A 57,671-nucleotide genomic window follows, 5' to 3' on the forward strand; every position below is an offset into this window, starting at 1 on the left:
CTGTCATTTTCTTAACAACGCCGTTTTTGAATTCTTGTGTTTTAGCGAAGTCTACTTTTACATTTTCAGCCGAAATACCGAAAGACTCGCCATGTTTAGCTGCTTCGTATTGATGAGCTGCAGAGATCAAAGCTTTGGATGGAATACATCCACGGTTCAGACAGACACCGCCCAGCTCAGATTTGTCAACGATCAATACGCTTTGTCCTAATTGTGCGGCACGGATGGCAGCTACATAGCCGCCAGGACCCGCACCGATAACCAATGTGTCAATATCCAGAGAAGCGTCTCCTACTACCATTGATTACACCTCCATAACAAGCAACTCAGGGTTAGCGAGCAGCTGTTTGATATAGTTCATGAAGTTTTGAGCAGTTGCACCGTCAATAATACGGTGGTCAAAGCTCAGAGAAAGAGCCATTACTGGAGCGGCAACAATTTCACCGTTTTTCACGACTGCTTTTTCACTGATGCGTCCAGTACCCAAAATCGCAACTTCAGGGAAGTTAATGATTGGAGTAAAGAACATACCGCCTGCGGAACCGATGTTAGTGATGGAGATTGTGCTTCCTCTCATCTCATTTGCTGCCAATTTTCCATCACGACCGCGCACAGCCAGATCACGAATGGAATCAGCAATCATCCAGATACTCTTACGATCAGCATCTTTGATAACAGGAACGATCAAACCGTTGTCTGTATCTGTAGCGATACCGATGTTGTAGTATTTTTTGTAGACAATTTCGTTTGCTTCTTCGTCGATTGAGGCATTCAGAGCCGGGAATTGACGGGAAGCAGCAACCAAAGCTTTTACGATGAATGGCAGGTATGTTACTTTTGTGCCTTTCTTCTCAGCAATTGGTTTGATACGAGTACGGAAAGCAACCAGTTCAGTTACATCTACTTCATCCATAATCGTAACGTGCGGAGCCGTATAAGCCGATTTAACCATAGCATTGGAAATAGCCTTGCGGATACCTTTAAATGGTACGCGCTCTTCCTCAGCACGTGGATCTGCTGCTGGTGCGGATGCTGCTGCAGCTTTCGCTTCTTTCTTAGCAGGCTCTTGTGCTTTTGCAGCTTCTTTCGCTACTGGTGCAGCCGCTTGGCCTCCACCATTTTTGAAAGCTTCTACATCTTCTTTGGTGATTTTACCATTTTTGCCGGAGCCACTCACTTGAGCGATGTTTACACCTTGCTCACGAGCAAATTTGCGGACGCTAGGTGTAGCTAGTACATCTTTGTTAGAAGCAACAGGAGTTGCAGCTGGTTTAGTGTTAGCTCCGCCTTGTGCAGCATCCTGTTCTTGTTTAGCAGCAGCTGGTGCTTCTTCTTGTTCAGGAAGTTCACCCTCTGCAGCGATTACAGCTACGACTTGACCTACGTTAAAGATGTCGCCGTCTTTGGCAAATACCTCTTGTACTGTGCCATTGACCGGACAAGGAACTTCAACTACAGCCTTATCGTTTTGTACTTCCATGATGATATCTTCATCGGTTACTTTGTCGCCGGCCTTGATGTGCATCTTGATGATTTCACCTTCGTGAAGACCTTCACCCAGCTCTGGGAATTTATATTCAAATCTAGCTGTATCTGCAGCTCCGCTTTGTGCAGCAGCACTTGGCTCAGGGCTAGCAGCTGGTGCTTCTGGTGCATCTTCCTGTTCAGGAAGTTCACCTTCTGCATCAATTACAGCTACGACTTGACCTACGTTAAAGATGTCGCCGTCTTTGGCAAATACTTCTTGTACTGTACCATTAACCGGACAAGGAACTTCAACTACTGCCTTATCGTTTTGTACTTCCATGATGATATCTTCATCTGTTACTTTGTCGCCGGGCTTAATGTGCATCTTGATGATTTCGCCTTCGTGAAGACCTTCACCTAGCTCCGGGAATTTATATTCAAATTTAGCCACGTTTAAAACCTCCCAAATTTACGGTGTGCTTTAATTAAAATTCCAATACTTTATTAACCGCATCAATGATACGTGTTGGCGTTGGCAACCAAGTATCTTCAATTTGAGCAAAAGGATAAACGGTATCCGGACCTGCTACACGCAGAACGGGTGCTTCCAGATGCAGGATTGCTTTTTCGTTAATTTGTGCAATAACTTCAGCAGCTACACCGGAGCTCTTTTGCGCTTCTTGAACAACGATGGCACGATTGGTTTTTTGAATAGAAGCAACAACGGTATCAATGTCAATCGGGCTAATGGTACGCAAATCAATGATTTCTACTTTGATACCTTTTGTTTTTTCCAGCTCATCCGCAGCTTTAATCGAAGTGTGTACCATCATACCGTAAGTAATGATCGTCACATCGGAACCTTCGCGAACTACATTAGCTTTGCCCAGTTCAACTGTGTAATCATTCTCAGGAACTTCAGCGCGGAATGCATGATACAAGTTCAAATGCTCCATGAAAAACACAGGATCGTTGTCGCGAATAGACGCAATCATAAGACCTTTTGCATCATAAGGGTTGGATGGAACAACAACCTTGATACCAGGTGTTTGAGCCAGCAGACCTTCCAAGGAATCTGTATGCAGCTCGGCTGCCTTAACACCGCCACCAAAAGGTGTACGGAATACGATTGGAGAATTGTAACGTCCACCGGAACGGTAACGCATACGGGATGCTTGAATTGCCATTTGATCAAGCGCTTCAAAGATAAAGCCTACGAACTGGATTTCAGCTACAGGGCGGAAGCCTTGAATACCCAAACCGACAGCAAGACCCCCGATTGCGGATTCCGCCAGCGGAGTATCGAATACACGTTCTTCGCCAAATTCTTTTTGCAGACCTTCTGTAGCGCGGAATACGCCACCTACATGACCTACGTCTTCACCGAAAAGCAGGACGTTAGGGTCGCGTTTCAACTCTACGCGCAGTGCGTCACGAATCGCTTCTTTCATGTTCATTTGTGCCATTTGCTTCATTTCCTCCTTAAACATTGACAGATCAATTTCAGTTCAGGTCAATCGAAAAGCAGACCGGATCGGGTTACGGCCCGGTCTCTTTCAAGTTCAATTATTTAAAATCAGCTTTTTGTTCTTCCAAGTGCTTAGGCGTTGTTTCGAACATGCTATCGATCAGGCCAGGAATTGTCATTTTCTCTGTTTTCTCGGCTTTTTTGATCTCTTCGTTCACTTTTGCCTTAGCTTCTTCTTTTACGCGAGCTGTATCTTCTTCAGTCCAAAGGCCTTTTTTCTCAAGGTATTTCGCAAAGCGGGCAATTGGATCTTTCGCATTCCATTCGCCTTCTTCTTCTTTAGAACGATATTTTGTTGCATCATCAGAAAGGGAATGCGGACGGAAACGGTACGTTACGGCTTCAATCAAAGTAGCACCTTCACCATTACGTCCACGCTCTGCAGCTTCTTGAACGGCTTTAATAACTGCAAGCACGTCCATGCCGTCAATTTTCACGCCTTTAATACCAGCAGCTACTGCTTTATGAGCGATCGAAAGAGCAGCCGTTTGTTTTGAGAATGGAGTCGTGATCGCGTAACCATTGTTTTGCACAAAGAAAATAACTGGCAACTTGTATACACCAGCATAGTTCAGGCCTTCGTAGAAATCACCTTCGGAAGAACCGCCGTCACCTGTATATGTAATGGCGACTTGTTTTTGTTTTTTCAGCTTGTAACCCATAGCAATACCCATAGCATGCAAAATTTGCGCGCCAATGATGATTTGCGGCATCAGTACATTAACACCGTCCGGCACTTGGCCGCCGTGTTGATGACCACGGGAATACAAGAAAGCTTGGTATAATGGCAGGCCATGCCAAACGATTTGCGGAATATCGCGGTAGCCTGGAGCAATAAAGTCTTCTTTTTGGAGCGCATATTCGCTACCAACCATGGTTGCTTCTTGTCCGGATACCGGAGCATAGAAACCGAGACGCCCTTGACGGCCTAAGTTAACGGCACGGTCATCCCAAGTACGTGTAAATACCATTCGATACATAATTTCTTTCAATTGATCATCTGTGAGTTTAGGCAACATATCTTTATTGATAATTTCACCATCCGGAGAAAGTACGGACAGCGCCTCAACTTCCTCTGTGTAAACTTCATAAGGAACCTTGCTCATTTTCTTCACCTCAACAAAAAAATTTGAATATCAAGTTCCGCTGTTATAGGATTATTATACACCTGTTATATCGCTCGCGTCAAAGATTTAGTTATTTTTTTTGAGTTTGTCACATTTTTGTGTGTGTAACAGGGTATGTTTTTTACTGTAACAGCTTAGTACATGATTGAAATTTTAAACATCTATTGCAATCAGGGTAATCTTAACTTATTGTGATCCCGAATGCAAAATAATACCCAAGAAAGGTGACGAAAAATGACGGATTCTCGGTATTTAAAACGAACCATCCTTAAAGACGAAGTAGACAGCCGCTTTCTTGGCGAGACCAGAACTCTCCGGATTTATTTGCCGCCCGGCTATAATGAAATATTGAGCTACCCGGTCGTGTACTGTCAGGACGGAGAAGAATTTTTCAATTTTGGCCGCATTGCAACTCATGCCAACCGCCTCATTCTAGATGAGGGCGTCGAACCCTTCATTATTGTAGGTGTGGAAGTGAATACAAAAATTCGAACGCAGGAGTATGCTCCCTTTGGCAATCGTTTTGAGGCGTATACCGCCTGTTTTGCAGAAGAGATTATTCCCTATGTAGAGCAAAAGTATCCTATAAGAAAAGATGCAGCGTCCCGTATTTTGGCGGGGGATTCACTGGGAGGCAGTGTGTCTCTGCATTTGGCTTTGATGTATCCTCAGTTGTTCAACCGCATTATCAGCCTCTCAGGTGCTTACTATGAAGCTTCGCAGGAAATCATCGCCCGTGAGAAAGATCTGTCTCATTTGCGGGTGTGGATGACGGTTGGCCTTCAGGAAGATGCATTTGAGAGTGATACTGGCATTTACAACTTTGTAGAGCTTAACCGTCAATGCGCAGATTTGCTGCGCGAACGGAACGCTGAAGTTTCTTACCGTGAAAAGGATGGCAAACATTTGTGGGGCTTTTGGCAAAACGAGTTGCCTGACGCGCTAATGTATTTTTTGGATCGCGCCTGAGTAAATTCTCCAAGGTAACTAAAAGGGAATGGAGCATTTGACCTACTAGGTTATAAAGCTCCTTCTTCTTTTGCATGGTTTGGTTGCGCTTTCAAAAATGTATAACGAAAAACGGCAATGATTGCCGTCATCTGTCGTTCACATTATAGCTTTTCTTCTACGATCTTGTCCAGCAAGGCGTCGCAACCTGCGTCCATTAATCGATAGGTCTCTTCAAAATTCCCTGTAAAATATGGGTCGGGTACTTCTCTTAATTTTTCTTGAGGGAGCAAATCCATAAATTTTAGAATATCTGCCTCCGCTCCACCTGCAATCTTTCGCATGTTTCGTTCATTAGAGTCATCCATGCACACAATATAATCAAACGCGTCAAAATCACGGCCCGTTATTTGCCGCGCCTGTATGCCTTGTTCGCTGATTCCATGCAGTTTAAGTTGCTTTAGTGTTCCCTCATGCGGAGGATTTCCGATGTGCCAGTCGCCTGTCCCGGCCGAGTCTACCCCGATTTCTGCACCCAATCCCCGCTCCTGCGCTTTATGTCTCAGTATTGCCTCCCCCATCGGAGAGCGGCAAATATTGCCCAAACACACAAACAAAACGTTAATCATTTCGTTCTCCTTCCTATTACACGTTACACTTCCTTTTTTCTGTTTCATTGTAGCCATGTCCTCCAAAATTGTGCAAGCCATATTTAACGCGGTATACTTAAAAACGATGGTATATATAGGATCGTATCAGAAAGAAAGGATGTTGATTATGACAAAAAAACGAGCGATTGTATTTTCAGGTGGTCGTCTTAATGAAGAAGATTTACATCAAATACAGCCCGATGATTTTATTATAGGTGCAGATAAAGGTGCTCTTTTCCTGATCGAGCACGGTATCACACCACATATCTCTGTAGGAGATTTTGATTCAATCACACCAGAGGAAAAAGAAAAGGTAGAATCAGCAAGCCAACGTATGATTGCGTGCGATCCAGTACTTAAAGACTTAACAGATACTGAGCTTGCTTTAGAAATCGCTATGGACGAACAGGCAGATCAAGTACTGATGCTTGGTGTGACTGGCACCCGGATGGACCACACATTGGCTAATGTTCAAATATTGGTACGTGCAATGCAGCATCATATTAGCTGCGCTATTATGGACGCACATAATTATATTGAGCTCACCGGATCAACGCTTGAAATCCAACCTATGGGCTATACATATACATCGCTGCTTCCTATGACCGCCGAAGTAACTGGCATACAACTAGAAGGATTTATGTATCCGTTACATAATGCCACCCTCAAAATGGGACAATCACGTGCTGTCAGTAATAAGCTAACGGCTTCAAAAGGTACGATTTCCATCAAAAGCGGTCTGCTACTCGTTATTCAAAGCAAGGATTAATTATGACATTATTGTAACCATTATATAAATTGTTTTTCACTCAAAACCCTTGATGAACAAGGGTTTTTCCGTTTATAGAGATCAATGAATCGATATATTTTTTACAAATTGTAATTTTTAATCATTTTTTAATAATCGCTGTGTAAGTCTTGTCCCTCAAGCATTTGAGCGTTCTTTTCCAACTATTAGGCGGCTTCAAAACTGTTATACTCAACGCTGTCAGTTAGTTAGCAACTCAGCAAAATATTGCACAAATCAATTTTTGGAGGTATTTACAACATGAATATGCAGAAAATCATAAAAAAGGTAATTATAGCAGGGGTCGCAGCCACGATCGGCTTTGGCACTTTTGCAATTGAGGGAACAAATACGGCACAAGCCGCCACTACGACTTCGGTAGGCCAAAAAGTAATTAACTACGGTGAAAAATATATGGGAACTCCTTATAAGTTTGGAGCTTCCACAAGCACTACACGTAATTTTGACTGTTCTTCTTTCATGAAGCACATATTCAAGAAATACGGAGTAAATTTGCCGCGTACTTCTGTTCAACAGTCTAAAGTTGGACATGCCGTATCCAAGTCCAATTTGAAAAAAGGCGACTTAGTTTTCTTTTCAAGCGGTAGTCGTGCTACAGGACGCAACATTACCCACGTAGCAGTCTATATGGGCGGGGGTAAAATTTTGCACACTTACGGCGGACCTGGCGTGACCATCTCCGATTTGAACTCTGGCAACTGGAAAAGAACATACATTAAAGCACGCCGCGTGCTGTAGTGCTGTAGCATGAAACTCATTTTGAAATATGCGAGCCGGGACGAAAAGTTCCGGCTTTTTTTATACCTAATACTATTCTGATACGGTAGGTGTTCTGAGTGAATAACCAATACCTCGTTCCGTACGGATCATTTTAAACTTATACCCCTTATCTACTTTAACCCTCAAATGTCTGATATAGACATCTACTACGTTCGTATCAACGATATAGTCATGTTTCCAAACATCCTTCAGAATTTGCTGCCTGCTACAAACTTGGTTAAGATGTATCGCCAGATGAAGCAAAAGATCGAATTCCTTCGGAGTTAATTCCAGCTTTTGTCCCCCTCTGCTCACCATTCTGCTTGCATTGTCTATATGTAAATCACCCGCCTCGATTGCCCTTTTCACATCACGTTCAATACCAAAAATCCGTAATAAATTAGCCACTCTAGCCTGAAGAACTCTAGGATAAAAGGGCAGAACGATCACATCATGTGCTCCTTGTTCAAAACAGGAAACAATATGGTCCTCCTCATCTGATGAAGTCATTGCTAATAGCGGGACATGAGGATGGTATTGCTGCAATATGCGAAGCAAGCCTTGCGAAACCGTCTGTTCATCTTCTATATTGAGCAGCAGCAAATCCACAGGATTATGGGCTACATAAGAGCTTGCATCCGTCGTATTGCTAACATGAACCACCTGATAACCTTCCTGCTCCAATGGACGAACAATTACGGGAGACGCTTCATTTACATCCACAAGCAAAATTAACGGGCTCACCTTTTCACCCACCTGGTTTGGACATAGCATTACATATTGGATACGAACAAGTTTGTGTTATAAGCCATTAAAGCATATTAATATTATTGTAACAAAAAAGCAGAAAATCATTCTCCAAAGAATGGCTTTCTGCTTTTATGGTTTAACCCAAATAGCGATGATACAGACTTCTTGCTTTTGCCACGTCCTTTGTCCCATGGATCAGCGCTCTGCCATCTGCAAAAACAACCAAGCGATGCTCGCTTGTACTAAAGGAAACCAAAAACGGATTTCGCTCTACTTTTCCTTCTCCCAAAGAAGCAAATCTATCTGCCGTTTCTGCAAGATTCAGATGGATCGGGTTTGCTGGTCTAATTTGAACGGTATCCCTACCGCACAAAACATCTGTTTTCTGCCGATGAGAGGCCGACAAATAGGGATACGTCGGTTGGCTGCCGCAAGAAGGACAGTTCTCCTTTTTAACGCTATCTACCGCTATCGCTACATACTCATTTTTCCACAAATCAAACGAAAGTAACTTTCCTCTCAAATCTTCCGGATATCCGCCAAGAAGTTTGAAGGCTTCCGTAGTTTGGTTAGCCGTGACCATCTGTACAGCCTGCGGAATAATCCCGGCGGTATCACAGGTTTCCCCACCAAACGGTATAGTTCCCAGCAGACAGTGAAGACAAGGCGTTTGACCCGGTAAAATGGTGTAGGTTACACCATAGCTGCCTACACATCCCCCATAAATCCAAGGTATCCGATGCTTGAGTGCCATGTCGTTCATAAGAAGTCGGGTATCGAAATTATCGGTTGCATCCATCAAGAGATCTACCCCTTGGATCAACTCTTCCAGCTCTTCCACCCCAACATCCAGTACATGTGCATGTATAACCGTTTCCGAATTAATATCCTTTAATCTTCGCTGAGCAGCTACTACTTTGGGATATCTTTGCGCAGCATCACTTTCCTGAAAAAGCTGCTGGCGCTGCAAATTGCTCCATTCCACATAATCCCGGTCTACGAGGCTCACTGTACCTACACCCCCGCGAACGAGCGTTTCCGCAATACCTGTACCTAACGCTCCGGCACCTATGATTAGTACGTGGGAAGAAGCAAGCCGACGTTGTCCTGTCGGTCCAAAGGGCGCGAATCTTTCCTGTCTGGAATAACGGTCACTTGAATGTGTTCCTCCTGCACCGGATTTGTCAGTTACCTTCATGCCTGAACCATACCTTCTATCGGACTGCTTGCTGAAGCGTAACGTTTTACAGGAATCATCCCCGCCTCAAAACCATATCTTCCAGCACGAACAGCCAGTTTCATGGCCTCGGCCATTTTTACCGGGTCCTTCGCTCCTGATACGGCTGTATTCAACAAAACAGCATCTGCCCCTAACTGCATCGCCATGGCCGCGTCACCGGGTGAGCGAATACCCGCATCGACAATAACCGGAACCTCCGCCTGTTCAATAATTAGACCTAATGAAAACGGATTAAGCAAACCATGTCCTGTACCAATCGGTGAAGCTCCAGGCATAACGGCATGTACTCCAAGCTCTTGTAGCCTCTTTGCTAGAATCACATCGTCCGATATGTAGGGCAGCACGATAAAGCCTTCTTCTAACAGCTTTTCACTAGCTTTCAACGTTTCAAATGGGTCCGGCAGCAGTGTCTTGCTATCCCCAATGACTTCCACCTTAATCATATCGCACAGGCCGGAGGCTTTTGCCAATTTGGCAATACGAATCGCCTCCTCTGCTGTTGTAGCCCCTGCTGTGTTGGGAAGAAGTGTATACCGGCTCAAATCCAGCATATCGAGAAAATGCTGCTTATCCCGTTCCTCCAAGTTCAATCTCCGTACAGCAAACGTCAATATTTCCGTCTCAGCAGCCTCTACGGCTTGGGATTGGATATCCAGATCAGAGAATTTTCCTGTTCCCAACAACAACCTCGAGGTAAAAGATGCTTTTCCAATGGTTAACATAATCAACCGCCTCCCACAAAATGTACAATCTCTAGGCAATCTCCATCTTTCAGTACCGCTTCATCATGATCTTCACGGGTCAATATATGCCGATTCAGCTCCACCACTACGGTTTTCACCTTTACATCAAGCTCATGTAGCAATTGATTCACATGAGTGATTCGATTAGAAAAGGTCAGGCTCTGGCCGTTAATCGTCAGCTTCATAAGCTTTTCTCCTTGAGGAGCTCAGAAGAAAAACTACTTATCCCAAGTTCTGCTGCACAAGCCCCATTAAGCATAGCTGCCATCGCACGCCCGGTAGCATCACTCAGCAGGACACCGTTACGATAATGCCCGACTGCAGCATATACGCCCTCGACCCCAGGAACAATGCCTATAAAAGGATGACCTGATACAGCCTGCGGACGTAAGCCCGCCCAAGCGCGTATAAAAGAAGCTTCACGGACGCGCGGCAGCCAGGCAGAGGCACGTGCCAGCAACCCCTCCAAGCCTCCTACGGTTACTTCTTCGTCATATTGATGCGAAAGGCTCGTTGCCCCAATCCAAAGCTCGTTATTCTGTTTAGGCACGAGGTAAATATCATCAGCATAAATGGTATATTCTAACGGGTGATCCTTCAAGGAGACCGCTACCGCTTCGCCCTTGACCGGATAAAGTGGATATTCAAACCCAACCTGCGCTAGCAATTTCATGCTATCCAAGCCTCCGGCAATAATGACCTGATCGCAGGAAAAAAAACCACTATCTGTACGGACACCGCAAATTCGACCATCCTGTATGACCAGTTGCTCTGCCTGTGTACCAGACCATACCGTTGCTCCCAGCACCGCAGCAGCACCTGCATAAGCACGGCAAAGCTGGACAGGAACCACTTGTGTCTCCTTTGAACGATATATTGCCCCGATCGCTTGTTCATCCAAACCTGGAATTCGTCGGGCCAATTCTTTCGCATCCCACCAGATAGGACAATCACCCTCTCGCGTTTTAGCAGCTTTCCAGCGTTTTTGGCCTTCAGTCTCCGTACGGAAAGGGGTCACAAACCCTTCAGTACGGAATTCCACCGAAATACCTGACAAACGCTCTAGATCACAGACAAGCTCAGGGAATGCATCTCGACTTATGCGAGCAAATCGTGATAGCTCAGAGTCGGTGAACTCTTCACTTTCCGCTGCCAGCATTCCAACCGCTGCTCCTGAGGCTCCCTCACCCGGGATCAATCGTTCCAGCATAATCGTACTTCTTCCCTCCTTGGCCACATGATAAGCAATGGAACTGCCTATGACACCTCCACCTATGACCAAGCATTCAGCGTGTCCAATCACTCTTTCCTCTGTGTGTATCTTTAGCATTTGTTCCGTATCTCCTCTCCATAAACCCTTCTGCTTTCAGCTTGCCTCTACTCTCGTTTTCTCGCTACAGGCTGTGAACTACAAGGTCTGCCATTCGCCTATACTCCATTGCAGCTGCAACGGGCGACTCAGCCTCCCATATACCAGACATCACCGCAATTCCGCTTGCTCCGGCCCTATAAAGCTCCGGGATATGATGCGGTTGTATGCCGCCTAGCGCAATCACCGGAATGTTTGACAGTCTGCAAATATGTTCAAGCTGAGCTAAACCCCGCGGTACAATACCGGGCTTACAATGGGTCTCATATACGTGACCATAAAGTACATAGTCCGCTCCTGCCCGCTCAGCAATTTGCATCTCCTCCAAGGAATGTACAGACACTCCACAGCGTGTACCCTTTGGAAGTAGGCTTTTCACATCCACAACAGGTAATCCATTAGCTGGTAATTGAACGGCTCTGACCAAAGTAAGTAAAGCTACATCCACACGATCATTTACTACAATTTGTTGCAAAGGAACTTCCTGCTCCACCAGGCTGCGAGTCAAAGAAAGCAATGCAGAGGCACCATTCTGTTTTAAACGTGCGTGTACATAATGAACATACGGACAAATCACAGCAGCCACTTGGGCGGCATGTGCAAAAGTGCCCTTTTCCATCGAAATTGCGTGTAATTCGATTTTGTCTTCACCTCACATTGGACTAAAGGATCTAAGCTTAGCCAGCCACGTCTACCAGCAGGAATGAAAGGGGATTATATGTGAATCGTCTACGGAAGCTCGAACTACTTAAAATGAACGAAACGCAAAAAAACCACTTCCCCAAGGAAGTGGTTTAACGAACGTCCAATAATCGAACGGACCATGATATCCGTATACGTGTATCGTCCCACGCACAAACAAAAATAAAGATGGTGTTGCCTTGTTTGTACGGCGCTCACTTCCCTACGCTGGCATAACCCAGATCAGGTGCAAAGGGTCCGAAATCCATTTATTCCGTCTCAGCCGCATGGGCGGCTCCCCTAGTGTGACTATTTTATTGTATAAGCTAAAGATAGCTTAGCATATTTTTCTAATTCTGCAAACCCCACTTCGTGTGAAATATGCTAGAACTGGATTTAGTTGATTTAGTTGATTTAGTTGATTTAGTTGATTTAGTTAACTTTACTTGACCACTCTTCCACATTCCACGTTTTGGTTACCCAATCCTCGTAAAAGTCCGGTTCGTGAGATACAAGCAATACGGTCCCTTTGTATTCCTTCAAGGCACGTTTCAGCTCATCCTTTGCTTTAACATCCAAGTGGTTGGTAGGCTCATCGAACAATACCCAGTTGCTTTCACGCATTAACAGTTTGCAAAGACGGACTTTAGCCTGTTCTCCACCACTAAGCGCTGATAGTGGACGCGTGATATGCTCATTTTTCAAACCGCAACGAGCCAAATGCGCTCGTACTTCATGCTGATTCAAATGCGGAAATTCATTCCACACATCGTCAATCGGTGTAATTTTCTCCGCCTTTACTTCCTGCTCAAAATAAGCGGGCTGCAAAAAATCACCTTGATAGGTTTTTCCACTGATTGGCGGAATTTTTCCCAATATGGTTTTGAGCAATGTCGATTTACCGACACCATTGTAGCCGACAATTGCAATCTTTTCGCCACGTTCAATCGTCATGGACATTTTAGGCAAAAGGGCATGTGTATAACCAATCTCAAAATCAATACCCTCAAATACCGTCTTTCCGCTTGCACGCGCCTCTTTGAATTGAAAGGTTGGTTTTGCGGCTTCTTCAGGCTTATCAATACGTTCGATCCGATCAAGCTGCTTTTCACGGCTCTTTGCTCGGCCTGAGGTAGAAGCACGCGCTTTATTACGCTGAATAAAATCTTCCTGTTTCTTAATAAAGTCCTGTTGCTTCTCATAAGCATCAATATGCTGAGCTTTGTTCAGATCCGCCATTTCAAGAAACTTTTCATAGTTAGCTGAATAACGGGTCATCTTGGCAAATTCAAGATGGTAAATAACATTAACGACCTGGTTCATAAATTCAGTATCATGTGAAATAAGAATAAAAGCATAGGGATAATCCTTCAAATAGCGCGTAAGCCATTCAATATGCTCTACATCCAAATAGTTGGTAGGCTCATCCAACAGCAGGACATTCGGCTTTTCCAGCAGTAACTTGGCAAGAAGCACCTTTGTCCGTTGCCCGCCGCTAAGTGCAGATACATCCCGATCCAGTCCTATGGCCGACAGACCTAGTCCATTCGCCATTTCTTCAACCTTCACATCAATGAGGTAAAAATCCCCCATATCCAGTTGCTCCTGAATTTCACCCATCTGTTCCAGCAACACTTCCAACTCTTCAGGAGAAGCATCCCCCATTTTGTCAGTAATCTGCATCATTTCCTTTTCCAATTCCAACAAAGGAAGAAAAGCGTCTTTTAATACATCACGTACCGTTTTTCCCGGTGTCAGCTTGGTGTGTTGATCCAGATAGCCGTAACGTACACGTGGAGTCCATTCCACTTTCCCCTCATCCTTAAGCAATTTTCCAGTGAGAATGTTCATGAGTGTCGATTTACCAACACCGTTAGCTCCTACCAAACCTACACGTTCCCCCGCAAGCAATCGAAAGGAAACATTTTTAAATAATGCGCGGTCCCCAAAGTTGTGGGATACATTTTCTACAGTCAATAAACTCATAAGCTGTTTTTGGCTCCTTATTGTCATCGGCCCTGCCGACTGTTCTTATTTCATATGCATTTCGTTTCTTTCAAAGCTTTATTGTAGCACATTCTGCAACCATATCGGAATATTGAAAACAGTGAATTTTAAGGTTTTTTGATATGGATCTGCCTAAAAAAAGAAATACCACCCACGAGAGTGATTATTTTAAGCCATTATAACATTTGTACTCAAAGTATCCCGCAGCTGCTGCAGATTTTTCATCCGTAAAACGTTCACTCGCTTTAAAGGGAGCTGGACATGAATCTCTATAAAAATATTTCATTCCAGTATCTGGTTCTATGCCACCGATAATGTCTTGCTTTCTAACGACTCTCCCACCACCAAATCCATAGTTATTGTAATACCTGTCTCCGACCGGAATGCCTTGGATAAACGCGATCAGACCCACGTCATCTACCGTGTTGTACCATTCCTCTTGCGGAATGATCGGTAGCGTGAACGAATAAGTTATGCCATTACGTGCTGCTTTTTCGTTATGGACATTAATAATTCGCGCCAGGTCCTCTTGAACGCTACGAACAATGGTGGAACGACGTATTTGCTCAAAAGTTTCTGAATTATTCAGTAAAGATATAGAGGTCTGATCCTGAAGTTCCTTTTGAAAGCCCTCCACCCACCTGTGATTCCGCGTATCGTATGCGTGTACATAATTATCCAAGGTGAACCCCACACTGTTGCCTACTGAATCAACATAGGCATATGGCTTTTTTTCGCTCCATTTGTGGCTAATAGCAACTTGTCCATGCTCATCTGTATAGGCTTCTGAAGTGAACGCATAATAACCGTCATAATCCAGAATTACAATGGCTGGTATGTAATCCAATAATGCACGTTCTGCTACTATATCCCCATCAATGCCTACATTAAGAAAAAGGGTGTGCAGGAAGGTGTTCAGCGCTGCTTCTTTATCTACACGAAAAAACTTATCCGATCCGTATCCGGCCTCGCGTTCCTGACGTTCATTCTGTGAGAGCACAACCCCTGCAGCCTGAACTGCGGTACGGAGAGCCGACGTATATTTCATTTCTAGCTGCTGCACTTCACGCTGATTCTGCACTCGTAAGTCACTAACTACACCAAAGGGCAAAAACAAAAGTATAAATATGACTGCAAAATCAGTAATCTTCATTCAGAACCATGCCCCCGTAAGAAGCTGTAACTGCCGGCTTGCCGCTATCTGCCCCACCAAGAAGCCATGATTTGTACAAGTCTGCAGGAGTCCGATTCGTATTATGTAACCGAACCGTAAAATAATCCCCGGCCATCAGGGTATACCGACGTGTCTGATCTGATTTTGACTGCTGGTTGTCAGGAAACAGTACAGGCAAGATTTGCGGATTATAGTACCCATCATATGCAGTTTCATAATTGCCCAGAAAACTGTCTGGCTTCGCGGCATCTGCATAGTCCGGTACATACTTTTTGTGCATATGCTCCAAGTCAACTTCGTACGTATTGCCTGTCAATTCCAGATCACGCATAAAATCGTTATACATCGTGGGCGTAATGTAACCTTTGGTTCTTACCATATCAACAAAACGTACAGTTGAATGATATGTATTTAACCCGGATATATCATCCTGCCGTTCAGCAGCTTGAGCTGCGGGTACGATGTACAAAAGCAATACAGCGAGCAGCGCCCCCATCAGCTTCGATATTGTTTGAACCACTTCAGTCTTCCCCCAATTTCTCAAAACGTACAGAGGTTATGTCCCCATTTCCATTACGCTGTGGGTGCATGGAATATAAAGAGGAAGCATCCAGGGCAGATACATCAGGCTCAAACGGTTCAGAATACGCATCGTACTCTGTCCCGTCGACTTGAATCGAAATCCCCTCCTGTAAGTTCATGCGAATTGCCTGTATTACCTGAGTTCCTTTAATCCGTTCCGGCAACCCCACCCCAGGAGTACGGGCTATTCGCCCTTCAGAATGCTCCTCTTGCTGTGATCTTAATTCCAGTGCACCATCCAGCTGGCTGGACAAGTCTGCTGCCGTTACACATGCGGTTATGAACAGAATAACTGACACACCAAGCCGCAGCATACTTGAAGCGTGATCAGACATACTCTTATCCCCTTTATAATTATTATCTTCTGCTGTAGTGCTTAAGACTGGGTAAACAACAACCCACGTACCACGTTCGATTTGTCTTTGACGATTTCAGCCTTAAATTTGCCGCTTGGATTTACGTATTCATTCTCTTTCTCATTAAGCGTATTCGTGATTTTCCCAGTCTTATCACTGCCGCCATTCACGGCGCCATACTGTTCACTGTCTGAGCTAATGTTCAGAGCATTACCGTACCACTGGCCTGCCATATTTTTACCGGTTTTAATCTGAATGCCGAATTGGTCCTTCCCCTGAAACTTCCGCAGCGCATTGGTCACCTGGGAACCGCTAATCGTTGTTCCGTCATATACCGTAAAAGAGGCTTGAGACAATTCGGTCTGGATATCAGCAAAATTGTTTTGTGCCGTTTTAGTCGCCTCCTGGGCTGAAATAAACAGTATAACTACAATCGTAATTAGAGCGATGGTCAAAAATATCCCAGCGGCTACCTTTAAAGCTGTTGATGCGTTATTCATTATTTTTCTCTCCTAGCTTGTTATTTTGTATTAGTCATAGGTTAACTTTCTTACTGAATTTTTTGTATTTGTTCATAATAGTTATCCATTTGAACAAAGCTCATGCCGATCAACGGAATCACCAAATATAAAAAGATAAGACCATACATCGGGGCAAAACCAATCATCCTTCCCCAGATAGCCTTACTGTCTATTATTTTTTCATACTCCTGTTTTCTTTGTTCGAAATAGTAGGACATATGGGATTCCAAATCATCAAAGGCCTCTCGAATCGTAATTTTACCTAAAGACAAATGAAGCTTATCCACGAGACGTTGAAATTCCGGCAAAGGCGCTTCTTCTTTTAGCAAGTCGAGAGCTGCCTCTGGCCCATGTTCATAATGAAGCAAACATTTTTGCAGAGGTCTTTTGAATATAACTGAAAATCTGTTCAGCCACTCCAATATTTCCTCAACAGACATTCGTTCTATAACCCGTAAAATGGAAATAACTGTTTGAAATTGATACACCTCATGCCTCATATCCAACCGACGCATTTTTCGTTGCAAATATAATAAAAGCATAGGCATTTGATAGGCTGCATACCCAACAATCAAACTAATCAGCACTTCCCACCACTTGATGTATTCATCATCCCAATCTTTTAGCTTTTGGAGGATACGCCAAGTATTTGTGGATAACTGTTCAGGAGTAGCAGTTCCATTAGCATTATGCTCTAAAGCAGCGTACGTCTGTTCGTATGTGCTGTTTGACCTCATGTTCAGCGAATGCATGATTTTGCGATCAATCTCACTCTGCTTCAAACCTTCTTTTTGCTCCACCGGACTTAAACGTCCAAACATTTGACCCGATTGCACTGGTGCGTGAAGGATATGCGTTTTCTCAGCTTCATGTAAAAAAAATATCGTACTGATACTGAGCACCAATCCTATAATACAAAGAGCCATTCTGCGTATGTAGAGCCACTCCAGCCTAATCTCCGCACCACTTTCCTTTAATAGGCGGGTTATTTGAAAATAAGAAGACATATGCTGTTGCGGAATTAAAGAATCCACCACATTACGAATGATAGGAAAACGGTATAGCTTCTGCTCCCAAACCCTCCGTCCTCTACCCGCACGATATCCTGTCTCGTCGGTCTGTTGTAGCTTCTGTAACAGGAAATAAGATACGATTATCACAATATAAACGGATAATTTTGTGATATAACCCAATTTTCCCTGATAAAACTCATCCATGGAGGGAAAGCTGGATCTCGCCCATGTCTCGATTGGGATGGTAAAGAAAACAGGTGCTAGTGCGATCACGTTTAGACTTTTTAACAGATAGTCCAGTTTATTTCTTCGCAGCAACTCCAACTGGATTTCGCGTGCGAGACTGCCGAGCCCCTTCAAGTAAATGGAGCCACCCTCCTCAACCCGATCACCAAACTCCATTACCATATACGAGATACCGGCAAAAGCTTTTAAAAATCGATTAGGAGCCGATTCATAGTATCTTTCCAATGCTTCGTGCGGATCAACATCTGTTAGCGCCTCATGGATGAGTCGTGCGTGTCTTCCGGCCTCTGCCTCCGCCAAATCGGCCGCTTCGGATATAGCTTCCTCCACCATACCGTGCTGATGGTAATAGTGACGCACATTGGCGAATAATTCGATCATCTGTGCAAGTAGCCTTTTTTCCATCCGGCTAATGGCCATATCCAAAATAAGACTGTTGATTACCACTCCGCATAAAACGGCTAATATAGCAAACTCTATTCCTGGCTTCATCATGACCAGCACAACACCACTGCAAGCAAAAGCTCCCCAGATGAACAGTGTCATCTTCATCGTCTGTAGGCGAAGCTTGTACTCATCGTAGGCATGCTGACCAGCTAGTCGCTTACGTATACTCGTGATGTATCCGGATAAGAAAGGGACCTTCATACACAGCGTGTACAACTTATGCAGTAAGGCTTGCAGCTCACGTTGCAGTACCGCTTTTCCCTTGCGCCCTTCCTTCACAGAATAAATTCGTTCTCTGCGAACTGCATGACTACTGCGCTTACGCAACCCCCATAAAGCTATATATAGAAGCGTAAAGCCCCCACCTGATATAAGTAAAATCCATAATAAAATTTCTTTAAGACTCATAGTCTTCCTCCCAATAGCGGGTCAAAAAACTGCGGAAATCTCTGGCATCATTTACATTCATCTGCTCATACATTTCTTGTACACTTTTGGCTGTTAAGGGCTCCATCGGTATATAGCTTCCGTTCCGATATTCCATAACGTGGCGATAACTGTAGCTCGTTGAAGCATTGGAGCCTGCATCCGTATGATCCGGGTCACGCGGCACACATTCTGTGATCCGTTCGATGTAGCGTCGCCCTTCCGCATCACGTTTGAGATGCACATCAAAGTTAATGACATGAACTACCTGTTCCTCAGCAATGCCTTCATGCTGAAATACTCCTGTTTTGAGCAATGAATTACGAAGTGAAAACACGAGATCACGAAATGTTTTGGCATGATGAGTAAAAATGGTGAACAGACTGGCAACCTGCGACATTTGAATCATCCAAGCAGCTACTTCATCACTTGCTACTTCGCCTAGTATATTGACGGTTCCATCTGTTTTTTTCTGTAAGTCAAGCCCTTGTTGTCCTGAAATATGATCCGTTTCTCGAAAGCTAAGAATATTACGGCGACTGTAGATACTGCGTAGATGCAGTTCAAAAGCCATTTCCTGAACGCGAAGCGTATACGAAGCATAAATGTGCTTGACCATCGCCATTAACAACGTCGTCTTACCTGAGCCCTGCGCGCCTGTGATAGCAGTAATCCGGCTGCCTTTCATTAAATAAGAAAGTAGCTGGATTGGAAAATCAGCATTTTGTCCCTTAATTAACTGTTCCAGCGATGCGCTTTGAATATCAAATTTACGGACAAAGAAAGCCCACGATTCTGAGAAAGGAGGTCGTACCACCACTACCCGTGACCCATCCTTCATTTCATTGACCTTATAACCATTTGCTTCGGAAAGCTGTCCCGGGTAATTGTATTTGTAAATATTTTGGCACACCCTTTTAAGTTCACGCTCAGATCCGAAGGAAAGGAACGAAAGATGGATCGTTTTACCTTTATAAAAAATCCATACGCTCTCATAACTATTGGCAGTAGGCATAGTTGTTTGTTCAAATACATACCCATCGGAAGGCCAGTCTGATGATGCAGGAATCCCACCTTCCGGCATACCACTGACGCCCCCACTTACACCGTCGATCCGCTGGTCACGAATATCATCAATGACGGAAAAGCCTTTATAATGCTGATAAATCCGCTGGACAATAATATCCACCTTCTCCAAAAAGGAAAGGGGCCGGTACTCACAATCATAGATATAACGAATGTCCTCTGCGGTAACGAGATAACTTCCATCTTCTTCACCTTGCTGTGAATATCTCATTTCGGCCAAGTCATAAGTATCCAGTAAACGTGATAGTGCATCAGCGCCAAACTTCTGCTGGTATTGGTAAAATATAATTTCGAATTGATCCTGTATGCTAAACAACTCAGGTCTGGAGAATGGCATAACAGTATCGACGATTTTCTCGTTTAAGCCGTAACCGTGAATCAGAAGCTCAGCCATCAGATTTTTAACAAAACGTTTATCTCCACTGCTGCCATTGGCACAGTCCTTTAATGCCCTGCGTAGTTCCGCCCTTTGATGGATACGCCGTCTATATTCCTCTTCATGCAATCCGGCATCCGCCATCTGGCTATGACTTAGTTCATGAAGTGCATTTTTGATATACTCTATTAATGTTTCTAATGTGGCATCTTCATTCTTTTTTTCTACCCGAAGGGTTGAATGTCGCGAGTGAAAATTCCCTCGATATTTTACAATAATCAGTACGATGCACATCAATACTATACAGGTAAGAATCAATCCGTTGATCATTTGAGCGGACAGCATTTAAGCGCCCCTCTCCAAAGCCTTGAGCCGAAGATCGGACTCTGCCGCCTCCAGAATAGCTTTGCTGATATGACGTATACTCTGCGCCCATCCTACAGTCATAAAAAGCTTGCGAGGCTGCCCTTTTCCACTTCGTACCTCACGCTGCACATGGCCGATCACATCCCTGCGGTTCCATGCGTCCATAAATCCGGTGTTATAAGGGACTGTATACAGAGCACCTTTGTAGCCATATCTCCTGCGAATATTCGCTTCATTCACTTGAGAATGCACATCATATTTTCCAAGTACTATTAATAAGGGTAACGATGAGTAGGTAGATAACGGAGACACGGATTCAAAATAAGCGTCTAACTCTCGCATATTCTGAGTGAGTGAAAGAACAGCCAGTTTGGCTCGTGCACATGCTTCATGCTGTACAGCCCCCCATCCTGCTCCACTTCCTGCATCAATTAGCGTTAAATCATAATATTGGTTCGCTGTATCTATTACTGCCCGTACAAGCCCTGGAGACAGTAACGGCGGTGCAGCTCCAAAGCTGGAGGTTCCCTCAAGTACATCCAAAGTATGTTCGAGTACAGGTGTCGTATAATTACGAATATTTTCTTTAGACAGTGTCCCTCGCAGAACTAAACGTGCGGCAGCATCCCAGCCCCCTTCCTGAAGCTGTAGGGTTGGATCATCCATACCATACTCTTGTATAGGTAATCCTGATTCAATACCAGTATGTCTACGACCCAAATGAGTCAATAATAGTCTTCCTCTATATAGATTGCCTATGGTAATTGCTATTGCTGCCGCCAAAGAGCTACTTCCACTAGCCCCCTTAATGGGGCTCCAAAACAAAATGGTACTCATGCTCTGCTCCTTTCCGCACGCTTTAGCGCACGACGAATCACCTTTAATTCCCAACTCATCCATTCCCCAATACAACGGCATAGTTCTTTCTTATACATTCTGGATAGCGGTTTTAGTATTAGCTGTTTTTTATGCTCATTTTCCAGTTTCAGAGCAAGCAACCCCTCATCCCATGGCAGTATATATGGCTCTTGCTGCCAAGATGCCGGGAAATGATTCATGTATTCCCACAGATACGGCTCCTCCAGACCACAATCCACGGCCTGTAAAAATAGCTTGTGAAATACAAGATCTTTGGGAAATTCAGGTTGACTGAATAAATGCTGAAGCCAATTCTGTCCGTTATGCATTAGCATGCGGCTATAATCACTGACCCAAACTCGCAGTTCTGCCCTTTTCCAAACAGAAATTGGACAAAAATCAAGTAACTCTACATCTAAAATAACAATGTCATAAACCTGCTCTGCCTTCTGATCAGCCCTCATACCTATATGCAGGTCTTCCCATGCTGTAAATCCAATTGCTACATCAAAACCACTAAACTGCGTAATGGGAAGTGGTTTGTCAAGCATCCCTATGCTATACCGATACCGTCCCCGCAGCGTAGCATCTACAAGCAGTACTCGTTGGCCAGAAGCTGCTAATATGCTGCTGATGTATAACAAGGTATCGCTTTTGTCACAAAGCCCGGCAAATATCCATGTTTTCATACTTCCGTTCCTTTTCTCTCATTTATTTGGCATACGGGTCAGAGCTTCCACCCTGCGTCAGAATCTTTGTTTGTTCTTGATGATCCTGCTCATTCTCATATTCATTTCTTGTAACATCAATCCCGCTTGTTGGGTTTTCTATAGTAGCACCCGCATGTTGAGCTGCAATTTCCTCACTCAGACTTCTTTCCACGGGTGTTGAAATTACACTGTTTGATGAATTAATTGCATTTTCAAGGGAACCCCGCAGCTGCTTAGACAGCTTTTGTTCAGCAATGTGTATCAAATTCGGATCACTATTCATTAACGCTAATACCTGCGCATTAGGCGGATAGGTCGGGATTGCCTTGGGCTGAAATTGGGGATCCACATATGTCAGAGCATAAATGGATGCTTTATGCAGGTAGGCATCAACAATCGCGCTCGAAAGCGATAATATTTCCTGCTCATTCAAAGTGACCCAGACAATTGGACCTTCCAGTCGGGAAATCTTCTTTTTGGATAATAGAATGTAATCCTGACCTGTTGGAAATTGTATGCGGATATCTACTTCGTCCCCCGACTTTAGACTGTTGGGTAGTACCACCACCTTTAGCTCACGGTTGCGTAAATCTTTAGGTGTGGGTTCATCAGCAGTAATCATAGACGATGTAAGCACAGATCCTTTTTTAAGCTCAATCTTGGCTGTGGTTCCGGAAACTTCACTTTTATCTGCCAGCAAATTTGATGGAGCCTGAGAACCGGGAACTTTAATTCCCTTCAAATCATTAGATGCAATCTGTTCACCTGGAGAAATGTCACGGACAACCGCCCAGCCTTTTTTCGCGGTTCGTTGCTCTTGTTCATACACTTTCCATTTCAGTTCTGCCTCTACCTCAGCCTGTTTCCTAACCTCATTCATTTGATGGATATTAACCATAAGGTAGCCGGCAAAGATAATGCCAACAATCCCAGCGCCAATGCAACCGGCATACAGTTTTTGTTTACTGCTTTTTCTTAGCTTGGACACACAACTTCTCCCCTGCCTCTTTTTGATATATACTTTCTATTTAGCGCCGTCGCTTAAGGAATGCGAAGCGTCTTCTCCGGGTGTCTGGAATAACTCCGCGAAACAGCTCGTCCAGCACCTGATCCATCTCATCATCCCGTTCGAAGGGGTCTGAGTGGAACGGTAGAGCAAATACTTTATCGTGATCCAGCTCCTTACGAAGCCTGCGAACCGCCTCCGAAGTTGCCAATGGCAAGCAGTAATTCCATTTGTGCTGTGGGTGGCGCTGAAGAGATCGGGTTAGCCCTGCTATATCCTGAACCCTCCATTCGGCCCCTGAGCCAACGACGAGCGGATAATCGGCTCTCAAGAATTCTTCCAGACGTTCATTATCCTGCCCACTCCCCAGGTCCAGTACGATAAATCTGTAAGAACCACCCAACAAAGAAATGACATCCGCACGCGATGTTTGTCGCCAGTAATGTACTCCATCGACTTCAAAACGCCGACTTGAACTCATTTGTCCAACGGATGTGCCTTCTACAACTTCTTGAAGTCGGGCAAATGCTTTGGCTGTGCTGTGCAGCTCAACCAAAGCTACGGAGCGGGATCTTCGAGCCAGATAGTGGCTCACCATAATTGCTGTATGCGTAGCACCGGAGCCGGCAGAGACACCCAGTACAGCCACTACCCTTGTACCTGCATAATCCATTGAGGCATCATTAACGGATATTCCTTGTTGAGCAGGTTGAAAATCAGCACTGCGACGCAGTTCTCCAATGACCTCCCCGGCGGATTGAAATCGTTCCTCAGGATTCTCACGCAGCAGTTTTCGAATTACTGGAATCAAATGACGAGACAATTCCCCGCGTATATATCCTTCTACTCCCGCAGTCCACTCGCTATATTTGCCTCCTGTACAGAGATACAATAGCAGCGCTCCCAAACTGTATAAGTCTGAACGAGCATCCGTCTGACCTGCTCCATATTGCTCCGGGGCAGCGAAGCCCACTGTGCCCAGCTTTACCGTATCTTGATCCAGCTCAGCCTTGTAGCTCCTCGCTATTCCAAAATCAATCAGTATAAATTCCATTTCCGGTGTCAGCATAATATTCGTTGGTTTCAGATCCCGGTAAATGACTGGTGGTTGACGGGTATGCAAATAATCCAACACATCCAGTACCTGCAAAGCGAATGGGACGATTTGCTCCTGTGGAATATAGCCTTGGTAGCCCTTCATATATGCTTCCAGCGTAATTCCTTCGATGTAATCCATAACCAGGTATACCGCTCCAGATGGGGGATGCTCAAAAAAATCAACAATTCTTGGTAAACGTGGATGGCTTAGTGAAATCAGCATCTCTGCCTCCGTGCGTACAAGCTTCATCACTTGTGGCTCGGCAACCGACTCCTTCACTGCCCATTGCTTGCCTGGCAGTTTTAAATCCTCTGCCATGAACACGCGGCTCATTCCTCCCGAACCCAATGTGCGCACAATACGGTAACGTTCACCAACAATTGATCCGAATTCCAACTGTGATGGTTGCTTCATTATTCTCCTACCTCCTTTCTTAAGCAAACAACGCAAAAAAGGGAAAGCTGCCGCAAAATCAAATTTCCATGTCGCCATGAAAATCGTTTTCGCGGGATGCTTTCCCTTGATTTAAACATCATTATTATTTTTAAGGAACAATTTGGATTTATTATATAGCACACCTGTATCTATTGTAAAGTGTTATTTTCCATACTTAATCATGTACAGGGTAATCTCATCTCGATTATGGAATAGCTGCTTAGCTCGCTGAATCTGCATGCCGGACTCCTCAAATGAAGCAATTACATCATGAATGAGCGCCAAGGGCTTTTTATGCATTAGCTTGACCGTAACGATAGCAGTACCACCGCTTCGCAAACTATATAGTAAATCAGTAACGAGCCTTGCCATTTGCTTAGGACTCCAGCTCATATCACAAACCAGCAGATCGAACGAATTCTCTTTAAATTTGACTTCACTTGCATTTTTACGCAAAAAAGTCAGATTGGCGTACTTCATCAGTGATGGCTCCATCTTTGCCGGATCAACCGCAGTAACTTTCAGTCCCCGCTCCAGTAAGAAGGAAGTCCATCCACCCGGTGCTGCCCCAATATCCAGTCCCTGATGGAAAGCGCCAAAATCTATGCCGAACGTTACTTCTGCTTCCAATAGCTTGAATTTGGCACGGGAAATTTGTCCGTCTTCTTTCTGAAAACGAACCGCACCTCCGCTCCAATCCGATAGGTTGTCCTCAGGACGTGATACACCTGCATACCACGTATCTGTATCTGCAAAAACGGACACAATAACATCGGCGCCTTGTACTGTTTGCTCCATAGGTAGATCACTTAATTGTTCACTCAAAGCCTGCTTAAGTGCACCTGCGCTTTCAGTCCAGCTGCTATTAGATCCTTTGCGCACCTGTAAAGAAACACGTTGATCCATCAATTCCTTGCGGTTACGGATGAATGCAACCAGACGCTCCTGCACCTGAACCAGATCCGTTCCTTCTTCCTGAAAATGAACAGGAAACAAGTGACGTAAAAACATCGGCGGCTGACCTGTAATTGTCCTCACTGCCTCAATTTCTTCCGCAGGTAATGTAGCCAGAAAAATTTCACCAGGTAAAAGCATCGTACTTTTCACAGAGCCAAATATTCTTCTAAGCTCCTCTTGAGCATAGGGTGCAAAACCGTGATTGGCCGTACAAATAAATCTTGATGATGACAAAGTAGATTCACTTTGTTCATCTGTACTCATATATAGTTCCTCCAAAATAACATTACCCTCCAGCGCACACCCGAATCCAGGGACGTTCTCCATCCCAATCCAGCTCAACCGAAACTTCATATGTGTGCATAATCAATTCTTTCGTTAAAACTTCTTTTTTCGGTCCAGCTGCTGCAACCTTACCATCACGAATCAATGCAACATGTGTAAATAGGGGGACAATCTCCTCAATGTGATGAGTCACATAGACCACTGATAAGTCCCGCTTGCGGAGCCGATCAATCTCGACCAGCATTTTTTCCCGCTCAAATAGATCCAACCCAGCACAAGGCTCGTCCATAATTAGCAGACGGGGTTCCGCCATCAGTGAGCGGGCCAACATCACCTTTTTACGTTCTCCTTGAGATAACGTCCCCAGCGGATGATGAATCAAGTCACCTAAATTCATACCCTCCAGCAAAGATATGGCCTTTTCTTTTGCCTCTGTTGGAATTTCCTGATAAAAGCGCAAAAAAGCATACGCACCTGTAGCGACTACTTCCCAAACTGGATCTTTTAGCGCCAGCTTTTCCAATAAGGTCTGACTGATATATCCGATCTGCTTGCGGACCTCCCGCACATCACATTGACCATACATTTGCCCAAGCACTTCAACCGTACCACGACTTGGAAACATATACCCTGTCATCATTTCCAGTAAAGTTGTTTTACCGGAACCATTGCGACCCAGAATAGCCCAATGTTGACCTTCTCGTATATCCAGGCTTACATCGTCCAATATCCGTCTTTCTTCCCGCTGCAACGTAATGCTCTTCATGGATATCATTCCATCACGCTCCTTATTTTGCTCAGCAAGTGTTCTACAGATTCCATTTTGTAGATGATTTCAGGATTATTGTTTTCACCATTATATATAAGAAGCGCGGGAACGCTGGATATCCGGTACTCCTGTACCAGTTCAGGAATATAGTTAATGTTGCTCTGCACCACTGCTCCTTCGGGGAGCAAATGCTCTGCTACCTCCAGCATCTTACGGGCAGCCGCGCATGTTCCGCACATGGGAGTGTACACAAACAAAGCCAGCTTGCATCCCTCCCATATGGCACGGCGCGCGTCTTTTTGTCCGATCTCTTTCATTGTTCAGACCCTTTTCTGATCTCTCGCATACGCTCCTCGGGTATGGGCCCATTATGCACGGTGACTCCCTCTGGCTTATTCGCATAGAGCAGCTCATACATGGCTCGCCGCCCCTCTGGACTGGAGGAATGCAAGTAAATTTCACGCGGATATAACCGTTTCCCTGCGATAGCAGCAGCCACATCTTTTCCCGTGGGTTGACCTGAACCCAAATCATAATCTAGCGATAGTATCGTAATAGGATATTCATGAAGCAGCAGCAGACACTCTTCCGCATCTCTTGCCAGCTTAAAGCCCGGAGGACAAGGCCGATAATCGTCCATAAACAAATACATCAACTTCTCCTCCTTTTCCCATATATGCAAGCTCACATGCCTCAAAGATAGTTATTATCAATCAGATTGATTTACTCCCAGCTTAGAATCATTTGAATATCCTCCTGATGTGTTCCATCAGGTCCCGTCTCACTCTCCAAAACGATAGGAATGCCTCTTACAGCCTCCTGATCTGTCATCCAGCGCATGCCCTCAGTACCAATGTAACCTTGCCCCACACGAGCGTGTCTGTCTTTTTTAGAGCCATACGGGTATTTAGAATCGTTCAAGTGAACTCCGCATAGAGCTGACCAATAGCCGAGACGGTTTCCTTTATCAATCAAAGCCTCGTCCATTCCACCGTTCCACAATCCTGCTGCATACGCATGACAAGTGTCCAAGCAAAAGCCGATACTGTCAGGATACCGGCACAACTGACGGATTTGCACCATTTCCTCAAGCGTGGTTCCCATAGGTCCATGATCCCCCGCCTGATTTTCAATCAATATTTTAGCATTTCCCTGCCAGCCTTCCAGCACATCATTAAAACAGTTAATGATGTTACGATAGCCCTCTAGAGGGTCTAACGAATGCATGTGACCAAAATGAACGACAATCCCTTTTGACCCACAGGCTTCAGCAATATCCAGATCATTGCGTAATGAAGCAATCGTCAGCTCATAAAGTTCCTGACCACGCTCAGACCCATGAGCCGGATTAACGGGATATGGCGAATGAGCAATGGATTGAAGCTGGTGCTCTACACAGTAAGCGTTGCAAGCAGCAGCATCAGTAGCACTCCATTCCTTCAGTCTCAGACTACGAGGATTTTTCGGGAAATATTGAAATGAACGCCCCTCCTGCTCTCGCGCACGCATAGCGGCTTTGAAAAAGCCACCACGCGTACTCACATGGGAGCCGATGAGCAATTTAGGCATCATGCTGCTGTACCGGGCAATAAAATGCTTTTTTCCCCGCCAGTTCAACCCTTACAATTTTTCCGCCACTTGGAGATTCTTCTCCTTCGCGGTCATATACTCGACACTGATGATCAAATCCACCTGTTAGCGTGTCTCCCTCCATTAGAGGCATTTCCATGTACCCGCCTTCCGCAGTAGCTTCACGTAGTACGGATTGAGTGGCATGGTATAGCTTTTCCACTTTTTCTGGCGACTGCACAATGTTTTGTACTTTGGAACCCGGTGTAAATCCGGCGATATAAGCAATTTCGTCCGAATAACAATTGCCAATACCTGAAAAAATCTGCTGATTCACCAGTGTTGTTTTTAAAATCCCCCGGCGTCCCTTCAGCCGTGCTGTAAACTTTTCCAACGTCATGCGGCGGTCTAACGGGTCAGGTCCCAGGTCTGACAAAGCCTCCTCTGTTTCTTTAGCCGTCAGCAAGTGCAGATAACCTAAGCGCAGTCCGATAAAATAAAGCTTTACTCCACTAAAATCTAATTCGATCTGAACTGTACGATCTGGACGCTGCTCCTCCGTTCCCAGAAATAACAGCCCTCCCAACATCAGATGAAGTACGAGCCGTCCGCCCGTGTTTAAATGAAAAATCAAATGCTTGCCTCGACGCTCTAAATATACAACGGTCGTTCCGAGCAATTGCTTCTCAAACGTTTCCACTTCAGTATTAATGGACTTTTCACGGCTAACCGTCACTCCAGTAATCGGAATGTCCAAAATTTGTTTGGATAATAAGATTCTGTAGTTTTCCATTTCAGGAAGTTCCGGCATATCAACATCTTTCCTTTCGTAGCTACATAGCTTTTAATGCTCGCAAGTTTTCTAAGGCATATACTTTTTTCTATTATCTCAGCTCTTCTTTCATCCAGTCCTGCAATTCAGCGAGATTTTCAAACATCAGGTCAGGTTTTACTCCAACGGTACGCACATGCTCGTCCATATTAGCGCGGGTCGTCACGCCCGACAGGATCAGAGCTGTTTTACAACCTGCTGCTGCACCTGCCGCAATATCTGTAAGCATATTATCGCCCACAACCAGAGCTTCATCCGCCCTAATGTTTAAGCGGTTCAGTGCATAATTCATCAATACGCTTGAAGGCTTACCGATGACAATAGGCTTTACCTGTGAAGCCGCTTCAATTGCTGCTCCAATCGTACCTGCTCCTGGCGTTAGCCCATCATGTGAAGGCAATTGGAGATCCGGGTTTGTCAAAATAAAAGTGGCTCCTTCCCGAATCCAACGCATGGCAGCGGCCAGCGCATCATATGTAAATTGACGATCTATCCCCTGCACCACATAATCAGGATGGTTCTCAACAAGCTGCAAACCGGCTCCTGTGAGTGCATCACGTAATCCTGTCTCACCAATACAATATACACGAGCTCCAGGACTTTGCTGTGCTACATATTGTGCAGCTGCTAACGCCGAAGTATATACTTCATGGCTGGCCGCTTTAATTCCCATACCAACCAAATGCTCAGCCACCGATTCGGGTGTGCGTGAAGCATTGTTTGTAACATAAGCATAAGGTATCTGGTCTGTACGCAATCGGGATATGAACAGATCCGCACCCTTGATCATCCGATTTCCATGATAAAGGGTTCCATCCAGATCAATTAGTAACGATTTTATCGCAATCCCCTCCCCCACTTCAAATCCATTCACATCATAGCATTGAAAATTATAATTCATCCTATGAACGATGTTCTCCTTCTTATTTAACCACCTTAATGATTCAGGTTATAAAATAATCGGCTGTCTCCATTCATCCCATCTATCTTAAGTCAAAAATGCTTATGAAGTCCATGAATTGCTGGTAAACCGTGCAAAATAGCGCCATTCCTCGCTAAAAGCCGTCGCTTTCACATGACATAAGTTCACATCTTCGTCGAAATCCATCGAAGGCGCTATTTCCTCAAAGGAAATCTTCTGTATTTCCTGATCATGCTCAAGACATAAAATCCTTTAAATTCGATATATAGAAACGCGAATATGACATACCTCCATATGTGGTAGAACAAATTCATCCCCACCACCGTGTACGGGTTCTCATCTCTTGTCGCATCCTGCGCTTTCCCGGAAAATAATTTCGGTGAAAAACAAAGGCACCGGAGCAAGCCCCGGTACCCATGCACATATCTTTCTCCAATCGTTTATTAACCGATATCGGGTACCGGTAACAACACATGCTGCTCCGCAAGCAATGAATTGGGAAATATGCTTCGCGCTTCCTCCAGCAATGGCTGAAGCTGCTCCTGATCTTTATACCTAGAACTAAAATGTGTCATGATTAGCTGACCCGCACCTGCGGCTTTTGCAGCCTCCGCTGCCTGAAGCGCCGTACTATGATGATACTCGTACGCTGTATCTGCCAGTTCATGCAGAAAAGTGGCTTCATGAACGACGACAGTTGCATCTTGAGCCAGCACTACCGTATTCGGGCAAGGTCTCGTATCCCCCAAAATCGTGATGATACGCCCCTTTTTCGGCGAACCCAAAACATCCTGAGGGTGCAAAATAACTCCACCCTCTACCTCCACGCTTTCCCCACGCTTTAACTTACCGTACACCGGGCCGGGCTTGATTCCATATCGCTCCAACAGTTCTTGGTTAAGCTTACCGGGCTTATCCATCTCTACAACTCGGTAGCCATAGCTGTCGATCCGATGATCCAGCAAAGCTGACTCTACCCGGAATTGTCCGTCATCAAACAGAACCCCGCCCGTATGCTCCACAATATGTAGTTGGTAATTGATACGCGATTGGCTGATCCCTAAAGATAGCTCGATATATTGCTGGATTCCAGGCGGTCCATATACCGTCAGTGGTGTCGTTCCCCCCTGGTACGCTCTGCTCGACAGCAGCCCCGGCAGACCAAAAAGATGATCCCCATGCAAATGGGTGATAAATATTTTTTCAAGTCTGCTTAGTTTGAGCGGCGAACGCAATACCTCTTGTTGAGTGCCTTCACCGCAGTCGAACAGCCACATGCTTCTTCGTTCTTCCAGCAAACGAAGAGCGATGGACGTTACATTTCGCTGAATCGTAGGCACCCCTGCATTTGTACCGAGAAAATAAAATTCCATAACATTAACCTTCTTCCTGCTGACCAGCAAAAAACCTCCGAAGCTCGGAGGGTATTTGCTATCCCATCTGATAAAGGTGTTAAACCTTTTCGACGTTAAAATACTGCGCCTGAGGGTGGCTGAACACCATGGCTGATACAGAAGCCTCCGGTTCCATCATAAACCCTTCCGTCAGCTCAACGCCAATATCCTCAGGTTTTAACAACTGGAACAACGGCCCCTGTTCCTCCAGATCTGGACATGCAGGGTAGCCAAAGGATACCCGAATGCCTTGATATCTGGCACCGTGCCGCTGTTTCATTGTCATATCGGCAGGGTCCGGAAAACCCCAGCTATCCCTGATAATATGGTGAAGTCGTTCCGCTAACCCTTCTGCTACTTCGAGTGCTACCGCTTGAAGTGCATGCGAGCGCAGATAATCCCCTTTATCTTTCCACTGGGTAGATATCTGCTGAATCCCATGACCAGCTGTAACGACCATGAAACCTACATAGTCCATAACTCCGGATTCCACTGATTTCAAGAAATCAGCCAGACATAGATAAGGCTCTACCTGCTGGCGCGGGAATGTAAATGTATGCAGTACCTTGCTCACATCCGACGGATCATAGATCAGAATTTGATTTCCTTGCGACTGCGCTGGAAAGAAACGATACATGGCATGTGCCTGGATGATTCCGTCTGTCACAGCTTCAAACATGATGCTGTCCACGGTTTCCTTCAACTGAATCGCTTTCGGATCTTCCGAAGCCAGCAGCTGTTCAACATTGCCTTTTAAACCAAGATGATGCCCCATTAGCATCTGCATATTCACGTAAGGCAAAATATAATTCAGTGGATAGTTGCGCAGTACATGTCGATCCGTATCTGGTGGAGTATAGACGGGCAAATCCTGAGCAATGTTAGAGCGCACAGCTCGAGTGAGTTTAGGGAGCGGCTTGGCTTCCACGACGATTGCCGCTTCAGCCTCCCGCTCAGCTTCCATCTCCTCGGCCATTTTTTTACGGGACTCAGGATTCATAAGCTTATTGGCAATATCCAGGCCATCCATAGCATCCTTTGCATAGGCAACCAGACCATCATACTCAGGACGGATACGATTTTTAGTGAACTTACGTGTTAAAGCAGCCCCACCAACCATTATTGGAATATCAATATTCGCATTTTTTAAATCCTGTGCGGTCAGCACCATTTGTTGTGCCGATTTAACAAGCAGTCCAGATAAGCCAATCATGTCGGCCTTTTCTTCACGGTAAGCCTCAATAATGCGTTCTGGTGGTACTTTTATACCCAGATTCACAATATGGTAACCATTGTTGGATAGAATAATCTCCACCAGATTCTTACCAATGTCATGCACATCACCTTTGACCGTAGCCAACAAAATCTTACCTTTTACTGAGGATTCATTCTTCTCCATGAACGGCTCTAAATAAGCCACGGACGCCTTCATCACTTCAGCGCTTTGCAGCACCTCTGCTACAATCAATTCGTTATTGTTAAACAGTCGTCCTACTTCCTCCATCCCCTTCATCAGCGGACCGTTAATAATCTCCAGCGAAGAATATTTCACAAGCGCTTGCTCCAGATCCGGAATGAGTCCCTCCTTACTTCCCTCCACTACGTAGGAAGCCAGTCTTTCTTCGAGCGAAAGGTTTGATATCTTTTCTTTTTTCTCCACTTTCTTGTTACGAAAAGCTGCTACAAAAGCGGATAAAGTATCGTCATTTGTTTTATAGATCAAGTCTTCCGCAAGTTTCCGCTCATGCTCTGGAATGGATGCATAACGCTCAAGCTTCTCAGTGTTTACAATCGCATAGTCCAGACCTGCTTTGGTGCATTCATATAAGTAGACGGAATTGAGCACTTCACGACCCGCTTCCGGCAAACCAAAAGAAACGTTACTGATGCCCAAGATAGTATGCACTCCGGGAAGCGCCTCTTTAATAATGCGAATACCCTCAATCGTTTCCTTAGCTGAACCGATATATTGCTCATCACCTGTTCCTACTGGAAATACGAGCGTATCAAAAATCAGATCCTCCGCTGCCAAACCGTAACGGTTCACCAACAGATCATAAGAACGTTTAGCTACCTCAAGCTTATCCTCACGTGAAATAGCCTGTCCGCGTTCATCAATCGTACCAACAACAACAGCGGCGCCGTACTTATGAATAAGAGGAGCCATGTTCTCAAATTTCTCTTCACCATCCTCCAAATTAATGGAGTTAATAATCGCCTTACCTTGCGAATATTGAAGTGCTTTATCAATGACTTTAATATCCGTTGTATCTATCACCAAAGGTACTTTTACCTTGTTTACAACCAGTTTCAAAAACGCTTCCATATCCGTCATTTCATCGCGGTCCGGGTCCTGCACACAAATATCAATGACATGCGCTCCGCTTTTTACCTGAGCACGGGCAATTTCAGACGCCTCTTCATATTTGCCTTCCACAATCAAACGCTTGAATTTGCGGGAGCCAAGAACATTTGTTCGCTCACCAACCATATACGGACGATTGTCCTGTTCAATATATACAGGCTCAATGCCTGATACGGCAGGAGGATGATGACCTACCAGCGAACGCGGCTCAAACTGCGACATACTTTCACTCATAACTCGAATATGCTCAGGCGTGGTACCACAACATCCCCCAGCAATATTCAACCAGCCTTTTTCAGCGAAAGCAGCCATTTTACGTGCTAATGAATCAGGCGATTCATGGTATTGGCCATTTTCATCGGGCAAGCCCGCATTTGGATAACAGCTAATAGCTGCAGAGGACATTTCAGACAGAGAGCGAATATGATCACGCATAAACTCTGGACCCGTAGCACAATTCAACCCAATCGAAATTGGATGCAAGTGTTCAAGTGATATGCAAAAGGATTCGATATTTTGTCCGGCCAACGTCGTTCCCATAGGCTCAATCGTGCCTGAAATCATTAGCGGAAGCTCGATACCTGTCTGCTCAAAAGCCTGCCGAATTCCGATGCTTCCAGCCTTGACGTTAAGCGTATCCTGTGAGGTCTCCAAAAGGAGTACATCCACGCCGCCTTCAATAAGTGCCAAGGCCTGCTCTTGATAGCTGTCAATCAGCTCAGCAAATGTAACACCGCCTGTGACAGACAAGGTTTTCGTGGTTGGGCCCATAGCTCCTACTACAAAACGAGGCTTGTCCGCAGTGCTGTATTTATCCACCGCGTTACGCGCCAGCTTGGCCGCCACCAGATTAATTTCACGGGCACGTTCTGGTATATCGTAATCCGCCAAAACGACGGATGTTGCTCCAAATGTATTCGTTTCAATTAGGTCTGCTCCGGCCTTCAAGTATGCTTCATGAATCCCTTGAATGACATCCGGTCTCGTTAAGACCAGCATTTCATTACAGCCCTCCAGCTCTTCCCCACCAAAATCATCGGGGGAAAGGTCTTCCTGTTGAATCATGGTGCCCATGGCCCCATCAAGAAGGAGTATTCTTCGTTGTAATGCATCCTGCAAGCTAACTTTATCCAAATTTCTTCACCCCCGCAAAACGTTAAATCCTAGTTTAGCAGAAACCGTATCATTTAGATAGATTGAAGTAAAAACATACGTTTTATACAGGTTGTTCTTTGTAAAAACGACTTCTCTTATCCATTTTTATAGTTTGTAGCATTATTAAACGTACTTAACCCTGCATCCTTTAGCTATGTTCATTTGCATTATAAAATGTTGAAATCCTGTATTGTACAACGTTTCAAGACATGGTATTCTTTATATAACATTAATCCAAGTGGAAAAGAGGGGATAAATACATGGCCGAAATCTTAATACGTAATACGAATGAAAGAATTAGCGGTGAAGAACAAGTACGTGAATTTCTGGAGAGTCACGAGATATTGTATGAACATTGGGATGCTTCCAAATTGTCCGGGGAGCTGCAAGAGAACTTTACCTTAACAGATGATCAAAAGGCCGCTGTTCTCAAAACATTTGAACCCGAAATCAAGGATTTAGCCGCACGTCGCGGATATAAAATATGGGACGTTATCACTCTATCTGAAGCAACGCCGAATTTGGACGAGTTGCTGGCCAAGTTTGAGCAAATTCACACCCATACCGAGGATGAAATCCGTGCCATTATCGCTGGTAAAGGCATCTTTATTATTAAAGGACCTGAAGAGATCGACTATTTTAACGTAGAGCTTTCACCGGGGGACGTTATCTCCGTACCCGAAAATATACCTCACTTCTTCACTTTAATGGAGAATCAAAAGATCGTAGCAGTCCGCTTGTTCATTGAAGAAAATGGCTGGATTGCGGAACCGTTCGAAGATCCAACCTTCATTAAAGCATAATTACGAATTTATCCTTGTGTAAATAAAAAACTCCCTCTGCTCTGTGACAATCGAGCGAAGGGAGTTTTCTTAATACTCGTTTCTAAAGGTGTAGATTTCTTACTTTAACGACTGAATAATTCCATCCAATTCAGACAGATGCTTGATTTGAAACTTCGGCTTGATCTCTGTGGTATTGGTTTTGGCGTTTCGGTTCACCCACACCGAGTGAACACCTGCTGCCAACGCTCCTTGAATATCAGTCGTCAGCTTATCTCCTACCATTAAAGCATGTTCAGGCTCAATACCAAGAAGCCCCAACGCATGCTGGAATATAGACGGATCCGGCTTGCCTCGACCAAATGAACCTGAAATGACCACATGATCAAAGAAAGGAGCTAATTGAGGAACTCCATCCAGTTTCTCCTGTTGTAAATCAGGGGAACCGTTTGTCAATAATAACAGCTTGTATTGTCCCTTCAATTGTTCTAGAATTTCAAACGTTTCTTCATATACATGGGGACGTGCGCGTCTTTCCGAAGCAAATTGGGTAGCCAGCTTTTCCGCCAACTTCTCATTATCTATCCCTAGTTGCTGGAGTCCTCTGCGCCATGATTCCTTTCGATAAACAGGGGCCAACTGTTCCAATTGACGGAATTCAGGTTGCTCACCCGCTGTAAAATTCGCCCACAATCCTTCAAACGGATTAATGCCGATCATTTGAGTAAAACTAAAGGTTTCATAGGATTCATACAAAGCGCGTGCTTCTTTACGTACGGCTTCCTCCAGAGCTTTTGGATCAACACCTGCTTCACGGGAGCCTGTTTGACACGCTGCATCAAATGCCTCTTCTACACTACGTTCATCCCACAAAAGGGTATCATCAAGATCAAACATTACCGCCTGAATCGTCATCTGAATTATCCACTCTCTTTCCACAGTATATGTACGCCTATTTGCTTGATTAAGCATTTGAATCGTTATGTGTGCCCATATTAAGCAAGCGGCCGCAGCATGTTATATGAAATAACATCATACGGCCTTTGTTACAGAGCTACAGGCTAAATCAGTTATTTCTTGTCAACCTGTATCTGATTGGATAGCGCAAACTTCTCAAGTCGCTCTGCAATGGCATCCGTGTCATAGCGACCTAATGATTTTGTGAAAATGAAATTACCACCCTTACCTTTTCTTTCAACGGTTACGTAACCCTTTTCAATCTTGATGGCTTTCATGTCCCCTGCCGTCATTGGACGTTCTCTACCACCTTTCAGCATATAGAGAGTATCCTTTCCCACTTTCAGATAAGGACGACGGATAAAAAAGATAACAGCCAGCATCAAGTACAGGCCGAATACAAGCCAATCCATCCCTCGCATACCGGTCTTAGTCAAAAAGTAACTCATAAGCATGTACAATACAGAAAGACCAGCCAGCATAATTGGCACAGTAATATTACGGCCACGAAAAATATCCATTGCAGAACCTGCGCCGCTAATGGTTTGAATACCTTGCTTTTTGCGCGATTTATTTAAATGCGCTGTGTTTTTGCGTACTTTTCTTTCAAATGATCGGGCCATCTCTCAATTCCTTCCCAGATATATTACATTAAAACAATTGCCTCAAAGCTGATCTATATAGATACCATGAGAGGTACCTAAAACAAAAGGCAAATTGCAGGCTTGGGCGCTTTAACAACATTAATGCTTCAGCCCGTCATTTCCCTTCGATGTATCATCGTCCACAAATTCAATCGTTTCTAGCTGCTGCCGAAAATTACGACGAATGTTACCTAAATAAATTTCCCGAAGATTGGCACGTTCTGTGGTTTCCTCTTCTGTTAATCCCTCGGATTTTGCTTTGCGCGCTAATTCATTAATGCGCTGTACCAAGCTGTCTATATCCAAATTGTGTCCCCTCCAAAAAAGCAAAGATATAATACACTTTGACATGTAGAAAAGAGCTTGTCAAGGCTCCCGCATTACGCTCCCTGACAAGCTCTAATAGTCTATAGATCATAAGTCAGGAAGCTTGAGTACCTGACCTGCCTGCACTCCCCGATCCTCTAAACCGTTAATCCGCACAATTCCTTCTATATATACTCGTGTATCCATTCGTTCCGGTTTATGATTCGCGGCAATCTGCCACAACGTATCCCCAGGTTGTACTGTCAGTTTAGTCACTTCTTCCTTGGAAGCTGAAGGAGCCGCGAAAACCGTAAGTACACCTGCTCCTGCAATCCAAGCAACAATCACTATAATAAGAAGCTTAAGTAAAAGAGTATGGGTAATAATCTGCATAAAACGCGCCCTACCCTCTTTTCGGGTCTCCTGTAAATTTTCTATATTCATTGGAAAAATACTTTGATAGGTGCTATATTTCATCATGGTTGTGTCCTCCAAACGTTTGTTCTTATGTTTTCACAATATAACACGAACGTTTGTTTTGTTCAATAGAAAAGAGAACAAAAGTTCGCAATTTTTTTAGGGATTATTTAGAACTTATGTTTGTACGAACGGAGGTTCTATGCTATAATTTTCCCAAACGTTACTAAATGGGGTTGATACGGTATGTCTAAGATTTCGAGCCGCCAGCAGGCCATTCTTGAATTTATCCGCAATGAAGTGCGTCTAAAGGGATACCCCCCTTCTGTACGCGAAATAGGCGAGGCTGTCGGATTGGCCTCCAGTTCTACGGTTCACGGTCATTTGGATCGTTTAGAGAAAAAAGGACTCATTCGCCGCGATCCTACAAAACCACGGGCTATTGAGTTACTCGGTCAAGACGAATCGGATAACAGCAACTTGATTAATTACTCCATTAGTCGTGTCCCCGTCGTCGGCAAAGTAACCGCTGGTCTTCCTATTACGGCGACAGAAAATATTGAAGATTACTTTCCTCTTCCCCAACACTTTGTTGGTGAGGATAAAATATTCATGTTATCTGTTGTAGGCGAAAGCATGATTGAGGCTGGGATTGCTAACGGAGACTATGTAATCGTACGTCAGCAGCAGACCGCTGATAATGGCGATATTGTTGTAGCTATGACAGATGAAGACGAAGCTACAGTTAAAACCTTCTACAAAGAAAAAGATCATATCCGGCTTCAACCTGAAAATCCAGCCTTTGAACCGCTTCGTCTGACACACGTCAGTATTTTGGGCAAAGTTGTAGGACTCTTCCGGGACTTCCACTGATTTCTCGTTCTTCCTTCCCCGTTATTCTATCCCCTAATACAAAACCGGCTGCCTAGGGCAAGCCGGTTTTGTATTGTTATTATGCTTACTATGTATCTCACAACTATTCTTTCCTTTTAGCAACCTATTCCTATTGTATCTACTATAAAATCAGCCTCATCGTCTCAAATAATCCCCCACTGATCTTGAACAGCTATACTGTTGTGGGCAAAACTAATAGATCTTTCTTTCTTTTAGCTAAATATGGTATATTAATTACTCATAGCTCTGTAGGAGGAATTAAATGAAAAAAATAATAATTTCAGCGTTTGTTATGATATTTATCGTCGTAAGCTGTGCAGTTCCAACAATGGATCATTTGTATGCAGAAGAGAAATCACACATAACAACCTACGATCGTATTCAGTACATACAAATACTCATCCATTTCAGGTATTTAGAAAAGCAACTTGAAGCTGTAATTTCCGAAAGAAATAATTACCCAGAGGCCAGCCAAGAATATAAACAGCTCTCAGAACAACTGAATCATATTCTTGCCCAAGAGGCGTACTACGAAAAAAAACTTAACACCCTTAATAGTAAATAATTTTCATACAAACTGCATATTATCTTTATTCTACACATTAGACTCATGCCGACCTGCCTGTAACATCTCCTGCAACGTAAAGTTGAAAAGGCGAAGACAGGTTCGCATGAGTTTTTTTGTTAACCTTTAGGGATATAGGTACTAGCTTCTTTTTGCTTCTAATAGATTTATGCTGATACATTACTATCACAATTGACATATATATATAGCAGAACTAAGCAAAGGAGATATGCAGATGATCAGAAATAGAGTTAAAACGTATAAGCATCGCATCGGGAAAAACAGATATCTGGTCGTTAAAGTCTTTCAAGCCGCAGCTGCTAAAACAGGAAGCGGAAATGCACTAGCAACCAATGCCTTGAATATCAAAATTTCCAAGCGTAAGCATAAACGCCACTAAGATTCAACCGCACCTTCATTTCTTGAAGGGAGGTGATATTATGAGCAGAAGACATTGCAGACGTGATTTAAGAAGAAGAAGATTGAACATCCGTTCCAATCAAAGAGCCACTGCGCGTGCAAGAGGTAACGCACTGGCTGTTAATTTGTTTAGCGTAAACGATAGACAACGCAGACGTTAATAATTGTTTCCATGCAAAAAGCGGGAGGAATTCTTCCTGCTTTTTTTGTGTTAAATAGCACACCTAACTACTGCTATGAATCATTTAAGCAAGCGGAGGGGGATCTAAAATATCACACATAGTTGAACAGTCGCTACCATTTTACACTTTTTATAAATCTAACAGACAGGAAAACGTGTTCTCTTTTAGAATAATGTGCATAGAGAAATTAAACCAGGAGGAGACAAGCCATGATAATTAAAATGTCACTTTCATATATGGGGGATTTTAAAAAGTCAAATGAGAATAACGGCTTTATTGTGTCAGGAAAAATTATACCTAAATACGAGAACAACATTTGGTCATATATAGAAGAAAGTTTTCCCGAACCATATTTTAAACAGTATGAGGATGATGACGTCGATATCAGTTATATTAATGAACAAGGAAAATCTATTTTTTTATATTATGATGAGAACGACTGTGTTGGGAAAATTAAACTTTGTACTTATTGGAATGGCTATGCTCTAATTGAGGATATTGCCGTCGCTAAAGACTGGAGACACAAGGGAATCGGAGCAGCCTTATTGAGTAAAGCAACCGAGTGGGCTAAGCAGAATAATCTTGTTGGCCTTATGCTTGAAACACAGGATGTGAATATTTTAGCTTGTCGATTCTATGCTAAAAATAACTTTGTAATCGGCGGAGTTGATACTATGCTATATTCTAACTTTTCCACAGCCCATGAGAAAGCGATTTTTTGGTATTATAAGTTTAAGTATTCAAATTAGCCTATCCTTCTGTAATAAGGCCGAATTTAAAAACAATACCATCTTGTACGCACACTTTGCATTGCTACTTTTCCCGTATCTAGTAAAATCAAACTGATCAGCACACAAAACTCTGCCGACCAATTAAGGTTAGCAGAGCTTTTGATTTATTTTTAGAGTATTCACTTACTTCAAACGTGAGGATGAGATCATTTTCAGCATGTAATCCTTTTTTGCTCTTATCAGGAATCTGAAACTGAACGTTTATATACAATAACAGATAAAATCCCGCTAATTATAATGACCACTGAAAAAATCAATAACATATTGCTATATAAATAAGCAGATGGAAAATTAATGATTGGTATAAATTTTTGATGAATAAGACGTATTGACAATAAGCCTCCTACAACTGAAATCCCCGTTCCTTCTGATAAAAAGCTTATAAAATTAAGTAAGCTCATTCCTGCGCCAGCTTCTTCTTGTTTTAAACTACTTGAAACAATAGTGGATATTACTGTTTTAATAAAAGAAAGACCACCGAAAACAAAGACTAGAATAATAGACATCAGCCAAGGTGTCATTTCAATAAAGAAAGCAGCTACCAAAAAACTGACGGCAAGAAATGCAACGCCGACTGCTAGCACATGTAAGGAACCTTTCTTATCAACAAGTGCTCCTCCAAGAAAACCAAAGAAAATAACACTCATCGTTCCAGGAAAAATAATTCCACTGCCAATCATTGCGGTACTTAAGTGGTGAACGTCTTTCATCATATAAGGGACCATAGAAACAAATCCAGCTACGGTACCAAACATAAGCCCCCCACAAAGGATTCCTATCATAAATGCAGTATTTTCCCCCAATGAAGAATCAACAAAAGGATTGGTTACTTGTCTGATATGTTTTAAAAAGATCAAGAAAAATAGAACACTTATCACCAGAAAAGAAATTCTGTAAGAAGTTGTATACAACATAAACAATACAATACCTAGAGATATAAGCACGATTCCTGCAATGTCAAACGAGCCCTTTGAAATGACTTCCTTTTTCAATAATTTTATCAGGAAGGGAACAGTCACAAACGTTAAAACAGGAAGAAGCAGTAAATAAGACCAATGAATATAATGAGCAATCACCCCACCAATAGCCGGTCCTATCCCTTCACCCATTGCTACGATAGACCCGATGAGGCCATATTGCCTTTCCCCTGTTTTCTTTTGGGATATAGCGAGCAACTACGACCATCACAAGTGAAGGAAATGCAGCTGCACCAATCCCTTGTATAAATCGTCCCAAGATAAGTGTTGGAAAAAAAGTATGTCCCACAAATCCAATTAATGATCCTATGCAATTCACTATGATTCCAAACAGGAGCAACCTTTTAATACCTAACTGATCAGATAACTTTCCGTATATAGCTGTTCCTATAGAAAAACTTAGCATAAAGACAGTATTCACCCAATTTGTAATGGCTGGTGTCTTATTGAATTCATCAGCAATATCAGGTAAAGAGATATTAAGAACCATTTCATTTAACACACTAAAAAACGAAAGAACACAAAGCCACATTAAAATTTGGTTATAGCTCAAAACGGACTGTGAATAAGGGGTTTTCACTTTTGACCCTCCAGAAATAAGATACATTCAAGACATGAGTGTATCCTTGCTCCATATCATTGGAGGTTTAATACAGCGCCTATTTCCATACGAGAAAATGTAATGATCTTTTGGTCACCATCCCAGCCCCCTATGATTACAATATAGAGCGTATATCGCTCTTGTGGTCCCCTCTTCCAAAACCAGCAGACGCGCCTTTATGTCCATTACACTGCTACCTGTTCTTATCTCCAGTCCTTCATGTTGGACCACGTCATTGCTCAGTAGAATAATTGTACAGTATTGGTAATAGCGTTTTGATATCGGGTAACAAAGCGTTCAGCTTCTTTATTACCTGTCGTTTTCCGTATACTGTACAGATCAGAACAATGAACGATAAAAGCGGATACAACTATTGTGCAACAATAGCGGAATTAGACGGTTGCCAAAGTGACACTGAACTTTTACAGATGTTTATGATGGTGTACGTGAAGCCAAGGAGAAGAATATGGGGGCGATATTCCTGTGCCAGTAGGATAAGACAAGAACCTAATTAAGCGTACAATCGCAGCACGTTAGATACATTTAAACTAATCAGGAAATTATCCAAGTAGGAGGGAATAACCATGGCATTTGAAGGTTATAGAGAAGACAAGCGAGGACAATGGTTTGACTGGCCATTCCCCTTGTCGGTATCAATACTGTATGTGGATGCGGATGTAGATGAAACAGAAACGAAATGGTACCTCATTATCGAACAAGAAAAACATTTGATCCGAATTAGGGATGAAAAGCAAATTGAACTGCTTCATCACTGCATGTATGGAATCTTGTTAAATGACGAGAATATCAACTGGATTATTGATAAAAATGGCGGTAGATTTACCTATCACGACAGTGTGCAAGATTTCATCAAATTCCAGAAAGAATACCTGGATATATTTTAAAAACCGTGAACAGTTAAAAGCTCTGCCGACCAATTAGGGTAACAGAGCTTTTCGATTTATTTAGAGTATTCACTTACTTAAATACACTTTTGGAATCAAGCCGACTTTAGAGCAGTGGAAAAGGCTACGATCCGGCGTGGATCAATCGTCGTCAAGTGGTTTGCCGACCGTTAATAGCAGTTTCATAGTCTTAACTTTCACACGCTAGGTACTAACTTCTCCATAAGTATTAGTTGTGATTTCGTACTGGCAAGGTCATTATTGCGAGCTATTGGTGCTTTTTGGGCAATTAGTAAAGCTAAAGCTCACGTATCGTCACAATACATGTATGGGCTTTGGCTAGATTTTTTAGAACCCCCACCGTTGTCGTGAAATTCACTATTCTGTACCGTTACGTCGGAAAATCCTTTTATATGGAGCCCCATATTTGTATTTTAATCTCTATGTTCTTTCTCAAAGAGTACCTTATCGTTCACATAGCTACTACCTTCCAACGGAATACCATAATTTGCAATTATATCATAACTAGGTGCTTTATCAGGCTCGGTTGCTGCTTCACCATCCACTGTTAAATTTTAAATAATTACATTCAATGCCCGGTTTGAATTGTTCGAAGTTAAAGCACCATTATCCCTAGTTTGCATCAATTTGCAGCACTGTGCCCCCTTACCTACTGTGGTAATAGTAACATTACTCTTTAGATATATTGGTTTTTTGATGCTTCAATTACATTTGTTTACTTCAACCTTCATCCTACCACCTCTTTGAGAATTTTATCTAACAGAAGCCTGATAAGCCAGCAGTGGTTTTGACTCGCTACTGAAAAGATAAAATGAAATACAATAAGCGCAAAACTATTATGGCAGGAATCCACCAAGTACTTGCCGAAAGAGAAGCGAATACGGTGGCTATTGCCAAATAGCTTATGCGCTCAATGGGCTCAACTATTGAATATCCATGAGTGAAGTGATATTTTCCAACAGTTCTTTTTACAAACTAAACCCAAAGTGATTTAGTGATGATAACTAAGAGAATAAAGAGCACTAAAATTGCCGCTGTAGAAGTCCATACACCGCCGCCACCTGTATTTTCATAGGCACCGATCTCTTTTAACCTCCTTTATTTGTCGTTACCTTAATATATGTTTAAATACGTTCTATGATAGGGCAAGCAGGTAAATAAAAATAACACTAGACTATAAGCTGCTTTCGGTATTCTTTCGGAGGCAACTTATTTAACTTTCGTTGTGATCGACTTTGATTATAAAATCGAATATAGTAGCCAGTTATGTGAGTCCTTCATTACTTGTAATTAAAGGAGATGGGAAGATATCTTTCGAATACATCGCTTTAAACATCAATATATCGGTCTATATATCCTGTCCGTATCTGTATCAATCACGAAACCAACCTCTGTGTCATCTTCAAAACGTAATCGATCAAATTATGAAGTCGACAAAATATATCAGGTAAATCTCTAATATTAAGACTCAGCATTTTTGCTTGTATATACTTTTGATATAGTTCTTCTTGTGTGCATAGGGGACCAGTAATCAAATTCTGAAAAAAGAAACCTTCAATTTTAATAATCATAATATCACCACTGGTGGTAACCATTCTTTATAAATTTAAAATACTTACATAACAATAGCTCAACTAAAGCGCATGTTAAGTTAACCTTTGTGAACAAGTTAAAGCTCCCTTGCTACCACATTTACTTATGATAGCTTCTATTTTTCCATTAATTCATTAAATATATCTCTATCTTTGGAAGTAAAGTCAGAAATCAGTTTCTTTTGTTCGTATGTGTTGGTACTTGAATCCAATTTAATGAAGCCATTTTCACCAACCACATATACGATATTTTTTTCTATTTTATAAGACAGAACGTTATCAATCACTGAATTAGGAGCTTCAATTTGATGAGTGTATAGTATTGGAGGATCACCCGATCCTCCTCCCCTGTAAATCTGAAAAGTCCCATCTCCAAAAAACTCTAACGTATCTTTGCCATATGGGTACTTCCTTATCGTATCGTCTCCAGAATTCGCTAGAAAAATTATAGTAGTAGTTATAACTAGTAGAGAGATCAAGATGTAAATCTTGTATCTGCGTTTCATCTGCAATTCACACCTCACTTCCAAGCCTTTTTTGTATCAGTTACTGTAACATAAGATGTATACTCATTGAGTGTTCCCCATGATTCCATTAAATTTGTTAGATTGGCCGCAGCCCAACCGAGTTTGTTGTCCCCAGTAAACATTTGTTTAAAATTATATTCAAAATTATATTTATCATAATATATTGTAGTAATTTCCCATTGTCCTTTTACATATGTTCCATCTATTTTGTACTTCATTTTGTGAAAAGCGTTATACAAATCTCTGTCACTTTCAATTGCAATAGACCCATCACTTGAAAAACTTTTAACTTTTTTGTCGTTAGCTTTTTGTACTGCTTTATCAATTACATACATATTATGTTCTTTGGATTTTTTAATTTGCTGCGCCTCATACGACCACTCGTTAAAGTGTAAATGTCCTGGTTTGTAATCAAGTGAATGTTGAAGTAAATTGGCTGTGATGTCTCCGTACTTCTTTCGAGCTATAGGAACAGCTACTAATGTAAATGCTTTACGATCAGGATAATGTATTACAGTATCTGTCGAATCTTTTACCTTCTCTACGCCTCGTACCCAAGTCTTTTCTAGTTCTACCATAGGATTTTCAAACGGAAAAGTAATATTTCCTGCATACACTAACATATTCTTACTATATGCACCTTCCAGTACTTTTTGCGAGACATCAGACTGATCCTTTTCTCTTGTTTCCTTAGGTTCTAACTGAGGACTGTATTGAATTCTTCCCAATTGATCTTCTTTTTGTTTTAGAACAAGTTCAAACTCAAGGATCTCTTTGCTGGTATCAATCTGTTCTTGATACTTTACTACATAAGCGTGTGTAAACGTAATATCTCGGATTGTGTTTTCATTTCTAACGATTTGGATATTACATTTGCGATAGTAATCCTCACTATCAGGTTTATATTCTGTATTTGCCCATGTATACAGCATGTTGGAATTATCCGCATTGTCTATAACTGAAGGAAGCGAATGAAGCGGAATTTTGCTTCGAATATGTAGCGAATGAGCCAAGTTTGGAGACTTAGCTGAAAGGTTTATGGAACTATTATTCTTATAAGTAAAGCCAGTGATTTCACCTTTTACAAACTCAATTGGCTCACCACCGGATTTGCGTTCTATTCTTAATGAAATACTCATTAAAATAATCTCCTTTGTTAAATTAATCTGGTTTTGCAGGAAAAATTTATGAAGACTAATTTCCAAATATTAATATATACGAAAAATATTAAATAGTAAACATATTTTCAACGTGATAAAGGACATCAATTGAGTTTCGTAACCTCGGCAAATTATATGAAGAAGCTAAAACGAAATATAATTCAGCCTAACACGAACCTGTTAGAAACGTTAAAAGCTCTGCCGACCAATTAAGGTTAGCAGAGCTTTTTATTTATTTAGAGTATTCACTTACTTCAAACGTTAGGATACGATCATATAGCATGTAATCCTTACGGCTACTGAATGGGCCTTTATTGTTATCGTGCTTATTGATAGCATATGATGCTGATCCAGAACCAGCCTGCTTGCTTTCGTACCAGGCAATAAAGTCATTGACTTCTTTCATGCTTAGGTCGAATTCCTTTTCCAAACCAGTTGTCATGGTAACTACCAGAATTGCACGATCCCCGTTTGGAGTCGGTTCCTCTGTTCCTGGGTTAGGAGTGGAACTTGATACTTTAGACATCATCTCCAATTCGCTAAGAGCTAGATACTGACTTCCATTATTACCTGTAATATTAATTCTATAATCCTTGTATGAATTAGAATTAGAGAAAGCGAATTTTTTTGGAGTACTATCTACCCATCCACTGATATTTGACTGAGTGTCTAGCACGTTCCAAGTAACCCCATCATTTGAGCCTTCGAAAGTCCAGTCTTTAGGGGCACGATCAGTTGCCGTTGTCTGTGGATATATAACATATTGCTCAATAACTTCGGCTTTAGGAAAATCATATCTTAACCAAGCAGAAGTTGTACTTGATGTCCATGCACTAGCAATTGTCGCAAATTCCTTGTTAAACGCCTCATATGCATATGAATATTCATTACTTGCGCTTGCTACTCCAGATGGCAAAATGTTAGTTGTCATATGCGGAACCAGATTTTCTGAATACTCTGCTTCAGCCGCAAAAACATTCGATAAGGGTAAAGATAAAAGAACTAAAAATAAAATCGTTATACATGCTTTCTTCATTAAATGATCCTCCAATATGTTTGATAGAACTAAGAATAATTTAATTGAGGAAATGTGTCTAAACATAAACTTGCTTATCTATAAATATGTTCTATATTTTTGCATATTTATTTTTTATTGGGTATTAAAAAGGACTCATTCCAGCTTCTATACTGGTTGAGTCCTTGTTTTTATTTCACGATAAACCTCACTTTGATTCCATCAGCATACTTTTCTAACTGATGACTTACCCATGATCCTGCTCCCCGGTTATCACTAGGGGTTATGTATCTGATATCAGCACCTACGCCACCTCTCCACACATTGCCATTGGCCACTCGTCGCGATCATATCCTTTTTTAGTCGGATAGCCTTTGAGCGACTCCCTTCTGTTTTCTTCAGTTCCATCACGGTCAATCGTACATACAGCAGAATGTCCAGCTGCTATTGCATCTCTAATATGTGCTCCGGTTTCAGGATACCGTGAACTTGGAAACTCCAACGTATACCCAGTTGCTTGTTGGTTGATTGCTGCCGGTTCAGCATAAACGCCTTGTAAGGAAAAAATAGCAGCTAGTAAAAATACAATTAATCCTCTTGCGATTCCTTTTATCATATGACACCTCCATAGTATTTAAATCTTCTCAATACTATATTGGGAGACATGTCGAAGTACCGCATATGTTGTCACAAAACAAAAAAAGACCAGTTATGGTGAACTAGAGAAAGTAAAAATTAAAATCCACTATTAAACTTTATTCGAATATATATACATTAATGTTTAGACAACCCTTTTTTTTAGTTTTGTATGCTTGGTGAGCAAATAAAACAAAAAGGGGATTTATACATGAGGAAAATAATCACATCTCTATTATCCATTATTTTTTTAACAATAGGGTTTGCAGGTTCATCTTTCGCTAGTTCAAGTGAGGAAACAAACCTAATACCTATAATGACATCCAATACAAGTCCTTCCGGTATTGCAAGTGCAAGTTCTGCTTGGAGTAATGATCATCAGCCATACAGTGCGTTTGATAGAAAACCTAATGATACCGGTTGGTCGACAATTACAGATTCTAAGACTGGCTGGATTGCTTATGAATTTGAGAATCCTGTAGTTGTCAACAAATATGTGTTGACCCCACGTGTATCCAATATGGAATATAAAAGAGAATCCCCAAAAGATTGGACTTTTGAAGGATGGGATGGTGTTTCATGGGTTGTTCTCGATACACAAAAAAATATTACTAGCTGGAGCCAAGATGAGAAAAAAGAATTCTCATTTAGCAATGAAACGAAATATAAAAAATACCGTTTGAATATCACTAGTAATAACGGTTATGTAGTACTAACACTTGGAGCATTCGAAATGTACAATGCATTGCCTGTAACACCAACACCAGATCCTACGCCAACTCCAGATCCAGAACAGCCAACCGGTGACCGGGCAATCTTAGTTGTCACTATGGATACTGGCTTAGAAAAGGAATTCGATCTGAGCATGAAAGAAATAAACTCTTTCATTTCTTGGTATGAAGCAAAACAAGCAGGCTCAGGTACAGCATCTTATGCCATTGATAAGCATAATAACAACAAAGGTCCGTTCAGTAACCGTAAGGACTATGTAATTTTCAATAAAATCCTTACATTTGAAGTAAGTGAGTATTCAGCTAAATAAACAACAAAGGACTCCATACTGGTTACAGTTCATACATACCAGCGGAGTCCTTTTTCACATCTACTCTAAATTCAAACTGCTTTCTTATGAAATAGCTTCGGTTAATCTTAACCGACTCCGGCGTAATCTTGTCCACTAATCCACCATAATCAACAATATCTATCAAATCCTCACCCAACGGCTGTACAACATATACTCTCACTTGGCTTAATGCAGCTGCAAATAGTTCGATATCCGACTTTAACACTTTATATGTATGGTTCATGTTGGCCGTATGTGTGATAATTACTACACTAAAGAAAGCCCTACCAACCATAAGGTTGGCAGAGCTTTAGCTTTAAAATCCGCCAATAGTAACGTTAGGCTGAATACTATGGTGGTTAAAGGCTTGATCCTGCCCAGTAAAAATAAACAAAAAGCTAACCGCGATGGTCAGAAGTACAATTTTTCTCAACATTGGTCATCCACTCCTCAAACAGGGTTCAGGCCCCACCAATTGGATCATAGTATGGGGTAACCTGATGGCTATTCGACTGAACAGGTACAGTAACAATAAACAAAAAACTAGCTGCAATGATTAGCAGTACCATTTTTTTTAACATTGTCTAACCACACCTTCTCAATGAATTTTGAGTATTTTTCCTTTGTTTCGGGAATTGCATGAGTGCGGAAATGCTCAAACATTCCTACACAGTTTAAATAATAAGTCTCATTATTCAATGTATGAAAATTTTCCAAAGAATACATCAAATATTTAAAACCATCTTCGTACGAGCCTTGATGTAAATAATAGTAAGCCAGCTCATAACCCAAACGCGCATACTGCTCTGGTATAACTTGTTTCGTATACATATCCGTTGATGGCTGTTGCACAAAAGAAGCAATAATCGTTTCAAACCGTTTAATTATATCATTAACGTCTAACTTATATTGGTTAGCTGCAAACATTACGTTCAAAAGCTTTACAATCATTTCCTTATCGACTTTAACACTTGATGCAATAATATATTGAACATAATCGTTGAGCACGCTTATATCTCCAGATAAAAGCTTATATACGTACGTGTTACCTTCTGCCCAGTTTTGGAACAAACCCACCCAGTGTTGGGTGTCCTCGTCCTTCTCCAAAACCCAATCTAAACTAGCGTAGGCGTATGTATACTGGAGAGCTTGGTGGTAATCGCCTTTAGCTTCGCAAGAACCTGAACACAACAAATCAGCATAAGCAATGTACACAAACAGTGGACGAGTTAGTTTCTTGGAAGACTCATCACACATTCGACTCTGCTGTTGATGTTTCATCGAATATTGGATTTCCGCCTTAGCTCTCATTTTTCGAGCTACTTCCTCAACCTTGTCCCATTTACGCAATGACCTGTACACGTTAGCTAAATCCTTCAGCGCGTCAAGCTGTTCCATTTCATCAAGACGTTCCACAAAAGGTTCAAGTAGCGTTGCTGCCTCGAGATTACGGTTTTGATTCTCTCCGACTTGAATTGTGAATATACGATATTGACAGACTGCCAAACGTTCAGAATGTTGATATCTCTCCGTTTCAGCTACACCCTCATAAAGCAGCAAAGCAGCCTCATTTCGTCCCTGCGACAATAATTCTTCTGCAATTTCAAATAGCTTAGGTGAATATAGGAGATTATCCATGATGGCTCCCACTACTCGAGGGATTGCATCCAACTTGCCCAACTCCGCACAGCGAAACAAAAACGGCTCGATTCGCCTCATATTCGGGGGATGGTCGATGATAAAGTTTTCTATAAACAGATCATAAAAGTGACCTTCTGATAAGCCCATAGCCTCAGTAATTAGGTCAAGCTGGTTAATAGACATAGACTTATTCCCTGACACAATGGCGCTTACCGCTCCCCTATTCATGCCTGCTATATATCCAAACTCCGTCATGCTCAAACCTTCTTGTTGTAGGTATCTGTCTAATTCTGCTCGGATCGTAGGTGTATGCTTCATATCATATCCACCTTTCATACAGAAATTCCAAACATTATATATTATTGCATTCTATTGTTGCCCATAATTTAACAGTTGTCAATAAGTTTTGAAATATTTGTCATGCAATATTCAAATGAAATATGCATTTTCGAATATAAATATTTTTTACCATTTTTTTAATGGAAATGTACATTTTATTCCTTTTTATGTGCTATGATTGGTCAGTAGTACAAATAAATTCCATTTCGAAAGGACGATTTGATTAAGTTTAAAAACACAGCAATCATTCTTACAGGTGTATTGGCTCTCACCGCAGTAGCTCCATTAGCCGCATCTGCTGCTCCCATTACGCAGAGTACAGAACAAGCAAACAAAGAAGTTAAACAAGTGAGCATAGACATCGAAACCTTTAACGCTATCACGGATATTGAAAAGTTCATAAAACTGGATGGGGATCGTTACACGCTTGATCCAGTCGCAAAAGAGGTTGTAAGCGAGAAAATCTTTGATAACTACTCTAAAGCAATTGAGTCTGTAAATGAGCAACTGAAAAATGGGATTCTGCAAACAAAAAATGGGGAACTTACCGTAAATCCTGACTACAAAGAGATTGGTACGAATATGTATGGTAATTGGTATTGGTGGGGGTATGCATTGACACTCTCGGATTATGAGACAAAGACACAAATAAATGCTATTGAGAATACAAGAGACACCTCTGCTTTTGTATTTGCAATTTTGGCAGCGATACCCGGCTTGCAAGGAACAATTGTACCATCGGTTATAATCAGTAGTGGAGCTAAGTTGGTGCTAAATAGGCTAAAAGCTAATGATCTCGGAAGAGGTGTAACTATAAATTTCCATCCTGGATATTTTGAAGTCACAAGTAATTAAGGAATTTATTATATGAATATATATTTACTTATCTTTTTTATTGCAGTCATTGGTGGCAACATAGTGTTTAGCATCTTTAAGAAAAATCAAGGAGAAGGTAGTAAAAAGCCTGATGTCGTAACCATTATAGCATTAGTGATCGGATTAGGATTAGGCATTGCTCCTGTTTTTCTCAGTGGTATACAAGAGTGGACTTGGCACACTACAGTCCTTGTGCTTGGTTCTGCACTTGTTATTGGCCGCATCTTGTATAGCTGGAGAAAAGGTCGAAATAATATAACAAAAAACAGCTGATACAACCATGTCACGGTGATGATCACTATAAGCCTTCATATGTGATGAGGGCTTAGTCGTGGTACAGAGGTAGGGAGAATGATGAAGAAGAAAATCTTTATCGCAATCGGTTTTATAATATTCATCCTGCTCTTCTTTTTCTTGTTAAACCTATGGACAGTCAACAACCTACAAGTGCCATCTCGATAATGTCAAGGAGGTAACATGAACAAGAAAAAAATATGGAGGATTGTAAGGATCTCTGTTTTGGGTATAGTTTTAATCTATATATTTTTGGTAATCGTAGGAATTTCTCAGCTTGTTACTAATGTGCGTCCTTAAACTTGACTATGTATCGTATTTACAAATTTACTTGTTGTGAATGACGTATAACAACATCCAGAATAAAAATACCCTACCAGCTTAGCCAGTAGGGTATCACCGATGCTTCCGTATGTGTTGTTATGATTATACAATGCTTAGTAATTTTTTGTATATCATTAAATTTCCATCTAAATCCATCTTAGCAAACGGAAACAGAATTAATTCTTAATTTTTTCGGTAACTATTATGCTATTTTCAGGACGATCAGCCCATAGATATAGTTTGCCAACTTTTTCAACACCTTGACCTGCTCCATATGTAGGGGGTTTTATCCGCTCAATAAATCTAAACTCTTTACCATTAAAGTGGTAATGATCCAATCCTTGCGCATAATTTTCTCCATATTTATTCGAGCCATGTAGGTTAGCGTATAACTGATCCCCATCAAAAAAAATGCCTTGATAACCACCATCATTTCCAAAGTTCTCCGATAAGGGGTATGATCTTATTAGATTAAAATCTTTATTAAATTGTCTGATCTCATTTAAGTCATGGTAAACTATCCAGTATGTATTATTAAATTTTGCTAAAGACTCTGCTGTGCCATACCCTATATTGAACTCATCTACTTGTTTTAAATTAGGCAAGCTATACTTTACTATCCTGCTAATACGTTCTTCTGTTGATGGCCCCGAATTAAAATTATATACCGTTGCATAAAGGTAACCATCTATTATGTAACAATCTCCAAAAGACATAAAAAGCCCTCTTTGATCTGTTTCTGTATAAGCTTTCGTTTTCTCAGTTACAAAAACACCGTTCATTGTATAAACAGATATTGTATTGGAAAGTTTGAAGTTCTCATCACGATCAGATGTAAGGTAAATGTGTGTCCCGTCAGAAGCGACACCTTGCCATGCTCTAAAATTTTTTTCAATCTTTAATACTCTCATTCCTTGGTGAAAATCACCACCTGTTAAACTAATTGTGCCTGTTGGAGAATCATATAACCCTAAGATAATCACTATGATACTTAGTATATTGAACACCATCTTATTCAACCCGCCTTTAAACTTCAATTAACAATGATAATATCGTAAAGTAATATGCAAATAATTCAATTTTCCTAATAAATACATTTTTAGGCACCCTGCCAGCACACACCAGCAGGGTACTGGTTTTATCCTTTTATTCCGTGGTCATAGGCGTTTCTACAGCTTCTACCGGCGCTAAAATAAGCTCGGGTTCAGACTGCACCTGAGTAGGAACAACAGCGACCACATCCGCTGTAGCCTGAGCTAAGAAATCATTAAGCTTTGCAGCCAGACCAGATACAGCCTCTTAGCTGCGGCCTGTACTGCATCCTCGTTTGGCTGTTCTTCAGTAGCTAGTACCGCTTTTGTCTTGGCCTTGTACTCAAGATATGCCTTCTCAATCGCAGACCTTAACTCTGCTTGAGATACTACAATGCCTTGACTGGAAAGAGTAAGTGAAGCATACTGTAAAGCCTCCTGAAGCTTACGTTCTCCTCCAGCTTCTTTAAATGCTGTTTGAGCAAAAGCAAACCCCTCTCCAGCAATTTTATGGATTACTTCCCTCTGTGCCGCCGTGGTACGCGCTTCTAGCCACACGTTAACCTTAGTTTTGAGTTTTCAGACCTCCTAAAATAAACGCTGTAAGCACACCCGCAGCGGCTGTGACAATGGTATTTACGTAAGGCTGTACAGTTTCGATAATTGTTTGCATGATTACTCTTCCCCTTTCGTTTTCAACGATGCGATTTTATTCTTTGAATCCCAAGACACTACCGCTCCATAAGCATCAGCAATTGGTCTGAGTTGGACATACGCTGTACCCTTTACAAGTTGGACAGTTTGCAGCTTGGATCCACTTAAATAGGCTTCCTTGCTGGTATTGTCCCAACGAAAAGACAAGCCCAAGGCATTTGCCAAAGACCGTAGCGGTACATAGGTTCTGGAGCCATATAGAAGGGCTTTCCCCCGCTTCTTTACCGTTTACGCGGAATGTGCCGGATGTACGGATTCTGTCTCTTGGCCAGGGACAATAACGCCAAATCGATTTGCGCAGCTCGTCCGTTGTTCCATCAAATTCGTTCAGGTCCACGTTTCCTTTTATCCCGGATACCTTGCCACTATCGCTGTATTGCCAAATATCCCAACGTTTCCACGTCACTGTATCGCTCGGTACGCGCGTTTCACTGTAACGGGCTATCCATAGTGGGTAGCCACCTAATGAAGCATTAAAATTAGCTGCGAATGCATTGCCCGTATAGATAATGGGCTTACGTCCTGTAATCCGCTCCAGCTTGATCAGGAAGGCCAACGCCACAGTAATAAGCGTTTTGGACAGCTTGCCGGGGTTGTTTTCATAATCCATCACCGCAGGAAGGTCCAGCGCTTTTGCACCGTCTACCTGATCCACCACATCAGCAAAATGTCGCGCTTCCCGCTTTGACCAGGTTCCAATCAATATTGCCTTGATAGCGAGATACGTCGTTCCCTGTGCGATACCTTTTTTTGCTTATCTGCATTTTCCCCGCCACCTTCCTTTTCTCCGCTTTTACTCTTTAAAACTTCCACAGCCTGCCGAATGATCGACGGGACTGGCGCACCAAGCCTGCCGCCATTTTCAACAATCAGCTCATTTGCCATATAAAAATAGGCGACTGCATCCCGGAAAAGATGCGAATCGCCTAAGACGCCATTAATTAGATGAGATACAGCAACTATTATAAAAATAAATACCTTTCGAGCAATACCAATAAGACCGATCTTACTTTTTAAACCGGGTCCGGTTCCCTTCTTACCTTCTTCGCCAGCGGCAAATGATCCCGATCACATAATCAATGATGACCAGCGCGAGCAACACCCCCAATACTCCCGACCACCCACCGTAGAAATACGTTACCGCGCTACTACCTAAAGTGGCACTAAATTTAAAAATCTCCCACTCATCCAACCTTCTTTCCCCCGTCTCTCCGTTCAGGAAACTTTTCCTTGGCTATCATCGTTTGGTTTCTGATCTTTTTCTTCTTGGGCCTGTATCTATGCTAATGCACTTCCTATTGCTATATCCAATCCTTTAAGTATTTTTCTTTCCGGCGTGCTGGCTGTGAAGCAATGACAGCAGAAATGACTAACAGTCAATTCTTCAACTGGTCTTGTTAGATCCAGTTGTATATATCCATGTTGACTTTATTTTTGCCATGGGTTTCCTCATCTCCTCAAGACGCAAAATAAGCCCCTGAGTTATCAGAGACTTCCATACTTAAATATTAAATTGATTCTGCTGCTATAACGCTAGGTGTTTTAAAAACCCATATGTTATCAACCTAATACGAACGAGTAGGATAGTTAAATAACAGTAGTCAATCTAAGGAGCATGTCGAACTACGCAGGTTGTAGTTAAATTACTATTGTGATAAACTGGATGTAATTTGATGACGGGAGTTGAACGGATACATGTAGAACTTTCTTGCTTTGAGATCACGAAAAGAACGGACTCAGCGATCGGCTGTGGTCGTTTTATTCATCTCTGCAAGAAAGGTCTGCATTTCGTTTGCGCTCCCTCTCCGGACAGTCATACGGCCCCTTGAAATGGGGCCGTATTTCCTCGTATGGATTAGAGCCGCAAGATAGCACCTTTCTTGCGGCTCTTTTTTATTTCCAAACGAAAGGATGACTGCCATGCCCGCCATTCAGGTAACCAATCTTACTTTTGCCTATCCAGGCAGCTATGACCCCATATTCGAAAATGTTCATTTTCAAATTGATACAGACTGGAAGTTGGGCTTTACGGGGCGAAACGGTCGGGGGAAAACGACGTTCTTAAACCTGTTGCAGGAGAAATACGAATACAGCGGTACGATCTCCACACCAGTCGCCTTTGATTATGTTGTACCGGCCATTCGAATCGCTGTCCCAAGGGGAACAGACGAAGGTATTGCTGGCCGTGCTATTCATCCAAGACAATCGATTTCTGCTCATCGATGAACCGACCAATCATCTCGACTTGCACGCACGCAAGCTTGTCGCCGATTATCTGAATACGAAGCGCGGTTTTATTCTTGTTTCACACGACCGGGCTTTTCTCGACCGCTGTGTGGATCATATTCTATCGATCAACAAAACGAATATCGAAATCCAAAAAGGCAACTTCTCCAGTTGGTGGACGAACAAAACTCGCCAAGATACGTTCGAAATGGCACAAAACGAAAAGCTGTACAAAGACATACAGCGTTTATCTGCTTCTGCTAAACGTACTAGCGGCTGGTCTTTCGAGACCGAAAAATCGAAAAACGGCACACGAAACTCCGGCTCCAAGCTTGACAAGGGATACGTCGGGCATAAGGCAGCGAAAATGATGAAACGCTCGAAATCCATCGAACAGCGGCAACACGCCGCTTTAGAGGAAAAATCGAAATTGCTCCGAAATATCGAACAGTCAGAAAGTCTTGCGATCTCTCAGCTCGTGTATCCCAAATCGGAACTGGCTATGCTGGATCACGTCACGATTTACTACGGGGAAAGAGCGGTTTGCAAGAACATTTGTCTGACGATCGAACCAGGAGATCGGATTGCAATTTCAGGTCCAAATGGTTCAGGTAAGTCTAGCTTGCTCCGCCTGCTGAACGATGAGACGCTACATTATACAGGTACGTTTCAACGGGAGCTTCAGCTTCGCGTTTCCTATGTATCCCAGAATACTTCTCATCTGCGAGGAACGCTTTCCGATTAT

The 57,671-nt window shown here is 42.6% G+C and carries 58 protein-coding genes, 5 pseudogenes and 1 riboswitch (2 of these 64 cut by a window edge); of the genes and pseudogenes, 14 read left to right on the forward strand and 49 right to left on the reverse strand.

What is annotated here, in order from left to right; genetic code table 11:
* From lpdA to pdhA, 4 genes are all read right to left on the reverse strand, one after another.
* Positions 1-301, reverse strand: the 5' portion of a protein-coding gene (lpdA, locus tag ACYCS5_RS29005) for a dihydrolipoyl dehydrogenase (protein ID WP_039271311.1). It extends 1,121 nt beyond the left edge of the window; the window shows 301 of its 1,422 coding nt (coding positions 1-301); its start codon is at positions 299-301; the stop codon falls past the left edge of the window.
* 3 nt (positions 302-304) lie between these two features.
* Entirely contained in the window at positions 305-1,918 is a 1,614-nt protein-coding gene (locus ACYCS5_RS29010; RefSeq protein ID WP_165146611.1) for a 2-oxo acid dehydrogenase subunit E2, read from the reverse strand.
* 34 nt (positions 1,919-1,952) lie between these two features.
* Positions 1,953-2,933 carry an alpha-ketoacid dehydrogenase subunit beta gene (locus ACYCS5_RS29015; RefSeq protein ID WP_013310510.1) on the reverse strand — a complete coding sequence of 327 codons (981 nt, stop codon included), beginning with the start codon at positions 2,931-2,933 and terminating at the stop codon, positions 1,953-1,955.
* A 100-nt stretch (positions 2,934-3,033) separates the two neighbouring features.
* A complete protein-coding gene (pdhA, locus tag ACYCS5_RS29020; RefSeq protein ID WP_029517443.1) occupies positions 3,034-4,101 on the reverse strand; it encodes a pyruvate dehydrogenase (acetyl-transferring) E1 component subunit alpha in 1,068 nt (355 codons plus the stop codon).
* Between the two features lie 255 nt (positions 4,102-4,356).
* On the opposite strand from pdhA, the gene ACYCS5_RS29025 reads away from it, so the two are divergent.
* Positions 4,357-5,091: an alpha/beta hydrolase gene (locus ACYCS5_RS29025; protein ID WP_025724149.1), complete on the forward strand. Its 735-nt coding sequence runs from the start codon at positions 4,357-4,359 to the stop codon at positions 5,089-5,091.
* Between the two features lie 143 nt (positions 5,092-5,234).
* Here the strand turns inward: ACYCS5_RS29025 and ACYCS5_RS29030 are convergent, their stop codons facing one another.
* Entirely contained in the window at positions 5,235-5,699 is a 465-nt protein-coding gene (locus tag ACYCS5_RS29030; protein ID WP_029517442.1) for a low molecular weight protein-tyrosine-phosphatase, read from the reverse strand.
* Between the two features lie 148 nt (positions 5,700-5,847).
* Here ACYCS5_RS29030 and ACYCS5_RS29035 point away from each other — a divergent pair, with 148 nt between their 5' ends.
* Both ACYCS5_RS29035 and ACYCS5_RS29040 read left to right on the forward strand, forming a co-directional pair.
* The gene (locus ACYCS5_RS29035) at positions 5,848-6,489 is read left to right on the forward strand and encodes a thiamine diphosphokinase (protein ID WP_029517441.1); all 642 of its coding nucleotides are present in this window, start codon (positions 5,848-5,850) and stop codon (positions 6,487-6,489) included.
* 279 nt (positions 6,490-6,768) lie between these two features.
* Positions 6,769-7,266 carry a C40 family peptidase gene (locus ACYCS5_RS29040; protein ID WP_069011717.1) on the forward strand — a complete coding sequence of 166 codons (498 nt, stop codon included), beginning with the start codon at positions 6,769-6,771 and terminating at the stop codon, positions 7,264-7,266.
* A gap of 72 nt (positions 7,267-7,338) precedes the next feature.
* Here the strand turns inward: ACYCS5_RS29040 and ACYCS5_RS29045 are convergent, their stop codons facing one another.
* The 26 genes from ACYCS5_RS29045 to metH all read right to left on the reverse strand — a co-directional run bounded on the left by ACYCS5_RS29045 (position 7,339) and on the right by metH (position 35,005).
* Positions 7,339-8,031, reverse strand: a complete 693-nt coding sequence (locus tag ACYCS5_RS29045; RefSeq protein ID WP_165146614.1) for a response regulator transcription factor — start codon at positions 8,029-8,031, stop codon at positions 7,339-7,341.
* A gap of 142 nt (positions 8,032-8,173) precedes the next feature.
* Positions 8,174-9,235 carry a ThiF family adenylyltransferase gene (locus ACYCS5_RS29050; RefSeq protein ID WP_165146617.1) on the reverse strand — a complete coding sequence of 354 codons (1,062 nt, stop codon included), beginning with the start codon at positions 9,233-9,235 and terminating at the stop codon, positions 8,174-8,176.
* Complete coding sequence (locus tag ACYCS5_RS29055; protein WP_459760576.1) at positions 9,232-9,999, reverse strand: thiazole synthase; 768 nt, start codon at positions 9,997-9,999, stop codon at positions 9,232-9,234. The genes ACYCS5_RS29050 and ACYCS5_RS29055 overlap by 4 nt, the downstream gene beginning before the upstream one ends.
* Positions 10,000-10,001: 2 nt before the next feature.
* On the reverse strand, positions 10,002-10,205 hold the full coding sequence (thiS, locus tag ACYCS5_RS29060; protein ID WP_029517436.1) for a sulfur carrier protein ThiS: 204 nt from the start codon (positions 10,203-10,205) through the stop codon (positions 10,002-10,004).
* Positions 10,202-11,350: a glycine oxidase ThiO gene (gene thiO / locus ACYCS5_RS29065; RefSeq protein WP_459760577.1), complete on the reverse strand. Its 1,149-nt coding sequence runs from the start codon at positions 11,348-11,350 to the stop codon at positions 10,202-10,204. The genes thiS and thiO overlap by 4 nt, the downstream gene beginning before the upstream one ends.
* 64 nt (positions 11,351-11,414) lie before the next feature.
* Positions 11,415-12,008, reverse strand: a complete 594-nt coding sequence (locus tag ACYCS5_RS29070; RefSeq protein WP_459760578.1) for a thiamine phosphate synthase — start codon at positions 12,006-12,008, stop codon at positions 11,415-11,417.
* Between the two features lie 265 nt (positions 12,009-12,273).
* Positions 12,274-12,382, reverse strand: a riboswitch (TPP riboswitch).
* A 120-nt stretch (positions 12,383-12,502) separates the two neighbouring features.
* The gene (locus ACYCS5_RS29075; protein WP_023988981.1) at positions 12,503-14,056 is read right to left on the reverse strand and encodes an ABC-F family ATP-binding cassette domain-containing protein; all 1,554 of its coding nucleotides are present in this window, start codon (positions 14,054-14,056) and stop codon (positions 12,503-12,505) included.
* A gap of 184 nt (positions 14,057-14,240) precedes the next feature.
* A complete protein-coding gene (locus ACYCS5_RS29080; protein WP_459760579.1) occupies positions 14,241-15,230 on the reverse strand; it encodes a hypothetical protein in 990 nt (329 codons plus the stop codon).
* Entirely contained in the window at positions 15,217-15,771 is a 555-nt protein-coding gene (locus tag ACYCS5_RS29085; protein WP_459760580.1) for a hypothetical protein, read from the reverse strand. Before ACYCS5_RS29085 ends, ACYCS5_RS29080 begins: the two co-directional genes overlap by 14 nt.
* 1 nt (position 15,772) lies before the next feature.
* The gene (locus tag ACYCS5_RS29090; RefSeq protein ID WP_459760581.1) at positions 15,773-16,168 is read right to left on the reverse strand and encodes a hypothetical protein; all 396 of its coding nucleotides are present in this window, start codon (positions 16,166-16,168) and stop codon (positions 15,773-15,775) included.
* Positions 16,169-16,209: 41 nt separating this feature from the next.
* The gene (locus tag ACYCS5_RS29095; RefSeq protein ID WP_459760582.1) at positions 16,210-16,689 is read right to left on the reverse strand and encodes an ABC transporter permease; all 480 of its coding nucleotides are present in this window, start codon (positions 16,687-16,689) and stop codon (positions 16,210-16,212) included.
* 50 nt (positions 16,690-16,739) lie between these two features.
* Positions 16,740-18,824 (reverse strand): hypothetical protein, encoded by a 2,085-nt coding sequence (locus tag ACYCS5_RS29100; RefSeq protein ID WP_459760583.1) that lies wholly within the window; start codon positions 18,822-18,824, stop codon positions 16,740-16,742.
* Positions 18,814-20,649, reverse strand: a complete 1,836-nt coding sequence (locus tag ACYCS5_RS29105; protein WP_459760584.1) for a pilus assembly protein CpaF — start codon at positions 20,647-20,649, stop codon at positions 18,814-18,816. The genes ACYCS5_RS29100 and ACYCS5_RS29105 overlap by 11 nt, the downstream gene beginning before the upstream one ends.
* The gene (locus ACYCS5_RS29110; RefSeq protein ID WP_165146657.1) at positions 20,650-21,507 is read right to left on the reverse strand and encodes a hypothetical protein; all 858 of its coding nucleotides are present in this window, start codon (positions 21,505-21,507) and stop codon (positions 20,650-20,652) included.
* Entirely contained in the window at positions 21,504-22,217 is a 714-nt protein-coding gene (locus ACYCS5_RS29115) for a hypothetical protein (RefSeq protein WP_340885634.1), read from the reverse strand. The genes ACYCS5_RS29110 and ACYCS5_RS29115 overlap by 4 nt, the downstream gene beginning before the upstream one ends.
* A 22-nt stretch (positions 22,218-22,239) precedes the next feature.
* Positions 22,240-23,226 (reverse strand): SAF domain-containing protein, encoded by a 987-nt coding sequence (locus ACYCS5_RS29120; protein WP_459760585.1) that lies wholly within the window; start codon positions 23,224-23,226, stop codon positions 22,240-22,242.
* Between the two features lie 40 nt (positions 23,227-23,266).
* Positions 23,267-24,760 (reverse strand): serine/threonine-protein kinase, encoded by a 1,494-nt coding sequence (locus ACYCS5_RS29125; protein ID WP_318627362.1) that lies wholly within the window; start codon positions 24,758-24,760, stop codon positions 23,267-23,269.
* 180 nt (positions 24,761-24,940) lie between these two features.
* Positions 24,941-25,999: an SAM-dependent methyltransferase gene (locus ACYCS5_RS29130; protein WP_165146666.1), complete on the reverse strand. Its 1,059-nt coding sequence runs from the start codon at positions 25,997-25,999 to the stop codon at positions 24,941-24,943.
* Positions 26,000-26,021: 22 nt separating this feature from the next.
* Complete coding sequence (locus tag ACYCS5_RS29135) at positions 26,022-26,795, reverse strand: ABC transporter ATP-binding protein (RefSeq protein WP_029517422.1); 774 nt, start codon at positions 26,793-26,795, stop codon at positions 26,022-26,024.
* Complete coding sequence (locus ACYCS5_RS29140) at positions 26,792-27,106, reverse strand: thioredoxin family protein (protein ID WP_029517421.1); 315 nt, start codon at positions 27,104-27,106, stop codon at positions 26,792-26,794. The genes ACYCS5_RS29135 and ACYCS5_RS29140 overlap by 4 nt, the downstream gene beginning before the upstream one ends.
* Positions 27,103-27,441 carry a cyclic-phosphate processing receiver domain-containing protein gene (locus tag ACYCS5_RS29145; RefSeq protein ID WP_029517420.1) on the reverse strand — a complete coding sequence of 113 codons (339 nt, stop codon included), beginning with the start codon at positions 27,439-27,441 and terminating at the stop codon, positions 27,103-27,105. Before ACYCS5_RS29145 ends, ACYCS5_RS29140 begins: the two co-directional genes overlap by 4 nt.
* A gap of 71 nt (positions 27,442-27,512) precedes the next feature.
* Positions 27,513-28,361, reverse strand: coding sequence for a deoxyribonuclease IV (locus ACYCS5_RS29150; RefSeq protein WP_185156338.1), 849 nt, complete (start codon positions 28,359-28,361; stop codon positions 27,513-27,515).
* Complete coding sequence (locus tag ACYCS5_RS29155; protein WP_025724124.1) at positions 28,351-29,169, reverse strand: Fpg/Nei family DNA glycosylase; 819 nt, start codon at positions 29,167-29,169, stop codon at positions 28,351-28,353. The genes ACYCS5_RS29150 and ACYCS5_RS29155 overlap by 11 nt, the downstream gene beginning before the upstream one ends.
* A 73-nt stretch (positions 29,170-29,242) precedes the next feature.
* Positions 29,243-30,091, reverse strand: coding sequence for a TIGR01457 family HAD-type hydrolase (locus tag ACYCS5_RS29160; protein WP_081317588.1), 849 nt, complete (start codon positions 30,089-30,091; stop codon positions 29,243-29,245).
* A 464-nt stretch (positions 30,092-30,555) separates the two neighbouring features.
* Positions 30,556-31,485 carry a ribonuclease Z gene (gene rnz / locus ACYCS5_RS29165; RefSeq protein WP_029517417.1) on the reverse strand — a complete coding sequence of 310 codons (930 nt, stop codon included), beginning with the start codon at positions 31,483-31,485 and terminating at the stop codon, positions 30,556-30,558.
* A gap of 79 nt (positions 31,486-31,564) precedes the next feature.
* Positions 31,565-35,005, reverse strand: a complete 3,441-nt coding sequence (gene metH, locus ACYCS5_RS29170) for a methionine synthase (protein WP_459760586.1) — start codon at positions 35,003-35,005, stop codon at positions 31,565-31,567.
* Between the two features lie 281 nt (positions 35,006-35,286).
* Here metH and ACYCS5_RS29175 point away from each other — a divergent pair, with 281 nt between their 5' ends.
* Entirely contained in the window at positions 35,287-35,829 is a 543-nt protein-coding gene (locus tag ACYCS5_RS29175) for a 1,2-dihydroxy-3-keto-5-methylthiopentene dioxygenase (RefSeq protein WP_341070920.1), read from the forward strand.
* Between the two features lie 99 nt (positions 35,830-35,928).
* Here ACYCS5_RS29175 and ACYCS5_RS29180 read toward each other — a convergent pair whose 3' ends face one another.
* The 4 genes from ACYCS5_RS29180 to ACYCS5_RS29195 all read right to left on the reverse strand — a co-directional run bounded on the left by ACYCS5_RS29180 (position 35,929) and on the right by ACYCS5_RS29195 (position 38,192).
* Positions 35,929-36,723 (reverse strand): HAD family hydrolase, encoded by a 795-nt coding sequence (locus ACYCS5_RS29180; protein WP_029517414.1) that lies wholly within the window; start codon positions 36,721-36,723, stop codon positions 35,929-35,931.
* A gap of 155 nt (positions 36,724-36,878) precedes the next feature.
* The gene (locus ACYCS5_RS29185; protein ID WP_025724118.1) at positions 36,879-37,388 is read right to left on the reverse strand and encodes a hypothetical protein; all 510 of its coding nucleotides are present in this window, start codon (positions 37,386-37,388) and stop codon (positions 36,879-36,881) included.
* A gap of 120 nt (positions 37,389-37,508) precedes the next feature.
* On the reverse strand, positions 37,509-37,715 hold the full coding sequence (locus tag ACYCS5_RS29190) for a DUF896 domain-containing protein (protein ID WP_029517413.1): 207 nt from the start codon (positions 37,713-37,715) through the stop codon (positions 37,509-37,511).
* 108 nt (positions 37,716-37,823) lie between these two features.
* Complete coding sequence (locus tag ACYCS5_RS29195) at positions 37,824-38,192, reverse strand: LysM peptidoglycan-binding domain-containing protein (RefSeq protein ID WP_039271343.1); 369 nt, start codon at positions 38,190-38,192, stop codon at positions 37,824-37,826.
* Positions 38,193-38,378: 186 nt separating this feature from the next.
* Here ACYCS5_RS29195 and lexA point away from each other — a divergent pair, with 186 nt between their 5' ends.
* From lexA to ACYCS5_RS29220, 5 genes are all read left to right on the forward strand, one after another.
* The gene (lexA, locus tag ACYCS5_RS29200; RefSeq protein WP_013310545.1) at positions 38,379-39,005 is read left to right on the forward strand and encodes a transcriptional repressor LexA; all 627 of its coding nucleotides are present in this window, start codon (positions 38,379-38,381) and stop codon (positions 39,003-39,005) included.
* 283 nt (positions 39,006-39,288) lie between these two features.
* A complete protein-coding gene (locus ACYCS5_RS29205; RefSeq protein WP_029517411.1) occupies positions 39,289-39,591 on the forward strand; it encodes a hypothetical protein in 303 nt (100 codons plus the stop codon).
* A 235-nt stretch (positions 39,592-39,826) separates the two neighbouring features.
* Entirely contained in the window at positions 39,827-39,991 is a 165-nt protein-coding gene (locus ACYCS5_RS29210) for a hypothetical protein (RefSeq protein WP_013310546.1), read from the forward strand.
* A gap of 40 nt (positions 39,992-40,031) precedes the next feature.
* Positions 40,032-40,172: a hypothetical protein gene (locus ACYCS5_RS29215; protein ID WP_165146693.1), complete on the forward strand. Its 141-nt coding sequence runs from the start codon at positions 40,032-40,034 to the stop codon at positions 40,170-40,172.
* A gap of 230 nt (positions 40,173-40,402) precedes the next feature.
* Positions 40,403-40,942, forward strand: coding sequence for a GNAT family N-acetyltransferase (locus ACYCS5_RS29220; protein ID WP_459760587.1), 540 nt, complete (start codon positions 40,403-40,405; stop codon positions 40,940-40,942).
* Positions 40,943-41,163: 221 nt separating this feature from the next.
* Here the strand turns inward: ACYCS5_RS29220 and tet are convergent.
* Positions 41,164-42,541 (reverse strand): annotated as a pseudogene (gene tet / locus ACYCS5_RS29225) (Tet(L)/Tet(K)/Tet(45) family tetracycline efflux MFS transporter).
* Positions 42,542-43,146: 605 nt separating this feature from the next.
* On the opposite strand from tet, the gene ACYCS5_RS29230 reads away from it, so the two are divergent.
* Positions 43,147-43,467, forward strand: a complete 321-nt coding sequence (locus ACYCS5_RS29230; RefSeq protein WP_029517409.1) for a hypothetical protein — start codon at positions 43,147-43,149, stop codon at positions 43,465-43,467.
* 996 nt (positions 43,468-44,463) lie between these two features.
* On the opposite strand, the gene ACYCS5_RS29235 is transcribed toward ACYCS5_RS29230, so the two are convergent.
* The 6 genes and pseudogenes from ACYCS5_RS29235 to ACYCS5_RS29260 form a co-directional block, all read right to left on the reverse strand.
* Positions 44,464-44,571: a sporulation protein YjcZ gene (locus ACYCS5_RS29235; RefSeq protein WP_080658622.1), complete on the reverse strand. Its 108-nt coding sequence runs from the start codon at positions 44,569-44,571 to the stop codon at positions 44,464-44,466.
* A gap of 86 nt (positions 44,572-44,657) precedes the next feature.
* The gene (locus ACYCS5_RS29240) at positions 44,658-44,756 is read right to left on the reverse strand and encodes an IS3 family transposase (protein ID WP_416145682.1); all 99 of its coding nucleotides are present in this window, start codon (positions 44,754-44,756) and stop codon (positions 44,658-44,660) included.
* A gap of 440 nt (positions 44,757-45,196) precedes the next feature.
* Entirely contained in the window at positions 45,197-45,586 is a 390-nt protein-coding gene (locus tag ACYCS5_RS29245) for a hypothetical protein (protein ID WP_459760588.1), read from the reverse strand.
* Between the two features lie 14 nt (positions 45,587-45,600).
* Positions 45,601-46,746: a hypothetical protein gene (locus ACYCS5_RS29250; protein ID WP_459760589.1), complete on the reverse strand. Its 1,146-nt coding sequence runs from the start codon at positions 46,744-46,746 to the stop codon at positions 45,601-45,603.
* Between the two features lie 253 nt (positions 46,747-46,999).
* Positions 47,000-47,803 (reverse strand): discoidin domain-containing protein, encoded by an 804-nt coding sequence (locus ACYCS5_RS29255; protein ID WP_039271252.1) that lies wholly within the window; start codon positions 47,801-47,803, stop codon positions 47,000-47,002.
* 170 nt (positions 47,804-47,973) lie between these two features.
* Positions 47,974-48,398, reverse strand: a pseudogene (locus ACYCS5_RS29260) (NucA/NucB deoxyribonuclease domain-containing protein).
* Positions 48,399-48,629: 231 nt separating this feature from the next.
* On the opposite strand from ACYCS5_RS29260, the gene ACYCS5_RS29265 reads away from it, so the two are divergent.
* Complete coding sequence (locus ACYCS5_RS29265) at positions 48,630-49,460, forward strand: discoidin domain-containing protein (RefSeq protein ID WP_459760590.1); 831 nt, start codon at positions 48,630-48,632, stop codon at positions 49,458-49,460.
* A 22-nt stretch (positions 49,461-49,482) separates the two neighbouring features.
* Here the strand turns inward: ACYCS5_RS29265 and ACYCS5_RS29270 are convergent, their stop codons facing one another.
* A complete protein-coding gene (locus ACYCS5_RS29270) occupies positions 49,483-49,725 on the reverse strand; it encodes a hypothetical protein (protein ID WP_459760591.1) in 243 nt (80 codons plus the stop codon).
* A 299-nt stretch (positions 49,726-50,024) separates the two neighbouring features.
* A complete protein-coding gene (locus tag ACYCS5_RS29275) occupies positions 50,025-51,440 on the reverse strand; it encodes a transcriptional regulator (RefSeq protein ID WP_459760592.1) in 1,416 nt (471 codons plus the stop codon).
* A gap of 240 nt (positions 51,441-51,680) precedes the next feature.
* Between ACYCS5_RS29275 and ACYCS5_RS29280 the strand changes: the two genes are divergently transcribed.
* Both ACYCS5_RS29280 and ACYCS5_RS29285 read left to right on the forward strand, forming a co-directional pair.
* Entirely contained in the window at positions 51,681-52,316 is a 636-nt protein-coding gene (locus ACYCS5_RS29280) for a hypothetical protein (protein WP_459760593.1), read from the forward strand.
* Positions 52,317-52,328: 12 nt separating this feature from the next.
* The gene (locus ACYCS5_RS29285) at positions 52,329-52,610 is read left to right on the forward strand and encodes a hypothetical protein (protein WP_235308789.1); all 282 of its coding nucleotides are present in this window, start codon (positions 52,329-52,331) and stop codon (positions 52,608-52,610) included.
* A 521-nt stretch (positions 52,611-53,131) separates the two neighbouring features.
* On the opposite strand, the gene ACYCS5_RS29290 is transcribed toward ACYCS5_RS29285, so the two are convergent.
* The 5 genes and pseudogenes from ACYCS5_RS29290 to ACYCS5_RS29310 all read right to left on the reverse strand — a co-directional run bounded on the left by ACYCS5_RS29290 (position 53,132) and on the right by ACYCS5_RS29310 (position 55,941).
* The gene (locus ACYCS5_RS29290) at positions 53,132-53,938 is read right to left on the reverse strand and encodes a hypothetical protein (RefSeq protein WP_459760594.1); all 807 of its coding nucleotides are present in this window, start codon (positions 53,936-53,938) and stop codon (positions 53,132-53,134) included.
* A gap of 273 nt (positions 53,939-54,211) precedes the next feature.
* Entirely contained in the window at positions 54,212-54,544 is a 333-nt protein-coding gene (locus tag ACYCS5_RS29295) for a phage holin, LLH family (protein WP_459760595.1), read from the reverse strand.
* Between the two features lie 117 nt (positions 54,545-54,661).
* Positions 54,662-54,865, reverse strand: coding sequence for a stalk domain-containing protein (locus tag ACYCS5_RS29300; RefSeq protein WP_445744865.1), 204 nt, complete (start codon positions 54,863-54,865; stop codon positions 54,662-54,664).
* Positions 54,866-54,989: 124 nt separating this feature from the next.
* Positions 54,990-55,388: pseudogene (locus ACYCS5_RS29305) on the reverse strand (glycoside hydrolase family 25 protein); the annotation flags it as partial.
* Between the two features lie 11 nt (positions 55,389-55,399).
* A pseudogene (locus tag ACYCS5_RS29310) lies at positions 55,400-55,941 on the reverse strand (phage holin family protein).
* 679 nt (positions 55,942-56,620) lie between these two features.
* Here ACYCS5_RS29310 and abc-f point away from each other — a divergent pair.
* A pseudogene (gene abc-f, locus ACYCS5_RS29315) lies at positions 56,621-57,671 on the forward strand (ribosomal protection-like ABC-F family protein); it runs 315 nt beyond the window's last position.

Source organism: Paenibacillus sp. SEL3 (assembly GCF_054602585.1).

Excerpts from the sequence above, each read along its gene's own strand:
- ACYCS5_RS29015 (WP_013310510.1), bottom strand. The coding sequence starts at position 2,933 with ATGGCACAAATGAACATGAAAGAAGCGATTCGTGACGCACTGCGCGTA.
- pdhA (WP_029517443.1), bottom strand. The coding sequence starts at position 4,101 with ATGAGCAAGGTTCCTTATGAAGTTTACACAGAGGAAGTTGAGGCGCTG.
- ACYCS5_RS29025 (WP_025724149.1), top strand. The coding sequence starts at position 4,357 with ATGACGGATTCTCGGTATTTAAAACGAACCATCCTTAAAGACGAAGTA.
- ACYCS5_RS29030 (WP_029517442.1), bottom strand. The coding sequence starts at position 5,699 with ATGATTAACGTTTTGTTTGTGTGTTTGGGCAATATTTGCCGCTCTCCG.
- ACYCS5_RS29035 (WP_029517441.1), top strand. The coding sequence starts at position 5,848 with ATGACAAAAAAACGAGCGATTGTATTTTCAGGTGGTCGTCTTAATGAA.
- ACYCS5_RS29040 (WP_069011717.1), top strand. The coding sequence starts at position 6,769 with ATGAATATGCAGAAAATCATAAAAAAGGTAATTATAGCAGGGGTCGCA.
- ACYCS5_RS29050 (WP_165146617.1), bottom strand. The coding sequence starts at position 9,235 with ATGAAGGTAACTGACAAATCCGGTGCAGGAGGAACACATTCAAGTGAC.
- ACYCS5_RS29055 (WP_459760576.1), bottom strand. The coding sequence starts at position 9,999 with ATGTTAACCATTGGAAAAGCATCTTTTACCTCGAGGTTGTTGTTGGGA.
- thiS (WP_029517436.1), bottom strand. The coding sequence starts at position 10,205 with ATGAAGCTGACGATTAACGGCCAGAGCCTGACCTTTTCTAATCGAATC.
- thiO (WP_459760577.1), bottom strand. The coding sequence starts at position 11,350 with ATGCTAAAGATACACACAGAGGAAAGAGTGATTGGACACGCTGAATGC.
- ACYCS5_RS29070 (WP_459760578.1), bottom strand. The coding sequence starts at position 12,008 with ATGGAAAAGGGCACTTTTGCACATGCCGCCCAAGTGGCTGCTGTGATT.
- ACYCS5_RS29075 (WP_023988981.1), bottom strand. The coding sequence starts at position 14,056 with ATGAGTTTATTGACTGTAGAAAATGTATCCCACAACTTTGGGGACCGC.
- ACYCS5_RS29080 (WP_459760579.1), bottom strand. The coding sequence starts at position 15,230 with ATGAAGATTACTGATTTTGCAGTCATATTTATACTTTTGTTTTTGCCC.
- ACYCS5_RS29090 (WP_459760581.1), bottom strand. The coding sequence starts at position 16,168 with ATGTCTGATCACGCTTCAAGTATGCTGCGGCTTGGTGTGTCAGTTATT.
- ACYCS5_RS29095 (WP_459760582.1), bottom strand. The coding sequence starts at position 16,689 with ATGAATAACGCATCAACAGCTTTAAAGGTAGCCGCTGGGATATTTTTG.
- ACYCS5_RS29100 (WP_459760583.1), bottom strand. The coding sequence starts at position 18,824 with ATGAGTCTTAAAGAAATTTTATTATGGATTTTACTTATATCAGGTGGG.
- ACYCS5_RS29105 (WP_459760584.1), bottom strand. The coding sequence starts at position 20,649 with ATGCTGTCCGCTCAAATGATCAACGGATTGATTCTTACCTGTATAGTA.
- ACYCS5_RS29110 (WP_165146657.1), bottom strand. The coding sequence starts at position 21,507 with ATGAGTACCATTTTGTTTTGGAGCCCCATTAAGGGGGCTAGTGGAAGT.
- ACYCS5_RS29115 (WP_340885634.1), bottom strand. The coding sequence starts at position 22,217 with ATGAAAACATGGATATTTGCCGGGCTTTGTGACAAAAGCGATACCTTG.
- ACYCS5_RS29130 (WP_165146666.1), bottom strand. The coding sequence starts at position 25,999 with ATGAGTACAGATGAACAAAGTGAATCTACTTTGTCATCATCAAGATTT.
- ACYCS5_RS29135 (WP_029517422.1), bottom strand. The coding sequence starts at position 26,795 with ATGATATCCATGAAGAGCATTACGTTGCAGCGGGAAGAAAGACGGATA.
- ACYCS5_RS29140 (WP_029517421.1), bottom strand. The coding sequence starts at position 27,106 with ATGAAAGAGATCGGACAAAAAGACGCGCGCCGTGCCATATGGGAGGGA.
- ACYCS5_RS29145 (WP_029517420.1), bottom strand. The coding sequence starts at position 27,441 with ATGTATTTGTTTATGGACGATTATCGGCCTTGTCCTCCGGGCTTTAAG.
- ACYCS5_RS29150 (WP_185156338.1), bottom strand. The coding sequence starts at position 28,361 with ATGATGCCTAAATTGCTCATCGGCTCCCATGTGAGTACGCGTGGTGGC.
- ACYCS5_RS29155 (WP_025724124.1), bottom strand. The coding sequence starts at position 29,169 with ATGCCGGAACTTCCTGAAATGGAAAACTACAGAATCTTATTATCCAAA.
- ACYCS5_RS29160 (WP_081317588.1), bottom strand. The coding sequence starts at position 30,091 with ATGAATTATAATTTTCAATGCTATGATGTGAATGGATTTGAAGTGGGG.
- rnz (WP_029517417.1), bottom strand. The coding sequence starts at position 31,485 with ATGGAATTTTATTTTCTCGGTACAAATGCAGGGGTGCCTACGATTCAG.
- ACYCS5_RS29175 (WP_341070920.1), top strand. The coding sequence starts at position 35,287 with ATGGCCGAAATCTTAATACGTAATACGAATGAAAGAATTAGCGGTGAA.
- ACYCS5_RS29180 (WP_029517414.1), bottom strand. The coding sequence starts at position 36,723 with ATGACGATTCAGGCGGTAATGTTTGATCTTGATGATACCCTTTTGTGG.
- ACYCS5_RS29185 (WP_025724118.1), bottom strand. The coding sequence starts at position 37,388 with ATGGCCCGATCATTTGAAAGAAAAGTACGCAAAAACACAGCGCATTTA.
- ACYCS5_RS29195 (WP_039271343.1), bottom strand. The coding sequence starts at position 38,192 with ATGAAATATAGCACCTATCAAAGTATTTTTCCAATGAATATAGAAAAT.
- lexA (WP_013310545.1), top strand. The coding sequence starts at position 38,379 with ATGTCTAAGATTTCGAGCCGCCAGCAGGCCATTCTTGAATTTATCCGC.
- ACYCS5_RS29205 (WP_029517411.1), top strand. The coding sequence starts at position 39,289 with ATGAAAAAAATAATAATTTCAGCGTTTGTTATGATATTTATCGTCGTA.
- ACYCS5_RS29210 (WP_013310546.1), top strand. The coding sequence starts at position 39,827 with ATGATCAGAAATAGAGTTAAAACGTATAAGCATCGCATCGGGAAAAAC.
- ACYCS5_RS29215 (WP_165146693.1), top strand. The coding sequence starts at position 40,032 with ATGAGCAGAAGACATTGCAGACGTGATTTAAGAAGAAGAAGATTGAAC.
- ACYCS5_RS29220 (WP_459760587.1), top strand. The coding sequence starts at position 40,403 with ATGATAATTAAAATGTCACTTTCATATATGGGGGATTTTAAAAAGTCA.
- ACYCS5_RS29230 (WP_029517409.1), top strand. The coding sequence starts at position 43,147 with ATGGCATTTGAAGGTTATAGAGAAGACAAGCGAGGACAATGGTTTGAC.
- ACYCS5_RS29245 (WP_459760588.1), bottom strand. The coding sequence starts at position 45,586 with ATGAAACGCAGATACAAGATTTACATCTTGATCTCTCTACTAGTTATA.
- ACYCS5_RS29250 (WP_459760589.1), bottom strand. The coding sequence starts at position 46,746 with ATGAGTATTTCATTAAGAATAGAACGCAAATCCGGTGGTGAGCCAATT.
- ACYCS5_RS29255 (WP_039271252.1), bottom strand. The coding sequence starts at position 47,803 with ATGAAGAAAGCATGTATAACGATTTTATTTTTAGTTCTTTTATCTTTA.
- ACYCS5_RS29265 (WP_459760590.1), top strand. The coding sequence starts at position 48,630 with ATGAGGAAAATAATCACATCTCTATTATCCATTATTTTTTTAACAATA.
- ACYCS5_RS29270 (WP_459760591.1), bottom strand. The coding sequence starts at position 49,725 with ATGAACCATACATATAAAGTGTTAAAGTCGGATATCGAACTATTTGCA.
- ACYCS5_RS29275 (WP_459760592.1), bottom strand. The coding sequence starts at position 51,440 with ATGAAGCATACACCTACGATCCGAGCAGAATTAGACAGATACCTACAA.
- ACYCS5_RS29285 (WP_235308789.1), top strand. The coding sequence starts at position 52,329 with ATGAATATATATTTACTTATCTTTTTTATTGCAGTCATTGGTGGCAAC.